This is a genomic window from Aeromonas sp. 95A, assembly GCF_051919235.1.
In the GTDB taxonomy this organism is placed as follows: Bacteria; Pseudomonadota; Gammaproteobacteria; order Enterobacterales; family Aeromonadaceae; genus Aeromonas; species Aeromonas veronii.
The window spans coordinates 2,936,171-2,982,500 of the sequence record NZ_JBQBFC010000001.1 but is presented as its reverse complement, the minus strand read 5'-3'; the positions used below and the strand labels follow the sequence as shown (position 1 = coordinate 2,982,500).

Here is a 46,330-nt window from a genome sequence, read left to right as displayed (position 1 = left end):
AGTATCAGCAGCGCACCCTCAAGGTGCGTGAAGCAAATGACAAACGTGATAAAGAGGAAAGAGAAGGTAGCGAAGCTGACGCCTAACCGCTCGTCAGTACTTCACCTCTTCCAGTGATGACAGCCCCCATGCTTGCAAGGGGGCTGTCAGTTTTTGGGCCTCCCCATCCAGCCGGGTACAGTAAGCCCTGGCAATCACCTCTTCTATATGTACAGGCTGCACGGCGGCATGCCCGCCATTGTTCAGCAACCAGGCCACCCGTTTGGCAACAGCACTGCCTGAGTCAATAAGCATGCATTGCGGCATCAGTTGCCCAATCTCTTCATTGAGTAGCGGGAAGTGAGTGCAACCGAGCACCAGCGTATCCGGCTTCTCTTCCCCTTCCAGCCAGTCGGCCAATACCTCGCGCAGCAGCGCCATATTGACCGGCAGGCCCGACAGCTTGTGTTCGGCTTCTATAACCAGCTCGGTGGTGCCCTTGAGCAGCACCCGCTTGCCGGGAGCAAACTGGGCGATCAGTTCGTGGGTATAGTCGCGGCTGACGGTGCCTGGAGTGGCCAGCAGACCGATACAACCGTTGCTAGTCTGCGCAGCTGCGGGCTTGATGGCTGGCACCACCCCCACCACGGGAATATCCAGTGCCTCACGCAAGGCCGGCAGCGCTATGGTGCTGGCCGTGTTGCAGGCAATCACCACCAGATCGATATGATGACGGGCTACCATGGTGGTCACCAAGCGGGTGCAGGCAGCAATCAGGGCGGGCTCGCTCAATTCACCATAGGGGAAGTTGGCGTTGTCGAAGCAGTAGAAATAGTTGTGTGCCGGCAGAACGCGGCGGATCTCGCGGTAGATGGTCAGGCCACCCATACCGGAATCAAACACGAGAATATTGGCCACTTGAGCTCCCCTTTGGTGCAAGGCGGCGATCATACTCCCGCCTGCCGCCAATAGAAAAGGCCCTGCCAATGGCAGGGCCCCTGATTTTTCCGCTTGGCCGGGTCCGGCTTAGAGTGAGTAATCCATTGTCACGTAGTAAGCACGCTCATCGGCAGGATAACCCACCGCAGTCTGATACTCCTTATCCAGCAGGTTGTTGATCTTGCCAGATACCTTGAGCGCCGGAGTTACCTTGTAGCCAACAGCCAGATTCCACACGCTGTAGCCACCAAGTGTTGTGGTGTTGGCTACATCGCCATAGCGCTCACCCTGATAGATCCAGCTCAATGAACCATCAAACTGCTGCCACTGCGCCTGAGTCACCCACTTGGCCCCTTTGCGGGAGATCAGCTGCAACTGCTTGTCAGTCACCTTGTCTTTGGGATCCTTGTATTCGGCAGAGACCCGATGACTCAACCAGCCGGTATCAAACTCCCCTTCCAGCTCGATCCCTTCAATGCGCGCCTTGCCAACGTTCTGTGGTGTCCACATACCCTGACTGTTGGGCGCCCACTGGATCATCTGTTCGAAGTCGTTGCGATAACCGGTGGCTCGCCACTCCACGCCAGCGGTTTGACCATCCAGCATCAGCTCGCTGCTCTTCGACTCTTCCGGCTTCAGGTTGGGATTGCCAGAACCCGGATAGTAGAGATCGTTAAAGGTCGGGGCGCGGAAACCGGTGCCATAGCGGGCGCTCAGGCGGTAATCCTCGACAAAACGCCAGCCTGCGCCGGTTTGCCAGGTGTTGTGACGACCAAACTGCTCGTTGTCATCGCTACGGCCGCTCAGCTCGGCCTGCCAGGTCTGGTTGTCGAACTGGGCAAGGGCATAGAGGCCGGTATTGTCCCGCTCTTTGGCGTCGGCCGGATATGTGGCGCCGGAGGAGCGGGAGCGATCATCCAGTCGATCACTCTGCCAATCGGCCCCGCCTCCCAGCGTCCAGCTCTCGTTCAATTTCAAGCTGTTGACCCAGTTCAGGCTGTACTGGCGGGTGTAGGTCCGGTTATTGGCCTGATCGCGGCCACTGTTGTCCTGATAGTCGTACGCATCCTGTTTGGAGAAGGCGCCACGCAACTCACTCAGATAGCGATCATCGTGATAGCGCGACCCCAGCTGATAGCTCTGGTTTTCAATCCAGGTCTCGTTGCGCTGATGAGTGGCAGGCCCCCAGGCGGAAGCCGCAGAAGAGCGGTCGTACTGGGCGACATTGCGGAACCAGCGGGTTGTACCGAACAGATCCCAATTGCTGCCGAGCGCCTGCTGGTAGTCCAGCATGGCGTTGTAGCCCTGATGCCCGTGACGATCACCATCGTTGATGCCGGGCAAGGGGTGTACGTTGTAACCCTCTTCATCATCAAAACCGCCAGCCACCTTGAGCTGACCCGCCTCACCTACTTGGCTGGCACTACTGAAAGCGGCCTGACGCTGTTGATGGGAACCAGCACCGATATTGAACTTGTGCTGATTTGTCCCCTTGTCGGGACGGGTAATGATGTTGATCACCCCGCCGATGGCGTCGGAGCCGTAGATGGTGGCACGTGGGCCACGAATGTATTCAATGCGCTCCACCTGATTGAGTGGCAGGTTATTCAGTTCGGTCATCCCGGCGGCCAGGGAGGCACTGCGCACCCCGTCCACCAGTACCAGTGTCTGGGAGGAGGTGCCACCACGCACCCGCAGCGAGCTGAGCTGGCCTCGGCCACCATTGCTGACCACTTCCACACCGGGCAGGGTCTTGACCACATCGGTCACGGTCTGGGCTTGCAGGCGATCGATCTCGTCCCGGGTCACCACATTGACCGGGGCAAGCACGCTGGAAGCAGGTTGGGCGACGCGGGTAGCGGTCACCACCATGGTGGGATTGACGGGAATGGTCAGCTGCTGGGCAAACGCCGCCGTCGGCAACAGGGCAGCCGCCAGAAATTTCTTCGACATGAGAGATCCTTAAGTTCGCGTAAGTATCTACTTCGTGGCCGGTTTCTCTCGGCCCGAAATACGAACTCTGGCAGGTCTTCGGGCTCGGGGGCTGATAGCCTACGGCGACGGCTTCCCGCCTGACGGCAGTGCCCTGATGTCGCTTCGTTCCCCCTTACCGCTGCGCGCCAGCTCCGGATTCTCACCGGATTCCCTATTAAGCATGATGCGCCAAAGCGGGAGGATTATAGGCAGAGCCAAGCTGGATGTATAGCCATCCAGATTTCTATTTATTGCCAGCCAGCGCCGCCAGCCGCCGCTGGGCCCCCTCCATCACCGCCTGCACCCCGGGATGGGAGAGATGGCGCCCTGCCGAGACCAGATAGTAAGAGAGTGTAACGTCGGTGAGGGTCGCAATCCGCTCCACTCCGTAGAGGCGACCAATTTCATCAGCCATCGCCAGCGGCGCCGGGAAGATCCCCATCCCCGCCTTGCCGAACGACTTCATCAGGGTGGAGTCATCAAACTGCCCCACCAGATGGGGATGAATACCCTGCTGGCGATACCAGGCCAGCAGCCGATCGTGAGTAGCCGACTTCTCTCCGGGGATAAGCAACGGCAACCCCTCCAGCGAGGCGGGAAAGCCATCCCGCGCCCGCGCCGCCAGCTCCGGGCTGGCAAAAAGTGCCAGCGGGCTGCGCCCCAGCTCGTGGTTGTAGCCACGTACACCACTGTCGGGAGGAAGCGGGCGATCGATCAGCACCATATCCAGCTTGTGACGGGCCAGCTCGCTGAACAGCTGCTCGGCCCGCTCCTCATGACACACCAGCCGCAGCGGGGTCGCCAGCGCCATGGCGGGGGCCAGCAGCTCGAACGCCAAGGTGCGGGGTACCGAATCGGCGATCCCCACCTGCATGGTCAGCTCCTGGCTGGCGTGGCGCAGGGTGTGCTCCAGCTCGGCGCCGAGCGAGAAAATGGCCCCCGCCTGCTCCTGCGCCTGCCGACCCGCAGCAGTCAGCACCAGACGCCGCCCCACTCGGTTGAACAGCGCCACCCCGAGGGACTGCTCCAGCTCTGCAACCTGACCGCTGATGGTCTGCGGCGTGAGATGCAGCTGTTCGGCGGCATGCGTCACGCTGCCACTGCGCGCCACATGCCAGAAGTAGTAGAGCTGTTTGTAGTTGAGCATGCCGTTCCCTATCAGTTTTTACCGAACAACCATCAGCGAGAATCTGATTTTATCGAAACATTGCGGGCTCTAGCATGCAACCATTATCTGAACTGCCCTGCGAACCATCATGCTGGACGTTGTTGTACTCTTCTTTCTGTTTGGTCTGCTGGCCGGTCTGGTGCGCTCCGAGCTCAAGCTGCCGCCCGCCCTCTACGACACCCTCTCCCTCTTTCTGCTGCTGGCCATCGGCCTCAAGGGCGGCGTCGGTCTGGCACAGCAATCCCTGCAACCCCTGCTGCCGCAACTTGCGCTGGTGATCCTGCTCGGCGTGGTGCAGACCCTGCTCGGCTTTGCTGTGCTGCGCCTCAAGATGAACCGGGTGGATGCCGCCGCCACCGCCGCCCACTACGGCTCGGTCAGCGTCGCCACCTTTGCGGTCGGGGTTAACTGGCTCACCGAGCGAGGCATCAGCTTTGAATCCCAGCTCTCCATCTTCCTCGCGGTGATGGAGATCCCCGCCATTCTGGTGGGCATAGTGCTGGCCCGCGGCATCAGTCGCGAGACTCGCTGGCGCATGCTGGCCCACGAGACCTTCCTCGGCAAAGGGGTAACCCTGCTGCTCGGCGGCATGGCCATCGGCTATCTGGCCGGACCGGATGGGATTGCCCCGCTCAAACCGCTGTTTGTCGACCTGTTCAAGGGAGCGCTGGCGCTGTTCCTGCTGGAGATGGGCCTGATCGTCGCCCGCCAGTGTCAGGATCTGCGCCGCCACGGCCTGTTCCTGCTCGGCTTCGCCCTGTTGATGCCGCTCGCTTCAGCGGGACTGGGGCTGGCAGCTGGCCAGCTGATGGGGCTATCTCTCGGCGGCCTGACCCTGCTGGCTACCCTGGCGGCCAGCGCCTCCTATATTGCCGTGCCGGCCACCATGCGCATCGCCGTGCCTCAGGCCAACCCGGGGCTATCCCTCAGCGCAGTGCTGGGGGTCACCTTCCCGTTCAACATCATGCTGGGGATCCCGCTCTACCACAGCTGGGCCCGCCACTTCACGGAGTAGCCACATGCAGACCGAGACCCGCACCCTGCTGACCGTCATCACGGAAGCCAATCTGGAGCCGACCCTGCTGCGCACCCTCACCCGCGAGGGGTTGCGCGGCTACACCATCACAGATGCCCGCGGTCGTGGCGATCATGGTGAGCGCAACGCCAGCTGGAGCGAGAGCGGCAACATCCGGCTGGAAGCGATCTGCAGCCGGGAGCAGGCGGAGCGGCTGCTGGCCCACCTGCAGAGTCGCTACTACCCCGATTACGCCATGATCGCCTTTCTGCAACCGGTCGAAATCGTGCGACCCGAGAAATTCTGAGCCGGCTTGCCGGCTCTTTTTGCCCACCAAAAGCAAACGTTTAACAGCAAGGAACCAGAAAAGATGAACACCCCTCCGCTGATCGGCCTGGTAATGGGCTCCGACTCCGACTGGCCCGTGCTGCAGGCTGCCGCCCGCATCCTCAAGGAGCACGGCGTGCCCTACGAGGCACAGGTAGTCTCGGCCCATCGCACCCCGGATCTGCTGTTCGAGTATGCCGCCACAGCCCGCGAGCGCGGCCTGCGCGCCATCATCGCCGGGGCCGGTGGCGCCGCCCACCTGCCGGGCATGGTCGCCGCCAAAACCACCCTACCGGTGCTGGGGGTGCCCATCCCCTCCCGTCATCTCAAGGGGATGGACTCCCTGCTCTCCATCGTGCAGATGCCCAAGGGGGTGCCGGTCGCCACCTTCGCCATCGGCGAGGCGGGGGCTGCCAACGCCGCCCTGTTCGCGGTCTCCCTGCTCTCCGTTGCACAAGACGACGACGCCCCCCGCTACCGGCAGCAGCTCGACGACTTCCGCACCCACGAGCGAGATCGGGTGCTGGCGCTGCAACTGGAGGAGCCGACATGATAGTGCCCCCCGCCACCCTCGGCATGCTCGGTGGCGGCCAGCTTGGCCGCTACTTCGTGATGGCCGCCCATCGGCTCGGCTATAAGGTGGTGGTGCTTGATCCCGACCCCGCCAGCATCGCCGGTGCCGCCGCCGATCACCATATTGTCGCCCCCTATGACGACCCGACCGCCCTGCACGAGCTGGCCAGCCGCTGCGAGGCCATCAGCTGCGAATTCGAAAATGTGCCCGCCACCACCCTCGCCCTGCTCGAAAAACAAAAGCCGGTACGCCCGGGCGCCAGCGCGGTGCGCATCTGTCAGGATCGCCGCGAGGAGAAAGCCTTTCTGCGCGGAGCCAACATCCGGGTCGCCCCCTATCTGGCGCTACTGCCGGAAGAGCCTATCCCCGCACAGGCCAGCGAACTCTTCCCTGCCATCCTCAAGACGGCCCGCGAGGGGTACGACGGCAAGGGGCAGTGGCAGGTGAGCGATCTGGATGAGCTGGCGACGGCGCTGGCAGCCAGTGGCGTGCCCTGCGTGCTGGAACAACGGCTGGCGCTGGAGGGGGAGTTTGCCCTGACCCTGGCCCGCAGTCCGAATGGTGCCATCAGCGCCCTGCCACTGGTGCAGAACTGGCACAGCGGCGGCATCCTCGATCAGACTCGCTCCCCTGCCAACGTGCCAACGCTGGAGAGCGAAGCCAAAGGAATCGCTGAGCGACTGATCGCGGCCCTCGACTACGTGGGGGTGCTGACGGTGGAGTTCTTTCTGGTGGAGGGGAGGCTATTGGTCAACGAGCTGGCGCCCCGCCCCCACAACTCGGGTCACCCCAGCCTCGACAACGCCGCATGCAGCCAGTTCGAGTTGCAGGTGCGCGCCCTGTGCGATCTGCCGCTGCCAGAGCAGATCGCCGTGCGCCCCGCCCTGTTAATCAATCTGCTGGGGGATCTCTGGCAAAACGGCACGCCCGACTGGGCTGCCCTGCTGGCGCTGCCCGGCCTGCATCTGCACCTCTACGGCAAGGGCGAACCCCGCCCCGGCCGCAAGATGGGCCATATCACGGTAACCGGTGACGACTGGCCAATGGTGGAAGAGAGCTGCCGTCAGGCCCGCCAGCTGCTGGGGCTAGCGCCACGCTGATCGAGCATCGGAAATGCAAAGACCCGGGCATGGCCCGGGTCTCTGTTTTTGCTTGCTGTGGCAGGGAGGCTTGTCAGGCCCGCTCCACCGCTACCGGTGCCGGCAGGCGGATGGTGAGGGAGAGCGCCAGCGCCACCACCAGCAACACCAGGATCAGGTGGAAGGTCGCCATAAAGCCGCCAAACAGGGAGGCCACGATGGAGCCGATGATGCTGCCCAGACCAAAGCCCAGATAAATGACACCGTAGTTCTTGGTCAGGTTGTTGAGACCGAAGAAGTCGCTCACCAGCGAGGGGTAGACGGTGATGGTGCCGCCGAAGCTGAACGCCACACAGGCGACCGCCACAAAGAACAGGTTGGCATTGAGCGGTACAAACAGCAGCAGCGCCATGCCCGCCAGGGTAATCAGCTGGGCGATGGTGATGACCCGGATGCGGGACATCTTGTCGGAGAGGATCCCCAGCACCAGACGGCCACCCAGGTTGGCCATGGCAATGATGGCGACGGCATTGGCGGCGACTACAGCAGGCAGACCCACCATCTTCTCGCCGATATCCTTGGCCACACCGATGACGTAGAGGCCGCTCATGCAGGCGGTGAGGAACATCAGCGCCAGCATCCAGTACTGCGGCTTGCGCATCGCCTCGGCCAGAGTGAAGTCACGACTCTCGCTCTGCTGCACGGAAGCGGCCTGCTTGGGCGCATCCTTCATCAGCATGCCGCCCACCAGCACCATGGACATCGCAATCAAGCCCCACAGCTGGAAGGTGGTCTCAAGACCGGAGCTGGAGAGCAGCAGCAGGTTGATATATTTGAAACCGAGACTGCCGAGACCATAGGCACCGATGGAACAGGCGGAGATCAGCCCCTTGCGCTCCGGGAACCACTTCACGCAGTTGGAGAGGGTCATCAGGTAGCCTGTACCGTCGGCAAAACCGACCAGAATGCCGGCGCAGAGGTAGAGCATCGCCAGATTGCTGGCATGGGCGGTGAGGAAGAAGCCGATGCCGAGCAGCACGCCAGCACCCAGGGTGACGTTACGCACCCCGAACCGCTCCTGCAGCTTGCCCGCCATGGAGGAGGCGACCGCCAGGGAGAGGCTGAGCAGACCGAAGGCAAAGGCGACCTGACTCACCGGCTCGTCCAGCTTGTCGGAGAGCTGGGCGTTGAACAGGCTCCAGGTATAGACAGAACCCAGTGCAAACTGGGTGATGATGGTACCGATCAGTGTCAGGTACCGGGTGCGGTTCAGATCGATGGTCATGATGCGTCTCGGTCGATGGCCTTAAGGAAATTGAGGCCACTATAGGCAAGACGCAGCTCGCGCCGATCGATTAAGGCATGAAATGCAGATCGGCGGGAATGAATGACAATCAGAGCCGCATCAGCTGACGGAACGCCTTGATATTGCTGCGACTGACCGGCACTTCGAACGGCAGATCATGGAGCCGGATGAGATAGGTGCTGTTAAACCAGGGGACGATTTCGCGGATCTTGTTGATGTTGACGCAGTAGGAGCGGTGGCAACGGAAGAACCCCTCGGCAGGCAACCGGCTGACAAACTCGCTGATGGTCATGGTCATCACGTAGCGGTCATCACGGGTGTAGACATAGGTAAGCTTCTCGTCGGCTTCCGCGTAGTAGATCTGCTCGCAGGGGGTGACGATGATGCGCTCCCCCTTCACCAGATTGACGGTGCGATTGTGCGGGCTGCTCCCCTCACCGCTCGCCTCCCCCGTGGAGGCTGGCTGCGACTTGCCCGCATGCTCGAGCTTTTGCAGCAGATTGATGATGCGGGGCTCGTTGTAGGGCTTGAGGATGTAGTCGAACGCCTCCAGCTCGAACGCCTCCACCGCAAACTCCTTGTAGGCGGTGACGAAGACGATGTGGGGCGGGTGACTCGACTTGTGCAGGTTCTTGGCCAGCAGCAGGCCATCGATGGAGGGGATCTGGATATCCAGAAACACCACGTCCACCTCGTGATCCTGCAGGTATTTGAACGCCTCCAGCCCATCCTCAAAGCTCGCCACTATCTCGATCTGGCTGTGCTGATTCACCAGATAGATCAACTCCTCGCGAGCCAGATACTCGTCTTCCACTATGATCGCTTTCAGCATGACAACACCTCTCGCGGCACACACTTATCCTCAACCATGATGGCACTCAGCATGGCATCGACTCCTGATCCGGCAGATAGAAACTCACTTCGGTACCCGGCTCCAGCCGCTTGAGGTGCAGGCCGTCGCCATAGAGCAGCTTGACCCGCTGATGCACGTTCATCAGGCCGATGCTGCGGCTCTCCACCCGACCGGCGGCCACCCCGTCGATCACCGCCTGACTGATGCCGTAACCGGTGTCCCGCACCGATACCCGGATGCCACCCGCCAGCTGTTTCACCTCGATGGTGACCCGACCCGGCGCGCTGCGGGGCTGGATGCCGTGCAGGATGGCGTTTTCCACCAGCGGCTGCAACAGCAGGCTCGGCACCTGAATGTGCACATCGTCCACCTCGAACACCACCTCCAGCTTGTCGCCGAAGCGGGCCTGCTCGATGGCAACGTAGTCGCGCACCTGCTGCAGCTCCTCCTGAATGTCGATGAGTTCATCCCCCTTGTTGAGGTTGTAGCGCAGGTAATCCGCCAGATTGGCGATGAGCTGGCGCGCCTGCTGGGGGCGAATGCGGATCAAGGATGAGATGGCGTTGAGGGCGTTGAACAGGAAGTGCGGATTGATCTTGCTCTGCAGGGCGGTGAACTCCGCCTTGCGGGTCATCTCCTTGAGTTGCTCGATGCGCGACACCTCCATCTGGGTGGAGATGAGCTGGGAGAGGCCCACCGCCATCTCCCGCAGGGAGCTGGTGATGCTGTGGGTGCGACGGTAGTAGATCTTGAGGGTGCCGCTCACCGAGCCGTTCTCCCGCAGCGGAATAATGATGACCGAGTGGAAATCGGAGAGGTGATACTGGCGCAGATCGTTGTTGATGATGATCTGGTCGAGCAGCACCGCCTGCTGGGTCATGCCGCTGATGGCGTGGTGCTCATCCAGCTCGTAATAGTCCTTGCCCACCCCGACATAGGCCAGCACGTCATGGGTATCTGTGATGGCCACCGCATCGGCGCTGATGTCCCGCCGGATCACATCGCACACCTGACTGAGGGAGTGGCGATCGATGTTCTGGAAGAAAGGCAGCGTCTTGTTGGCGATATCGAGCGCCAGCTTGGCCTGCTTGGCGGCAATCAGCTCCTTCTCGTCATCCAGATCCTGCACCAGCTTGATGATGAGGCCGATGCAGAGTGCCCCGGCGATCATCGGATAGGCGATGTGGTTAACGATCTCCACCCCGACTTCGTGGGGCTCGGTCAGCAGCCAGATCAGCAGCATGGTGAGCCCTTCACAGAGCATTCCCGCCAGAATGCCGTAGAGCCAGAGCCGCGACTTTCGACAGCGTAGGTGCAGCCAGGTGGCGAGCAGACCGGCGATAATACTGGCGATAAGGCAAGGGATGGAGGTGTGACCATCCATATCGATGAGATAGCGGTGCAGACCGGAGATGACCCCGGCCGGAATGCCGACCCAGGGGCCAAACAAAATGCCGCCGGAGATGATGGCGATGATCCGCACGTTGATCAGCGCCCCCTCCACCGGAATGCCGGTGTAGGTACTGAACACCGCAAACAGGCCGAAGATGGAGGCCACCAGCACCAGCTCTGCCGGGGTGTGATCCCGCTTCTGGAACAGCCGCTGGAACGGCCGGGTGCGGGTCAGGAAGAAGAGGGTCATCAGCATCAGCGCCGCCCGTTCGAACACCGCCAACAACATCATCTGATTCTCAAGCATCTGCGCCCCCTTGCGGCAACCCGACCGATCACCATAACCCTGACCAATAAATCGGGGCCGGATAAACCAGCCCCTGTGACATCAACAGTACTGACCGGCCACCCAGCCGGAAGACCAGGCCCACTGGAAGTTGTAGCCACCGAGCCAGCCGGTCACGTCCACCACTTCGCCGATGAAGTAGAGACCCGCCACCTTGCGGGCCTCCATGGTCTTGGAGGAGAGCTCGTTGGTATCGACGCCACCTAGGGTCACTTCTGCGGTGCGATACCCCTCGGTGCCGTTGGGCAGGATCTGCCAGTCACCCAGCAGGTTGGCCACCGCCTCCAGCTCCCGCTCGTTGTACTGGCGCATCGGCTTGCTGACCAGCTGACCCAACTCCACCAGCTTGTCGACGAAGCGCTTGGGCAGCTCGCGCCCCAGCACGGTTTTCAACTCCTGCGCAGGGTGAGCCTGCGCCCACTCGCGCAGGGCGGCCGGAATATCCAGCTCCGGCAGCAGGTTGATGTGGATCTTCTCGCCGGCATGCCAGTAGGAGGAGATCTGCAAGATGACGGGGCCGGAGAGGCCGCGATGGGTGAACAGCATCGCCTCCTTGAAGCGGGTGCCATCCTCGGCGGTCACCGCTACCGGCAGGCTGATGCCAGCCAGATCGGCGAAGGCCTCTTTTTCCGCCTGATGGAGGGTAAAGGGCACCAGACCGGCGCGGGTCGGCAGCACCTTGAGACCGAACTGCTCCGCCAGTTTGAAGCCGTAAGGGGTCGCGCCCAGTTTGGGCATGGAGAGACCGCCGGTCGCCACCACCAGCGATTGGCAGCCGATCTCACCCTTGCTGGTCGTCAACACAAACCCTTCGTCCTGCTTGCTGACAGTGAGGATCTCGGTCTGGAACTGCAGGGTCACCCCGGCCCAGTCGCACTCGGTGAGCAGCACATCGACGATATCCTTGGCACTCTCGAGACAGAACAGCTGCCCCAAAGTGCGCTCGTGATAGTTGACCCCGTGGCGGTCCACCAGATCGATAAAGTCCTGCTGGGTGTAGCGGGCCAGCGCCGACTTGCTGAAGTGGGGATTCTCCGACAGGTAGGCGTGAGCACCCGCCTGATGGTTGGTGAAGTTACAGCGACCACCGCCACTGATGAGGATCTTGCGGCCCGGCTTCTTGGCGTTGTCGAGCACCAGCACGGAGCGGCCACGGTAGCCCGCCTGCGCTGCACACATCAATCCGGCCGCACCGGCCCCGATCACCACCACATCGACCTGCTTCATCATCACTCACTTATCAAAATAGAAACGGCACCTGGCCAGAACCGTGATTGCCTCTGGCGGAACACAACCATAGTGGTTGCCCACCAGAATAAACAACGGCCCTTAAAAGGGCCGTTATTGTACTGGCTGAACACTAAGTGTCCACGACTATCAGGCGTTGCTGTCCATGATGCTTGCCGGGGCGCCCTTGGCCAGTTCGGCCAGCTCCTTGTCGATGAAGTAGAGGCCTTTGCCATCTTCACCCACCAGACCCAGACGGTCGACGATGCTCTTGAACAGCTTCTCCTCTTCATGCTGCTCGGCCACATACCACTGCAGGAAGTTGAAGGTGGAGTAGTCCTGGGTGGTGAAGGCTACGTGGGCCAGACCATTGATGCACTTGGTGATGTGATACTCGTGCTCCAGGGTGGTACGGAACACGTCGCCCAGCGACTTGAACTCGTGGGGAGGGGCATCGATGGCACCCAGCTTGGGCATGGCGCCGGTCTCGCTCACGTAGGTGAACAGACGCTCCATGTGCTGGCGCTCCTCGACCGCGTGCTGGCGCAGGAAGGTCGCCGCCCCTTCAAAGCCCTTGTCTTCGCACCAGGCGCTCATCTGCAGATAGAGATTGGAGGAGTAGAACTCCAGGTTAATCTGCTCGTTCAACTTCTCGATCATGGCTTGGGCCAGCATCTTGTTTCTCCTCAGTGATTTGGTATCGATTGTCGCCACACTCCCGCCGCGAATCAACCCGCCAACGAGAGGGAGATCCCGTTTCTTTCAGCTCAGGGGGTCAGCTCGCCAAGGGAGGCGACATCCACCGGCGCAGCATAATCGACGCCCGGCAGCTCGAAGCCGTTGAGCTGCATAAAATCCTGCCGCAGCCCGGCAAAGTCCCCCAGCCCGTGGAAATTCTCCGGCGTCACCTTGGGCCAGAGCGCCGAAACGGCAGCCTGAATGGCCGGGTCGAGCTCGTGGTCATCCATCCGGATCAGCCGGTTACCATCGGCCACCACCCCATTGGGCCCGTACATCTTGGCGGCGAACAGTCGCTGCATCTGCTCGATGCAGCCTTCGTGCACACCGCGCTCCTTCATTACCCCCATCAGCAGGCCCAGATAAACCGGCAACACCGGAATATAGGCGCTCGCCTTGGTTACCAGCGCCTTGCAGACTGACACCCAGGCATGGCCACCAATCTCGGCCAGCTGCAGGTTGATGGTCTCGGCGGTGGCGTGCAGATGCTCCTTGGCATAACCGATGGTGCCATCCCGATAGAGGGGATAGGTGGATTCCGGGCCAATATAGGAGTAAGCGACGGTTTGCGCACCGGGGGCAAGACAATCGGTCTGCTGCAACGCCTGCATCCAGAGCTGCCAATCCTCGCCCCCCATCACGGTGACGGTATCGCGGATCTCCTCCGGCGTGGCAGGCGCCAGCGACTGCTGCACCAGGGTATCGCGCTCCAGATCCAGCCCCCAGCCGCTAAATGGCTGGCCGGTGGTCTTGAGCACCGAGCGCACTTGCGTGCCATCGGGCAGCACCCGGATGCCGCTTGCGAGCGAATAGATCACCAGATCCACCTGCCCCAGCTGCTGGCGGATGGTGTCGATGGCCTGCTGGCGCATGCCGTCGGAGAAGGCATCACCGATCAGGTTGATGGCGATACGCCCCTCCTGCTCCGCCTCCTTGCGAAACCAGATGTTGTTGTACCAACCGGCGCTGCCCAATCCTTTGTCGGAAGGGCCGCGCTCGAAGGAGATGCCGATGGTGTCGGCACCAGCCCCGAAGGCGAGTGCAATGCGCGACGCCAGTCCAAACCCGGAGGAGGCACCCAGCACCAGCACCCGCTTGGGGCCGTTGAACGGGCCAGCGGCCTTGATACATTCGATCTGCTGCTGCACTGCGGCGCGACAGCCGATGGGATGACAGTTGCGGGCAACACAACCTTGAATCTGGGGATGAATGATCATGGGAAGGCCTCCAAAGAAACTGGCTACAGCATAACCAAATCGAAAGAGATTAACTTGATGCCGGATCGCTATCAGTCAGAAAAGCCGCGGGAATTGAGGCAGAAAAACAAAAGGGAGCACGTGGCTCCCCAAAGCGGTATTCAGATGCTTTTTGTTGTTTTGTGTTCATTGCGAAGCACGGGCCCATCCTATGCCTCTCCCCCCTGATCGGCAAGCCGGGGGGTGTGACCGGCGTCAAACTCTTGTTTAATTTATAGGCAAACAGTGGTTAATAACTGAGTGGCTGACCCTGTGTCACACGTCATTAAACTCATTTAAATCCCAAAACTGTGCCTGAGGCACCATTTTAGTTTCAGCAGAGATTGGTATAGTGGGCTGAAGGATCGGTAAGGAGAACCCCCATGAGTGGAACAACCTATTACAAGCATATTCTGGCCGCGATCGACCTCTCTGAAGACAACCGCAAGGTGATCGACAAGGCGGTGGACAGAGCCCGCTCCAACGGCGCCAAGCTGTCGGTTATCCATGTCGATGTGGACCTCAAGGATCTCTACACCGAGATGATCGATATCGATATCGACAACGTGCAGGATCAGGTGATCGCCGAAGCGAAAGAGAAGCTGGAGGCATTTCTGGCCTCGGTGGACTATCCCATCGAGAAGAAGCTGGTGATCTGCGGCGATCTGAGCGAGCGGGTCAATCAGGCGGTCAAGGAGTACGAGATCGACCTGCTGGTGTGCGGCCATCGCCAGAGCTTCTGGAGCCTGCTCACCTCCAGCGCCCGTCAGCTGATGAATACGGTGCCCTGCGATCTGCTGGTCGTCCCCTTGCAGAAGTAATGAAACCGGCGTAGTTTGATTTGCTATGAATATGACCGCATTCAATCACAACTACTGGTGGTGCTGCTCCTAAACAGGCGGCACCGCGTTTCTATTGTAAATTTCCCAAAGAAAACACCGTGACCGCCGAGAGGCGGTCAACTGTTTTTATCCCTTTGTCGCCTCCCGGCTCACCCAACTGGAGAGAGTGACATGCACAACCCCGTAATCCTTACTGGCGATCGTCCCACCGGCAAACTGCACATCGGCCACTATGTCGGCTCCCTGCGCCAGCGCGTCGAAGCCCAGCACCACTACCGTCAATTCGTGATGATCGCCGATCTGCAGGCGCTGACCGACAACGGCCACAACCCGGCCAAGGTGACCGACAACGTGCTGGAGGTGATGGCTGACTATCTGGCGGTCGGTCTCGACCCGGCCAAGACCACCTTCTGCCTGCAAAGCGCCCTGCCCGCCCTCGCCGAGCTCACCTGTTACTACCTCAATCTGGTCAGCGTCGCCCGGCTGGAGCGCAATCCCACCGTCAAGGCGGAGATCCAGCAGAAAGGGTTCGAACGCTCGCTGCCGGCCGGTTTTCTGGTCTATCCGGTGAGTCAGGCCGCCGATATCACCGCCTTTCGCGCCAGCCATGTGCCGGTCGGGGAAGATCAGCTGCCGATGCTGGAGCAAACCAACGAGATCGTCCGCCGCTTCAACTCTCTGGTAGGTAAAGAGGTGCTGACCGAGTGCCAACCGATCCTGAGCGACACCGGCCGACTACCCGGCATCGACGGCAAGGCCAAGATGTCCAAATCCCTCGGCAACACCATAGAGCTCGGCATGTCGGCGGAAGAGGTCAAACAGGCGGTGTTCGCCATGTATACCGACCCCAACCACCTCAAGGTGAGCGATCCGGGTCAGGTGGAGGGAAATACGGTGTTCGCCTATCTCGATGCTTTCCACCCCGACAAGGCGCTGGTCGCCGAGATGAAGGCCCACTACCGACGCGGTGGACTGGGGGACATGCGCTGCAAACAGGTGCTCAATGACTGCCTGCAAACCCTGCTCGCCCCGATGCGGGAGCGCCGTGCCGCAGCCATCGCCGACAAGAAGATGCTGCTGGAGCTGCTCTATCAGGGCACCGAGCAGGCCCGCATCATCACAGATGAGGTATTGGCGGAGGTGAAAAGCGCCATGGGGCTCGACTACTTCGCCAGCATCCGCTGAGCGGGAGTCCCGAGTGCATCGTCGCCGTAGAGGTCGAACACCAGCTGGTGCAGCAGGCTCTTGAACCAGCCGATCGCCTCGTCATGGGCGGTCAGCGGGTGCCCCGCCATCAGGTAGACGATGGGGATGGCGGGGTCGAGCTGGTGCATCCGCAGCGGGTAGTAGCGGCAAAAGTGGCGCCCGATCATCTCGGGCACCACCACCAGATAGCGACCGGTCGCCATCAGCGGCGGCACCGCCATAAAGCTCGGCAACCGCACGCCCAACTCCCGCTCCACCCCGAAGCGAGCCAGCCAGAGCTCCACCATCGCCTGACTGTGACCCCAGCTGGAGGTGTGGATGTGGGGACGGCTCACCAACTCGACCGGAGTCAGCACATCGGGCAATTCGCTGCCAAGCGGCGACAGGCAGACCAGCGGGTTGTTGAACCACTCCTCCCGCCATAAGCGGGGTGAGAGATGATTCGCCCCGGCGAAACCGATCACCAGATCCAGCTCCCCCTTCTCAAGCTCCCGCTCGTAGTCGCTGTCCGCCAGCTCGCACACCTCAAGCCGACAGTGAGGGGCCTGCCGATGGAGCCTCTCCACCAGCACCGGCACCAGCCCGTGCTCCACCGAGCCCGGGGTGGCGATACGGAAAATCCGCCGTGCGGTAGCGGGATCAAACCCCTTGGCCTGCCGCAATCCCTGCTCCAGCATCGCCAGCGCCTGCCGCACCGGACCGGCCAGCGCCTTGGCTCGCTCGGTCGGCATCATCTCGCGCCGACTCATCACGAACAGCGGATCATCCAGCGCCACTCGCAGCCGCCCCAAGGCGTGACTGACGGTGGATTGGGAGAGATGCAGCCGTTCGGCGGCACGGGTGACATTGCGCTCCTGCATCAGCATGTCGAATACGGCGAGCAGGTTGAGGTCGAGACGGGCGAGCGAGCTATCCATCGATATTAGCCATAGTTAAATGCCAACAATTCATTTTTACCATAGTAACAGATTGCCTAGAATGCGCTGGCTTAATACATCGGAGATTCAAATGCGTAGCTATCTGTTATTGCTGGCCATTGGCCTGCTGTGGGGTTCCCAATTCATTTTCATGCACCAGGCCGTTGCCGAGTTGCCCCCCATTCTGGTGGCTGCCGGTCGTGCCCTGTGCGGCAGCCTGACCCTGGGTCTGCTCTGCCTGTTCATGCGGCTCAAGAGTGAGCACACCCCGTGGCGCACCTATATGCTGATCGCCCTGCTGGATGCCACCATCCCCTTCATCATGGTCGCCTGGGGCCAACAATATGTGGATAGCGCCATCGCCGCCGTAGTCATGGGTTGTATCCCGTTTGTGACCATTCTGGCTGCACCGCTGTTTATTTCTGGTGAAAGAATAACCAAAACCGGACTGCTTTCCGTGATCATCGGCTTTGCCGGTGTACTCACCCTGTTCTGGCCGAAACTCTCCCAGGGCATGAACGCCGGTCTGCTCGGTGCCATGGCCATCCTGCTGGGTGCCAGCTGCTTCGCCATCGGCCTGCTGATGATCAAGCGCTTCGCCAAGGACCATCCGGTCGTGGTCGCCCGCAATATCCTGATCTCCTCGGCAATCCAGTTGCTGCTGGTCGCCCCCTTCATGGTTGATCTCGGCAGCCTGACCCTGCCGAGCACCCAGGCCCTGAGCGCGATCACCGTGCTGGGTACCCTCTGTACCGGTCTGGTCTACTTCCTCTACATGGCGCTGATCCAGAAGGCCGGCCCGACGTTCGCCTCCTTCAGCAACTATCTGGTGCCGCTGTTCGGCGTGATGCTGGGTGCCCTGTTCCTCGGCGAGCAGATCCACCCCACTACCGGCGTGGCTCTGGCCCTGATCCTCGGCTCGGTCGCCATGAACCAGTGGGCGCAACAGCGTCGTATGCAGCGCGAGGTCTCCCTATGTCAGGCATCCTGACCACACTGTGCGGTGGTCTGGTACTGATTGCCAGCTGGCAGTATCGCCAGCGGCTGGCCGGGATCCTGGGCCTGCTGATGGTACTGCTGCCCTGGTTCTTCGATAGCAAGCTGCAAGCCATGCTGAGCTATGCCCTGAATGCCTGAAGTCCATCTCTGAATGTGTGACGAGAGTCTATCTCTCCTGTTTTTGGGACTGTTTTAAAAAACCTCCGATTTGTCCCCCGCTACCGGCGCTCTGCGCCGGTTTTTTTATACCTGCCAACCAGCGTCAGATCAGATAGCGATAGCTGAGTCGCTCGTTCTTGCGCGGCCCGATGATCTGCCAGCTCAGCAGAAAACCGCCGTCTATCTCGGTCAACTCGGCGCTGTAGTGATCCGCCCCGCACAGATGGGGTTCGGCGGTCAGCCAGCGGCCATCTCCTTGCGGCAGCAGCTCGAACAGTTCGACCGGCGCCTCATAACGCAAATGGGAGAGACGGATCCCCCGCTCGCTACGCTGCCACCAGAAGCGGTTGTGCATGGCGAGTTCCCTTCCATGCGGCGTGATGTAACGGCCCTGCTCGTTAAACAGCCAGCCTCCCTGATGATCGGTCACCTGCACACGCCCCTCGCCCCGACCATTCCAGTCGGTCGCCGACCCCTCGCCATTGCTGGCGGTAAAGGAAAATGCTCCGACCTGTGGCAATCGCGCCCATAAACGCTGGATTGCCGCTTCCATCTCGGCCATCATAGCCCCCCTTGAAATTGACAACTGACGATAAATCAAACACATGAACTACTTGATAGGGGTCACCCTGCTCTGGTCATTCTCCTTCAGCCTGATCGGGGTCTACCTCGCTGGTCAGGTCGATGCCTACTTCTCGGTGCTGACCCGCATCGCCCTCGCCAGTCTGGTGTTTCTGCCCTTCCTGCGCCGCCGCTGGCTGCGCCCCGATCTGGCGGCCAAGCTGATGGCGCTGGGCGCCATCCAGCTCGGCATCATGTATCTCTTCTACTACCACTCCTTCCTGCTGCTGACAGTGCCGGAAGTGCTGGTCTTTACCATCTTCACCCCCATCTACGTCACCCTGCTCCACGATCTGCTGGAGCGCCGCTTCAAGCCTGTTTATCTGTGGGGTGCCCTGCTGGCGGTGCTCGGGGCTGCCGTCATCCGCTTCGACGGCCTGACCGAAAGCTATGTGCTGGGATTTATGGTGGTGCAGGGTGCCAACCTCTGTTTCGCGCTCGGTCAGGTGGGCTACAAGGTACTGCTGGCACGGGAGGCGGAGCAACCGCCGCAACTGGCGGTGTTCGGCTGCTTCTATCTGGGAGCGCTGGTGATCGCATTGCCCGCCTGGTGGCTGCTGGGCAAGCCGCAATACCCAACGTCAGGGTTGCAGTGGGGCATTCTGCTCTGGCTGGGGGTGGGTGCCTCCGGCCTCGGCTACTTCCTCTGGAACAAGGGGGCGACGCTGGTCACCAGCGGAGTGCTGGCCATCATGAACAATGCGCTCATTCCGGCCGGCTTACTGATCAATCTGCTGCTCTGGGGCAAGGATACCGACCAGACCCGACTGACTATCGGCGGCCTGCTGATGCTGGCCTCGCTCTGGATCTGCCAGCGTGACAAGCGCGGCCAACCCTGACCACACTCAGCCGACGACGGTGTTGTGCTCCCGTCTGGCCTGACTGTGACAGCTGGCCAGCCGGGCCAGCAGGTGATCGAGCTGCTCGCCAGCCTGACTCTGCACCAGCCCGATGCTGACAGTGACCGGCCGCTGTGACAGCAGGCTGGCATCGGCAATCTCGAGGCGCAGCCGCTCGGCGATCTCCAGCGCACTCATCCGCTCGGTCTGGGAGAGCATCAGGATAAAACCGTCCTCATCCCAGCGGGCAAAGGGATCTTCCCGCCGCAGTTCGTGGCGTACGATACGCGCCAGCTTGGCCAGCATGGCGTCGCAAGCCGCTTCACCAAACAACTGCTGGATTTTGGCCATGTGATCGACCGAAAACTGCAGCAGACTGAAAGTGCCGCTCTCGGTCGCCAGCCGCTCTTCAAGCAGTTGCTCGAAACGGCCACGGCTCTCCAGTCCGGTCAGCGGATCGGTGCCATGTCGCTCCTCCACCAGCACGGCAGCGGGATCGAGGTGACGGACTACCCCCAGCAGATAACCCCGCTCATCACGACGCATCCGCTCTTCCAGCCGGATGTAGTGACCGTGATGATGCAGAATGCGGTATTCGAGGCGCAGACCGCTGCTGCGGCCGCTCTGGCAGGCGAGCAGGGCATCTTCCAGCCGGGCGACATCGTCGGGATGAACCCGATCCAGCCAGCCAAGATCATCCGGCCAGCTCTCTCCCAATCCCAACAGGCGCAGGCAGGAGGGATCACGCTGCAGTCCATGTTGGGCTGACCAGCTCCAGATCCCCGCCTCCAGCAGCGCCATGGCATCAGACAGCAGACCCGGATCAAGCCGGGCAGTCACATCGACCAAAGGTGTCTTGAGCATTTCCATGGGGCGCCTCGAAACAGGATCTGAATACCTGCTCAATAAGTAACATTGGCGTTCACGCCGAGCAACAGGGTCAGATCGCTTTTCCCTGATACCCGTTCATCAAGGTCTGCCAGTTCTCCGGTACGAAGTGGAAACTGGTATGCAGTTGAGACTCTTTATTGAATGAACGGAGCAAGCGTTCCAGATTGGCCTTCTGCCATTCGCCGGGGGAGCGGATCGCCCCCTTGTCAAAATCGATCACCCACACCTTGCCCTCTTTATCGAGCAGCAGGTTGTGGCTGTTGAGATCGGCGTGATAGACCCCGGCATCGTGCAACTGACGCACTGTCTGACCTATCTTGTGCCACACCTCGGTCGCCACAGGCCCCTGCTTGAGCAGTGCCACCATATCCTTGGCACCGCGAATTCGCTCAATCAGGATATCGGCACGATAGAATGGGCCCTGTTTGACCATGCGGGCACCAAACGGACGCGGCACCGGCAGCCCCAGCTCGCACAGCTTGGCCAGCAGGGTGTATTCGGCCATGGCACGGCTCGACTCGACCCCTTCGAACCAGAAGCGATCCCGCACCACCTTGCCCACCATGCCGCCGCGATAGTAGTGGCGCAGCACCAGATGGCGGGACTCATCCTTGACGAACCAGGTCACCCCCCGCCCGATGGAGGTTCCCACCACCTGACGGTTGTTCTGCCACCAGGCAGGATCGAATAACTGGGGAGAGGGGTCGCGAAAGGCCCCTTCGGCATACCAGCAGATCTGGTTGTGTTCGGTCTGTACTCGCATCGTGGAGATCCCGCTCGGTGGGTCATGGATCGCAATTTTTCAATTGGCGATGAGGCTGCCGCTCTGGCATGCCCGCAATAGTGGCCTTTAATCAACGACGTGCAGAGACAGGTCATGGCGCTGGGCCCGGCCTATCCTGGCTGACGATTGTGCGCAATTTTACAATCCAGAGGGGAGTTTGCATAATGCCATCCACCCTTTTTGCCAGCCGTGCGCCACAACATGCCGCTATTTCAAACGCCCCCCTCCTCCATCTGCATCCTGCGGCTCTCCGCCATCGGGGATTGCTGCCACGCACTGGCGCTGGTGCGCGTCATCCAGCGGGAGTGGCCACAAACCCGCATCACCTGGATCACCGGCAAAATCGAAGCAACCCTGTTTGCCGATCTGCCCGGCGTCGAGGTAATCCTCTTCGACAAGAGCAAGGGGTGGCGCGGCTATCGCGATCTCTGGCAGACCCTTAAGGGGCGCAAATTCGATGCCCTGCTCCACCTGCAGGCGGCGATGCGAGCCAGCATCGCCACCCTCGGCATCAGCGCCAAGGTCAAACTCGGGTTTGATCGGGAACGGGCCAACGACGGCCAGTGGCTGTTCACCAACCACAAGGTGCCTTCGCCTGCCTCCCCCCATGTGCTGGACGGTTTCCTCGCTTTCGCCAAAGAGCTCGGCATCCAGGATCTGACCCCGGATTGGCAGCTGCCCATCAGCGCCGAACATCAGGCGTGGGCAAAGGAGAAGATTGGCGGCAAACCGACCCTGCTGATCTGCGCCGCCGCCAGCAAGGCATTCAAAAACTGGACGGCCGCAGGCTATGCCGCGCTGGCGGATCACGCCACCAACAAGGGCTTTCAGGTCTATCTCTGTGGCGGGCCAGCCAAGCTGGAGCGGGATCTGGCTGCCGACATCCAGCGCTTAAGCCAGAGTAAACCGGTCGATCTGGTGGGACAGACCAACCTCAAGCAGTTATTGGCACTGATTGGCGAGGCGAGTCTGGTACTGGCACCCGATACCGGCCCCACCCATATGGCCACCATTGTCGGCACGCCGGTCATCGGCCTCTATGCCCACCACAATCCGGCACGCACCGGCCCCTATCTCTGCCGCGACTACGTGGTCAGCGTCTATCAGGAGCTGGTCGAGCAGGAGACCGGCAAGCCGCTAGCCGAATTGAGCTGGCGCACCCGCCTCAAAGACCCGGAGGCCATGCGAAAAATCACCAGCGAGCAGGTGATCGCCGCCTTCGATCGGCTCTGTGCCGATCGTCAGCTGCCGTGATGACAGGGCACCTCGGGAATTCCGAGCCATCAGGCAGGGATAACCTGATAGCCTCTGCCCTCAGCCAAAGGCACAATGCAGGCTGATGTGGGTTACGCTCCCGCAGCAAGCTACGAATACTTTGATCGGCTGGAATATGATTCCGGCCGTTTTTTTATTCGCCGCATTCTGGTAAAATTCATCGCCTTTACATCCTCCTGACTCAAGAATTTTCCGCGTTTTGCGTTTGGCTGTCTCCCTTTCGGGCACAAGACGGCGGTCTCTGCTACAACCAAAACAGCGGTTTCGATTAAAGGTAATAATATGGCGCAACAAGGCACTCTCTATATCATCTCCTCTCCGAGCGGCGCGGGTAAATCCAGTCTGCTCAATGCCTTGCTGACCCAACATAACGCTGCGGGCAAGATGCAGCTGTCGGTTTCCCACACCACTCGCGCCACCCGCCCGGGCGAAGAGCACGGCGTACACTACCACTTCGTTCAGGTGGAAGAGTTCAAGGCACTGATCGAACGCGGTGATTTTCTGGAGTGGGCCGAAGTGTTCGGCAACTACTACGGCACCTCACGCGCCGCCATCGAAGCCTGTCTGGCCAAGGGGATCGACGTATTCCTCGACATCGACTGGCAGGGTGCCCGCCAGATCCGCGAGCAGATGCCGACCAAATCCATTTTCATCCTGCCCCCCAGCCGCGAAGAGCTGGAACGCCGCCTGATTGGGCGCGGTCAGGACAGCGCCGAAGTGATTGCCGGCCGGATGGCGAAAGCCATTGCCGAAATGGTGCACTACGACGAGTATGACTATGTCATTATCAATGAAGACTTCGAGCAGGCGCTGTTCCAGCTCAGGTCCATTATTGAATGCCAACGGCTGGAGATGCGCCAGCAACAGCAGGCACAACAAAACTTGCTGCAACAGTTACTGGCAGAGTAAGTCAAAAACGAGTAAACTTTTGCGTCATTTTTAAACACTGCTTTTCTGAATACAGAAAGCCCACATAACTGGAGTCCTGCATGGCACGCGTTACTGTAGAAGATGCTGTAAAACAGGTAGGTAACCGTTTTGACCTGGTGCTGGTCGCCGCGCGCCGCGCCCGTCAAATCGCGGTTCAAGGTAAAGATCCCCTGGTCGACGAAGAGAACGACAAGCCGACCGTGATCGCCCTGCGTGAGATCGAGCTGGGTCTGGTGAACAATCAGGTGATGGACACCCAGGACCGTTACGAGCAGCAAGAGCAGGAGGCCGCCGAGCTGGCTGCCGTCGCTGCCATCGCCGAAGGCCGCGGTTAAGTAAGTCTTTTCCCATAGTCGGCACCCGCCCGGGTGTCGACTGTTCATCCCCATTTACAACCGCTCGAAAACCTCGCAAACTCAGGGCTATACCCTCAATTCCACGAATTGCCGTTTCACCGCTGCGGGGACTGTCTTGTATTTATTTGAAAACCTTAAAGAAATAGCCAGTTCCTACCTGCCGCCAGAGCAGGTTGAGAAGCTCAAGCAAGCCTATGTGGTGGCCCGTGATGCCCACCAGGGCCAGATGCGTTCCAGTGGCGAACCCTACATCACCCACCCTGTTGCCGTTGCCCGAATCCTGGGTGACATGCGCCTCGATCATGAAACCCTGATGGCCGCCGTGCTGCACGACGTCATTGAAGACACCTCTGTCACCAAGGCCGATCTGGCCGAACAGTTTGGCAATGCGGTTGCAGAACTGGTGGCCGGGGTCTCCAAGCTCGACAAGCTGAAGTTTCGCGATCGCAAAGAGGCGCAGGCCGAGAACTTCCGCAAGATGGTGATGGCAATGACCCAAGATATCCGGGTCATTCTGATCAAGCTGGCCGACCGCACCCACAATATGCGCACCCTGGGCTCCCTACGACCGGACAAGCGTCGCCGCATAGCCCGGGAAACCCTCGAAATCTTCGCCCCCATCGCCAACCGCCTCGGTATTCACACCATGAAGAACGAGCTGGAAGAGCTGGGTTTCGAGGCGCTCTATCCCATGCGATCCCGCGTGCTGCGCGAATCGGTGCGCCGCGCCCGTGGCAATCGTCGCGAGATCATCGACTCCATCCAGAGCGAAATCAGCGGTCGCCTGAAAGAGGCGGGGATCGAGCATCAGGTCAGTGGCCGCGAGAAGAATCTCTTCTCCATCTACAACAAGATGGAGAAAAAAGAGCTGCAATTTCATGAGGTAATGGATATCTACGCCTTTCGTGTCAAGGTGAAGGACATAGATACCTGTTACCGGGTGCTGGGACAGATGCACAGCCTCTACAAACCGCGCCCCGGCCGCTTCAAGGATTATATCGCCATCCCCAAGACCAACGGCTACCAGTCCCTGCATACCTCGCTGGTGGGGCCGCACGGGGTACCGGTCGAGGTGCAAATTCGCACCGAGTTTATGGACCAGATGGCCGACAAAGGGGTTGCCGCCCACTGGGCCTACAAGCAGGATGGCGACAGCTCGGGCACCACTGCCCAGATCCGCGCCCAGCGCTGGATGCAGAGCCTGCTGGAATTGCAGCAGAGCGCCGGCAGCTCGTTTGAATTCATCGAAGGGGTCAAAACCGACCTCTTCCCCGACGAGATCTACGTGTTCACGCCGGAAGGACGCATCATGGAGCTGCCCGCTGGCGCCACGCCGGTGGACTTCGCCTACACGGTGCACACCGACATCGGCCACGCCTGCGTTGGTTCACGGGTCGACCGCCACCCCTACCCGCTCAGCAGCCCGCTGCACTCGGGTCAGACGGTGGAGATCATCACTGCACCTGGGGCTCGCCCCAACGCGGCCTGGCTCAACTTCGTGGTGACCACCAAGGCGCGCTCCAAGATCCGCCAGTTCCTCAAGAACCTGCGCACCGAAGAGTCGGTGGTGCTGGGTCGCCGCCTGCTCAACCATGCGCTGGGCGCCAAGAATATCGAAGACATCCCCGAGCCACGCATCAAGCAGGTGCTGGCCGATACCAAGCACGAAAATCTGCAGGGGCTGCTGGCCGATGTGGGCCTCGGCAACGCCATGAGTGTCATGGTGGCGCGCCGCATGCTGGGAGATGAACTGCCGCCGGAAGAGCAACCCAAGTCCAGCAGCAAGAAGATGCCGATCAAGGGTGCCGATGGCATGCTGGTCACCTTCGCCAACTGCTGCCGTCCGATCCCGGGAGATGCCATCATCGCCCACATCAGCCCGGGCAAGGGTCTGGTGATCCATCAGGAAGCCTGTCGCAACATCAAGGGCTACAGCAAGGAGCCGGACAAGTACCTGCCGGTGCAGTGGGAAGTGGATAAGGAGCAGGAACAGGAGTTCCGCACCGGCATCAGCATCGAGATCGTCAACCATCAGGGTGCGCTGGCCGAGCTGGCCAACGTGATTGCCGCCACCGGCGCCAATATTCACGCCATCAGCACCGAAGAGAAGGATGGCCGGGTCTATCAGGTCAGCCTGCTCATCACCACCAAGAGCCGCATCCACCTGGCCAACATCATGCGCAAGATCCGCGTGATGCCCAACGTGCTCAAGGTGAGCCGACAGAAGAACTGAACACAGGCGGCGCAAGCCGCCTGCTGCTTTTATAGAGACAAGCCATGACCCCCGAACGCTTCAAGCGCATCACCGACATGCTGGCCCAGCGTCAGCTCGATTTGACCGTCTGTATGGAAGAGGTCCATAAACCTCACAATCTGGCCGCCATCGTGCGTACCGCCGATGCCATCGGCATCCACCGGGTACACGCCGTCTGGCCCAAAACCTGGATCCACAAGCGCAAGGGCACCGCCCGCGGCAGCCAGAACTGGGTGGATGTAAAACTGCACCCGGATATCGGCACAGCCGTTGCAGAGCTGAAAGCCTCCGGCATGCAGATCCTGGCGACCCATCTATCTGACAGCTCCGTCGATTTTCGCGCTATCGACTACACCAAACCGACCGCCATTCTGGTGGGTCAGGAGAAACACGGCATCGGTGAAGAGGCGCTGGCCCTTGCCGATCACCATATCGTCATCCCCATGGTGGGCATGGTGCAGTCCCTCAACGTCTCGGTGGCTGCCGCCGCCATCCTCTACGAGGCGCAGCGCCAGCGCGAGCTGGCCGGTTGCTATCAGCGCGGCTGCCCGCTCACGCTGGAGGAGCAGAACAGCATCCTGTTCGAGGGGGGTTATCCTATCTATGCCCAGCTCTGCAAAGAGAAAGAGATGCCCTACCCCCAGCTCGGCCCTACCGGTGAAATTCTGGCGGACGAAGAGTGGTGGCAACGGATGCAGCTGACCCGCAAAGGGTGGGCGCAGCAGAGCGAACAGGACGATCCGCAGGAGGAGTGATGGATAACCCTTTTGGCAGCTGGCTGGAATCGCAAATCATCCGGGATCACCTGACCAACCCGAACATAGAGGCCGGCGACTACAGCTACTACTCCGGCTACTACCACGGCAAGCCGTTCGAGGATCACTGCGTCCGCTACCTGCTCGGCGATGGCTCGACCCGCGACACCTGGGAGAGCGGCCTCTGGGGCGAGGTGGATCGGCTGATCATCGGCAAGTTCTGCTCCATCGGCTCGGGCGCCACCTTCATGCTGGCGGGCAATCAGGGCCACCGGCTGGATTGGGCTTCCACCTTCCCGTTCAATCCCGACACCTTTGGCGAAGGGGCCCGCAGCGGCTTTCTGCGCAAGGGGGACACCCGGATTGGCAACGATGTCTGGATCGGCTCGGAAGCGATGATCATGCCCGGCATCACCATAGGTGATGGCGCCGTCATCGCCACCCGCGCCGTGGTGACCAAAGATGTGGCCCCTTACACCATAGTCGGCGGTAACCCGGCCCAACCGATCCGCCGTCGCTTCAGTGATGAGCAGATCCTCATGCTGCAAGAGATGCAGTGGTGGGACTGGCCCCTGCCCCGCTTGCAAGCCAGCATGGCGCTGCTCTGCTCGGGGGATATCGCCGCCCTTTATCACCATTGGCAACAGGAGTGTGCCTGATGAAACCCCTCTCTCTTTCCCTGTTGGCCCTGACCCTGTTTTCTGCCGGAGCCCTTGCCGTGACCAATACCTATCAGCTCACCAGCGAAGCCGATGTACCCAGCCTCTACCAGCAAACCCTGCCCGACTTCTGGCGCCAGCATGCGGTTGAAGGGGAGTTCAAGGGCAAGGATGGGGTGACCATCCGCTATGCCGCGCTACGGCAAGCCAAGGTCGATCGCGCCATCCTCATCGTCAATGGCCGGGTCGAGAGCTACCTCAAGTATCAGGAGCTGGCGTGGGATCTCTGGCGTCAGGGCTACAGCCTCTATCTCATCGACCATCGCGGTCAGGGGATGTCCGACCGGATGCTGGATGACCCGCAGAAGGGATATGTCGACCAGTTCGACGATTATGTGGTCGATCTGAAGCAGTTTCACGACCAGATCATCATGGCGGACCAACCTGCCAAGCTGTTCCTGCTGGCCCACTCCATGGGCGGTGCCATCTCGGCCCGCTATCTGGAACGCTGGCCCGATGATATCAAGGCGGCCGTGCTCTCCTCCCCTATGCTGGGCATCAATCTCGGCGGTCTGCCCAAGTGGCTGGCCAAGGGATTGGCGAGCACCATAGGCACGGTCGGCGGCTGGCTTGGCGAACCTCCCTACGGCCCAGGTCAGGGCGCCTATCAGGATCACGGCTTTGCCGATAACGAGCTGACTCACAGCCAGTCCCGCTATCAAGCCTTCCGCCAAATCTACGAGCAGCACCCGCAGATCAAGCTGGGTGGCGCGACCGCCCACTGGATTTATCAGGGGATCACCGGTGCAGATGCCGCCATCGCCGATGCGGGCGCCATCAAAACCCCGCTGCTGGTGCTGCAGGCTGGCAACGACAGCGTGGTGGACAATGCCGCACAGGATCGCTTCTGCACCATTGCCAAGTGCGAAGGGGGCAAACCACTGCGCATCGAGGGTGCCTGGCACGAACTGTTTATCGAATCCGATGACAAACGCCAGCCCGCCCTGACCGCGATGGTCGACTTTTTCGCCCGCTTCTGAGCAGCCTATTTTTTGTAACCCTAAATAAATGGGGTGACAGTGCGGGCTAAGGTAAACTGCCCCTGTTTTCAATCGATGCCGAGGTAATGATGTTCAAGGTAGTTGTATCCGATCTCGATGGCACTCTGCTCAACAAGCAGCACCAGATCTCTCCCCGTACCCGGGATACCCTGCACCGCCTGGTAGAACAAGGTGTGAAATTCGTGGTCGCCACCGGCCGTCATCACGTTGACGTACGCAGCTTCCGCGATGCGCTGGGGATGGACATCTACCTCATTACCTCCAATGGCGCCGTGGTCCATGACAAACAGGATCAGCTGATTTTCAACCAGCCGCTGCCGACCGAGATCGCCGCCGAACTGATTGCGCTGGAGCGCGACCCCTCTATCCACCTCAATGTCTATCAGGGTGATGATTGGGTGGTGGAAGAGGAGCTGCCCTGGCTGCTGCAGTTCCACGACGAGTCAGGGTTCACCTACCGTCTGGTCGATGACCTGAAACAGGAACCGAAAGAGCAGATCAACAAGGTGTTCTACATCGGCGACCACGAGAAGCTGCTGAAGATCGAGGCACACCTCAACCAGCGCTATGGCGATCAGCTCAACGTCACCTTCTCCCTGCCGGACTGTCTCGAAGTGATGCACGCCGGGGTGCACAAGGGCAATGCCGTGCGTGCCGTGCTGGAGCAGAACGGGTTCGACATGTCGGAGGCGATCGCCTTCGGCGATGGCATGAACGACTTCGAGATGTTGACCATGGTGGGACGCGGCATCGTGATGGGCAACGCCCATGATCGCCTGAAAATGGCGCTGCCGGAGTATGAGCAGACCCTCACCTCTGACGAAGATGGCGTTGCCGTCTATCTGGAGAAACTGTTCGAGCTGGAGAGCGTCAGCGCCGCCTGATCCTCTTCATCCCGACATCCGATTCAGCAAAGCCTCACCATGTGAGGCTTTGTTTTTTCAGGGTCTCCAGCCAGGGATTGGGCCGCTGCCAGCTGAAGCTCTGGTTCGCTCCGCCGTAGCATTCAGCCAGCCGCAGCGGCGTGCCGGGGGTATGGCGTCTCCCAGCCACATCGAGGCAGCGGGAGACCTTGCTGTTGAACAGCCTGTCTTTCTGCCACTCCCACTGCGCCTGACCGTCACAGGGTGCCAGCATCACTTCGCTGTCGTTTTTGGCTTGCAAACAGAGATCCTGCAGGCGCAACTCACCCAGATCCCAGTCGAACAGTTGATCGTCTTTTCCGCTGCAAGGTTGTGCCAACACCTTCTGTTGGGACACAGCAACGCAAAAATCACCGCTGGTCAGCAAGGGGGAGAGAGAACGCTCCTCCTGCGGTTGTGATGCAATGGAGCCCATCATCACATCGGTGGATGGCGGCTTGATGGTACAGCCACCCAGCAGCAAGGCAGCCAGCAGGGCAGGAGAGCAAGCAAAGGAAATTTTGTTATTCATGGAAAAATGCCTGAAATGGGCCGATGACATCCGGTTGTCAGTGACTCGAGGCTGAAGCATAACCGAAAGGCGGGGCGCGCTGCCCAAATAGAGTGTAAACAGACGTAACAGGGAGAGAGTGCTGGCCCAACGGAGGCCAGAAAGCAAAAAACCTCGCCGAAGCGAGGTTTTTCTAAACTTGGTCGGTGATAAAGGATTCGAACCTTTGACCCTCTGGTCCCAAACCAGATGCGCTACCGGACTGCGCTAATCACCGAGGCTATTTCTTTCAAAATAGTTTACTTCAAAAAAACAAAGACGACCTGATGGTCATCCTCGTCATACAGCAAGTATGGTGCGAAGAGAGGGACTCGAACCCTCCACCCGGGGGGCACTAACACCTGAAGCTAGCGCGTCTACCAATTCCGCCACCTTCGCGTACCTGACAAGCTGTAAAATGGGGTGGCTGATGGGGCTCGAACCCACGACAACCGGAATCACAATCCGGGACTCTACCAACTGAGCTACAGCCACCACAGCTGCTTTCGTTCCACAACAACGCCCGTTTAACCGACGCACTTTTGATGGTGCGCCCGACAGGATTCGAACCTGTGACCTCTGCCTCCGGAGGGCAGCGCTCTATCCAGCTGAGCTACGGGCGCTACGCTGTCGAACGGGGCGCATTATTAATTATGGTTGCTGGTTTGTCTACACTTTTCTGTCACCGAAACACTGTTCGTTGTTTTTTCAAGCACATTGCGCACTTTTCTTCCACTATTCCCCTGCTGCCAGCCGAAAAGGGGCAGATCGCTGTCGCAAATCGCCTTGCTGCCTTGACTTGATTTGATGCCCATCTAGAATGAATGAACGTTCATTCAATCGAAGGTCACACTGATGATTCTGGATAAAAAAGAGAGCATCTTCAACGCGGCCCATGAGGTGCTGGGTGAACGGGGTTTTCATGGTCTGTCGATTGCGGAAGTCGCCAAGAAAGCCAATGTTGCCACCGGCACCATCTATCGCTACTTCGGCGACAAGGATGATCTGATCCGGCAACTGCACCAGCACACTATCTTGCAGTGTGTACCCATGGTCATGGCCGATGTAGCAATCGATAAAGTTTCATTTCAACAATTTCGCCAATTATGGCTCAATATTCATGCCATTTTTGTTAACGAACCCAACGCTATCCGGTGCAAATTGCAGTACGAGAGCTCTCCGCTAGGGGCAGAATTGGAGACCAATCCTGTCATTCTGGCTGCCTGGGAGCCTCTGGACCGATTTTTTGAACAGGGCGTTGAACAAGGATTGTTTATTGATTTACCGATACGGGCACTCCAGGTGTTGAGTCTGGACAGTGTCATGCATCTGGCCCTGCAGTGCAGGGTGCACAACATCACGCTGACCGAATCGCAGTTGGAAACCGCGATCCGGGCCAGCTGGAATGCCATTTTATCCCCCAATCTTTCCACCTCAGGAGCCTGTTCATGAAAAAGTGGATGGCCATTATGTTGCTGATAGCGATCGCCTTGTTTGGCAGCGTCATCGGCTTCAATTTGTTCAAACAGAAGATGATTGCCCAATACATGGCCAACCGGCCGGAACCCGAGTTCCCCGTCACCGCCATGGTGACCAAGGCACAGGATTGGGTACCGACCATCGAAGCGATCGGCTTCATCGAGCCGAATCAGGGGGTGACCCTCTCCACCGAACTGGCAGGCACTATTGATGCCATCACCTTCGAGTCGGGCAAACCGGTCAAGGCTGACCAGCTGCTGCTGAGCCTGGACTCCACCGTGGAGCGGGCCAATCTGCGCGCCTCCCAGGCCAAGCTGCCGGCGGCAAAAGCCAAGTTCGATCGTTTCCAGAACCTCTACAAGACCAGCTCCATCTCCAAAGAGCAGCTGGATGAAGCCGAAGCGGCCTATCGCTCGCTGGAAGCAGATATCGAGAGTCTGAAGGCGACCATTGCCCGTCGTGAAGTCCGTGCGCCCTTTAGCGGCGTGGTCGGCCTGCGCAATGTGTTCCTCGGTCAGTATCTGCAGCCGGGCACAGATATCGTGCGCCTGGAAGATACCAGCGTGATGCGCCTGCGCTTCACCGTGCCCCAGACCGATATCTCCAAAATCAAGCTGGGCCAGACCATCAAGATCAATGTGGATGCCTATCCGCAAACCCAGTTTGATGGTCACATCACCGCCATCGAACCTGCGGTCAACTTCCAGAGCGGCCTGATCCAGGTACAGGCAGACATTCCGAACAACGACGGTCAGCTCCGTTCCGGTATGTTCGCCCGCGCCAGCATCATTCTGCCGACGGTGAAAGATCAGATCGTGATCCCGCAGAGCGCTATCTCCTTCACCCTTTACGGTCAGAACGTCTACGTGCTCAAAGAGGGCGAAGAGACCGACAAAGAGGGTAACAAGGTGAAAGTGCTGCGAGCCAAGCAGGTTGTGGTCAAGGCCGGTGAGCGCCGTGGCAACGATGTGCATGTGCTCTCCGGCATCCAGGCCGGTGACCAGATCGTACTGTCGGGTCAGGTTCGCCTGAGCAACGACACCAAGGTGCATGTGGTCGAGAACGATGCCCTGGCCGTTCCGGCACAAACCCCGATGCTGTAAGCGCGGAGATCTGCGATGCGATTTACTGACATATTTATAAAACGGCCTGTGCTGGCGATCTCGCTCAGCTTCCTGATCGCCTTGCTGGGCTTTCAGGCCATCTTCAAGATGCAGGTACGGGAATACCCCGAGGTGACCAACACGGTGATCACCGTCAGCACTGGCTACTATGGCGCCAGTTCTGATCTGATCCAGGGGTTCATCACCCAGCCGCTGGAACAGGCGGTCGCGCAAGCCGACAACATCGACTTCATGACCTCCTCCAGCCAGCTGGGTAGCTCAACGATCACTGCGTACATGAAGCTCAACACCGACCCCAACGCCGCGCTGTCCGACATCCTGGCGAAGGTGAACTCGGTGCGCTCCCAGTTGCCGAAAGAGGCGGAAGACCCGTCGGTCACCTCCTCCACCGGTTCAACCACAGCGGTGCTCTACCTCGGTTTTACCAGCCCGGAGCTCAACTCCAGCCAGATCACCGACTATCTGGAGCGGGTTATCAAGCCGCAACTCTTTACTGTCGGCGGGGTCTCCAAGGTTGATCTCTACGGTGGTGTCGAGTTTGCCCTGCGGGTATGGCTGGATCCGGCCAAGATGGCGGCCTTCAACCTGACTGCCAGCGACGTGATGACGGTGCTCAACAGCAACAACTATCAGTCCGCGACAGGTCAGGCGACCGGTTACTTCACCCTGTTCAACGGCAACGCCGAGACCCAGGTCAAGGATGTCGACGAGCTGAAGCGTCTGGTCGTTGCTACCCGTGACGGCAAGGTGATCCGCCTTTCCGACATTGCCAAGGTGACCCTCGAGAAGAGCCACGACATCTATCGAGCCAGCGCCAACGGCCGCGAAGCCGTGGTCATGGCGGTCAACGCCGCGCCGACAGCCAACCCCATCAACATCGCCCACGATGTGCTGGCGTTGCTGCCGAGCCTTGAGCGCAATATGCCGAGCACCATGCGTCTCAACGTGATGTATGACTCAACAGTGGCGATCAACGAGTCCATCCACGAGGTTATCAAGACCATCCTGGAGGCAGCCGCCATCGTTCTGGTGGTCATCACCCTGTTCCTCGGTTCGTTCCGCGCGGTTATCATCCCGATCATCACCATTCCGCTAAGTCTTATCGGCGTAGTGATGATGATGGATATGTTCGGCTTCTCGATAAACCTGATGACCCTGCTGGCGATGGTGCTGGCGATCGGTCTGGTGGTGGATGACGCCATCGTGGTGCTGGAGAACGTCGACCGCCATATCAAGGAGGGGGAAGAACCGTTCCGGGCCGCCATTATCGGTACCCGTGAAATTGCGGTGCCGGTTATCGCCATGACGGTTACCCTGGCGGCGGTATACGCACCTATCGCCCTGATGGGGGGTATCACAGGCTCCCTATTCAAGGAGTTTGCCCTGACGCTGGCTGGCGCCGTGTTCGTCTCGGGCATCATCGCCCTGACTCTGTCCCCGATGATGTGTTCCAAGATGCTCAAGGCCAACGAGCAACCGGGCAAGTTCGAGAGCACAGTCCACCACCTGCTGGAGCGGATGACCGATCGCTACGACAGCATGCTGCACGCCGTGATGAAAAAGCGCCCCGTCATCGTGGTGTTCGCCGTCATCGTCTTCGCCAGCCTGCCGCTGCTGTTCAAGTTCATCCCGAGCGAACTGGCACCGTCAGAGGACAAGGGGGTAATGGCCGTGCTGGGTACCGCACCGTCCAACGCCAACCTGGACTACATCGAAAACACCATGGCGGATGTGAACAAGATCCTGGACGACCAGCCCGAGATCGCCTTCTCCCAGGTCTTCTCAGGGGTGTTCAACGCCAACCAGGCGTTCGGTATCGCCTCCATGGTGCCCTGGAGCCAGCGTGAAGCGAGCCAGAAAGAGGTACTGGATCGGGTCGCCAATCTGGTGAAAGACATCCCGGGTATGGCCATCACCACCTTCCAGTTCCCGGAACTGCCGGGTGCATCGAGTGGTCTGCCGATCCAGTTCGTCATCACCACCCCGAACAGCTTCGAAAGCCTGTTCCTGGTGGCCGGTGAAATTCTGGCAGCGGCGCAGAGTAACGGTCAGTTCGTCTATTCGGATCTCGATCTGAACTACGACTCCGCCACCATGAAGATCCGCATCGACAAGGACAAGGCAGGTGCCTACGGCATCACCATGCAGGATATCGGAATCACCATGGGCACCATGATGGCGGACGGTTACGTCAACCGTATCGACCTGGATGGCCGCTCCTACGAGGTGATCCCGCAGGTCGAGCGCAAATACCGTCTCAATCCGGAGTCCATCAAGGGCTATTACGTGCGGGCCGCAGACGGCAAGTCGATCCCGCTCGGCAGCCTGATCAGCATTGAAGTGGTTGGCGAGCCCCGCGCCCTGCCCCACTTCAACCAGCTGAACTCCGCCACCATTGGCGCCGTTCCGGCTCCGGGCGTGGCCATGGGTGATGCGATCAACTGGTTCCAGACCACCGCCGACGAGAAGCTGCCGCAAGGCTATCGTTACGACTTTATGGGTGAAGCCCGTCAGTTCGTCACCGAAGGCAATGCGCTCTATGCCACCTTCGCGCTGGCACTGGCCATCATCTTCCTAGTGCTGGCAATCCAGTTCGAGTCGGTGCGTGACCCGCTGGTCATCATGGTCTCTGTACCGCTCGCCATCAGCGGGGCCTTGATTGCCCTGGCATGGGGTATGGCGACCATGAACATCTACTCCCAGGTGGGCCTCATCACCCTGGTGGGTCTGATTACCAAGCACGGTATCCTGATCTGTGAAGTAGCAAAGGAAGAGCAGCTGCTGCGCGGCATGAACCGGATGGAAGCCGTGATGCAGGCTGCCAAGGTGCGTTTGCGTCCGATCCTGATGACCACGGCCGCCATGATTGCCGGTCTGATCCCGCTGCTCTACGCCGCTGGCGCCGGTGCGGCACAGCGTTTCAGCATCGGTATAGTCATCGTGGCAGGTCTTGCCATCGGTACCCTGTTCACCCTGTTCGTGCTGCCGGTGATCTACACCTATCTGGCTTCCGAGCACAAACCCTTGCCGGTATTCGATGAAACCATTCCGCCCAAAGCAAACGGCGGACATTAATCATCAATCACATGCAAAGGCCCCGATACGGGGCCTTTTTTATGCTTCGCAGGAAAGACGACATAAGTGCATGAAGCAGTTAAACTAAAAAACACCACATCCAGACCGCAAGGACGCCATGTCAGGACTCTTCACCAAGACCGCCAGGGCCGTAGGCCGCAACGGACTCTCATATCGCCTGCTCTCCTACATTCTGGTGTGCAGTACCGTATTGGCGATGATCATTACGGCGCTGCAACTCGCGTGGGATTACCGCAAGGATGTCGCCGTCATCGAAGACAGCATCGGCCAGATCGAGGCCTCGTTCCTGCAACCCATCGCCGCCAGCTTGTGGAACCTGGATGAAGAGCAGGTCAAAGTGCAACTTGAAGGGATCATGAACCTGCCCAACATGCAGTTCGTGATGGTCAAGGAGATGCTCGGCAACTCCGAAGTCCCGCTGCTGACCCAGGGGGTCGAGCGGGAAAGCTATGATATCTCCCGCGAATTCAACCTCACCTATCAGGGTGAAATCGTCGGCAAGCTGTTCGTTGCCGCCTCTCTCGAGCAGATCTACCAGCGCCTCATCGAAAAATCGGTGCTGATCATGGTCAGCCAGACCATCAAGACCCTGGTGGTCTCATTTTGCATCCTGATCATCATTTACTATCTGGTGGTCAGGCACATCAACCGCATCGCCAACTACGCCCAGAAGTTCAACCTCGATCGGCTCGACATGGCTCTGGAGCTGGAAGGCCGCCCGCAGCCACGCAAGAAACCCGATGAGCTGGATACCCTGGTCTCCACCCTCAACCAGATGCGTACCCGACTGCGTGACGAGCTGGTTGCCCGCCATCAGGCGGTGGAACAGCTGCAAAAGGAGCGGGACTTCTCCGCCACCCTGATCAACTCCGCCAACATGGTCATCTGCTGCATGGAACCGGATTTGACCATCGCCAGCATCAACCCGGCAGCCATACTGCTGACCGGCTACCACCAGCAGGAGCTGTTGCAGCACAACTGGCTGGATCTCTTTGTCAGCCCGGCGCAACGGGAAGAGCTGAACGATATTCTGGCGGCGGAAGGTTCACTGGCCGACAAAGAGGTCATCATGCATGACCAGCAGGCCCATGAGCTGGTACTGCAATGGACCTTCGTACCCTTCTACGATGGCCCCAACCTCAAGTACCAGATCGGGTTTGGCTACGACATCACCCAGCTGAAAAAGGTCGAGCGGGAGATAATCCAGCTCAACGAACAGCTGGAAGGCAAGGTGGTGGAGCGTACCCGCAGCCTGAGCGAAGCCAACAACCAGCTCGGCAAGGCGTACGACGACCTGAAACAGGCCCAGCAGACCCTTGTGGAGTCCGAGAAGATGGCCTCCCTCGGCTCGCTGGTAGCCGGGGTGGCACACGAGATCAACACTCCGATCGGCATCAGCGTGACCGCCTCCTCCTACCTGCAAGAGCGGGTCGCCGACTTCAAGTCTCATATCGACTCCAAGCAGCTGTCTCGCTCCTATCTCAACGAGTTTACCGTCAACCTCGACGAGTCGATGCAGTTGCTGCAGAGCAACCTGCGGCGCGCCTCCGAGCTGATCGCCAGCTTCAAACAGGTGGCTGTCGACCAGTCATCGGAAGCACGATACAACTTCAGCCTCGCCGACAACCTCCATCAGGTAGTGGTCTCGCTTGGCCACAAACTGAAGAAGAGCCAGTGCGAAGTGGATATCCAGTGCGATCCCAAGCTGTCGATCTTCTCCTTCCCGGGCAGTTTTACCCAGATCTACTCGAACCTGATCCTCAACTCCATCAACCACGGGTTCGACAGCTGGGACAAACCGAAGAAGATCACCATCAAGGTGGAACAGCAGGGAGAAGAGCTGTTTATCGACTATTCGGACAACGGCCGCGGCATCCCGCCGGAAATCTTGCCACGCATCTTCGATCCCTTCGTCACCTCCAAGCGGGGTCAGGGTGGCAGCGGTCTGGGCACCCACATCATCTACAACCTGGTGGTGCAACTGCTGAAAGGCCGTATCAGCTGTGCCAGCGAACCGGGCCAGGGCGCCCAGTTCCATATTCGCCTGCCGATCCAACATAACTGAGCGCTGGCTCTTGTGAGCCAGCCGCTTTATCCCCATCATGCTGTGATTGCATTCTTAATGAGCGGAGAACCTCGCAATGGCACAGCATTTTGACTATATCGCCATCGGCGGCGGCAGCGGCGGTATTGCGTCTGCCAACCGGGCTGCCATGTACGGTAAGAAAGTTGCCCTGATTGAAGCCAAAGAGTTGGGTGGAACCTGCGTCAACGTAGGCTGCGTACCGAAGAAGGCCATGTGGTATGCAGGCCAGATCGCCGATGCCCTGAAATATGGCGCCGACTACGGCTTTGACACCACTCTAAACCACTTCAACTGGGCCAAGCTGGTCGAGTCCCGCCAGGCCTACATCGGCCGCATTCACCAGTCCTATCAGAACGTGCTGGGCAAGAACCAGATCACCGTCATCAAGGGCTTCGCCCGCTTCGTCAGCAGCAACACCATCGAGGTCAATGGCAAGCACTACACGGCCGATCACATTCTGATCGCCACCGGTGGCCGCCCGGAAATTCCGGCGATCCCGGGTGCCGAGCTGGGTATCGACTCCGACGGTTTCTTTGACCTGCAAAGCCAACCCAAGCGGGTTGCCGTAGTGGGTGCGGGCTACATCGCGGTCGAGATCGCCGGGGTGATGCAGGCGCTCGGCTCAGAGACCCATCTGGTGGTGCGCAAGCACGCGCCGCTGCGCAACTTCGACCCCATGATCCACGAGACTCTGGTCGAAATCATGGCGCAGGAAGGGCCCAAGCTGCACACCCACGCCATTCCCAAAGCCGTGCTCAAGAACGCTGACAACAGCCTGACCCTGCAACTGGAAGATGGTCGCCATCTCACCGTCGACTGCCTGATCTGGGCCATCGGCCGGGTACCGGCTACCGACAACCTCAATCTGGCTGCCGCTGGCATCACGCTGGACGAGAAGGGCTTTATCCCGACCGACAAGTTCCAGAACACCGCCGTCGCCAACATCTATGCAGTGGGTGACAACACGGGTCGCATCCAGCTCACGCCGGTAGCCGTCGCGGCGGGCCGCCGCCTCTCCGAGCGGCTGTTCAACAACAAGCCGAACGAACACCTCAACTACGATCTGGTGCCGACCGTGGTGTTCAGCCACCCGCCCATCGGCACCATAGGCCTGACCGAACCGGAAGCCATCGCCCAATACGGCGAGGACCAGGTGAAGGTCTACCGCAGCCAGTTCACCGCCATGTACTCGGCACTGACCCAGCATCGCCAGCCCACCCGGATGAAGCTGGTCTGTGTCGGCCCGGAAGAGAAGGTGGTCGGTCTGCATGGCATCGGCTTTGCCATGGACGAGATCCTGCAAGGTTTCGGCGTCGCCATGAAGATGGGTGCCACCAAGGCGGACTTCGACAACTGCGTGGCTATCCATCCGACCAGTGCTGAAGAGTTCGTGACAATGCGATAGGTACGTTTGAAGTTGGCCTGTCATTATCAGGCCAACTTCAACAACTGCGTTCCCACGCCTCATCCCACCAGCGCTGAAGAGTTCGTGACGATGCGATAGGTACGTTTGAAGTTGACCTTTCACGAGGAGCCAGCTTCGACAACCATCTAACCCCTTCTCCCAAACCCGGCTCAGGCCGGGTTTTTTGATCACTCCTCGCCATTTATCCCGCAAATCCGTCGTTCTTTACGCCGATTTTACGCCTGCCACATGGCGCTTTATGGCGCCTTTACGCCTGTTTTACATACCCTTTTCAGCGTCAATGACACCAACAGAGTCGATATGGTCTTACATCGGCTCTCGCAGCTAATTATCTCAATGGAGTCGATATGAATTGGCTATATCTGCTGCTCGTCCTCGCCTTGATGGCCTATCTGATGCGCGCACTCACGCACAGTCACGAGTGAGGGACTACCTATATGCAGCAAGAAATTATCTACCCGGTGGCCAGCAAACTGCCGAGCCTCGTGAGCAATCCAATGCGTGCCCTGACGCACCGTGACCACGAGTGAGGAACTAGAACATGTGGCAAGAAATAATCTATCCGGTGGCCTTCGTGCTGCTGGTTCTGCTGCCGGCACCGCTGCTGGGCAACTACATCTACCGGGTATTTGAAGGCAAAATCCGCTGGCTGGCACCGGTCGAGCGCGCCACGCTGGCTTGCTGTGGCACCGATGGACGGGAGCAGGACTGGAAGTCCTACGCCCTCAGCCTGCTGGCCTTCAACGGCGCCGGTTTCGGTCTGCTGTTCCTGATCCTGATGGCGCAGGGGTTGCTGCCCCTCAACCCGCAACAACTGCCGGGTCTGAGTTGGCAGCTCGCATTCAACACCGCGGTCAGCTTTATGACCAACACCAACTGGCAAGCCTATTCCGGTGAGGCCAGCCTCTCCTACTTCAGCCAGATGGTGGGCCTGACCACCCAGAACTTCGTCTCCGCAGGGACGGGCGCCGCCGTCGCCATTGCCCTGTTCCGCGGCATCGCCCGCCAGCAGACCATCAACCTTGGCAACTTCTGGCAGGATCTGGTGCGTTTCTGCCTCTATGTGCTGCTGCCCATCGCGCTGATCATGGCGCTGGTGCTGGTATGGCAAGGTGTGCCGCAAAGCCTCTCCGCCTATCTGCCGTTCCACGGTGTGGAAGGTCAGGAGCAGCTGCTGCCCCTCGGCCCGGCGGCCTCTCAGATCGCCATCAAGCAGCTTGGCTCCAACGGCGGCGGCTTCTTCGGCATCAACTCGGCACATCCGTTCGAGAACCCGACAGCCCTCTCCAACTGGCTGGAGATGGTCGCCCTGCTCACCATCGCCGCAGCCATGGTCTTTACTCTGGGCCGCTATGTGAAGGACATGGCCCACAGCCGCGCCATTCTCGGTGCCATGACCCTCATGCTGGTGCTGGGGCTCTTCATCTCCCTCTCCCAGGAGCTGAAACCGGATCCCGCCCTCGCCCAGCTCACCACTGACGCCAGCAACATGGCTGGCAACTGGGAAGGCAAGGAGAGCCGCTTCGGCCCTGTGCTCTCCAACATCTGGGAAGTGGCGACCACTGCCGCCTCCAACGGTGCCGTCAACGCCATGCACGACAGCTTTACTCCGCTCGGTGGCATGGTGGGCATGATCAACATGCTGCTGGGCGAGGTCATCTTCGGCGGGGTCGGCTCCGGTATCTACGGCATGATGCTGTTCGTGCTGCTGACCGTGTTCCTGTGTGGACTGATGGTGGGACGTACCCCGACCTATCTGGGAAAACGCCTCGGCATCACCGAGATGAAGTGGGTGGTCGCCAGCATGCTGGTCATGCCGGTGGGGGTTTTGGTGATCGGTGGTGTCACCCTGCTGATGCCGGATGCCAGCACCATCATCGGCCATAATGGCCCGCACGGTCTGTCACGCCTTATCTATGCCTACGCCTCGGCTGCCGGCAACAACGGCTCCGCCTTCGCCGGTTTTGCCGCCGGTGACAACTGGCAGTGCATCGCCATCGGTCTGGCCATGCTGCTCGGTCGCTTCGGCTACATCATTCCGGTACTGGCCATCGCCGGTCAGCTGGCCCGTGCGCCCCGTCAGGAGACGAGCGAAGGGGACTTCCCCATCAGCGGCCCGCTGTTCGTTACCCTGCTGATCATCACCGTCCTGCTGATAGGTGGCCTCTCCTTCCTGCCGGTGCTGGCACTGGGCCCGGTGGCCGAACATCTGAGCCTGATCGGAGGGGCACTCTGATGAACCTGACCCTGTCGATCACCATCCGGATGCCAATGGCCAACTATCTGATGCTGGGAGCTTTCCAATGAGCAAGTCCACTGCAATGAGCACTGACACCATGTTGGTGAAGGGCAAAAAACAGAAATCACAGATCATCCAGGCAATGGTTGAGGCCCTCTATCGCTTCAATCCCAAGGCGCTGTTTGGCAGCCCCATCCTGTTCACCCTCTGGCTGGCCGCAATCATGGCGACCGTGGAGTCCCTGCTGGGGCAGCCCTTCTCGGGGGTTGCCCCCTCGCTGGCGTGGCAGCTGACCGCCTGGCTCTGGCTGACCCTCTGGTTTGCCAACTTCGCGGAAACCCTGGCCGAGGGGCGCGGCAAGGCCCGTGCCGACAGCCTGAAAGCGGGCATGAGCCAGCTCAAGGCCCGTCGGGTGGCGAATGCCAAAGATGGTCAGGGCGAGTGGGTACCCGCCACCAACCTGATGAAGGGGGATCTGGTGCTGGTACGCAGCGGCGAGATGATCCCGGCCGACGGCGAAGTGGTCGCCGGCATCGCCTCGGTCAACGAGGCCGCCATCACCGGCGAATCCGCCCCCGTCATCCGCGAGTCAGGTACCGACCGCAGCGGCGTGACCGGCAACACGACAGTCGTCTCCGACGAGATCTGGGTGCGCGTCAGCAACAATCCGGGCGAGAGCACGCTGGATCGGATGATCGCACTGGTGGAAGGGGCCAAGCGCCAGAAGACCCCCAACGAGATGGCGCTAGACGCCCTGCTGGTGGGCCTAACCCTGATCTTCCTGCTGGTGGTCGCCACCCTGCCCTGGTTCCTCGACTACAACGGCACCCAGGTCCCGCGTCTCTACCTGATCGCGCTCTTTATCACTCTGATCCCGACCACCATCGGCGGCCTGCTCTCCGCCATCGGTATTGCCGGTATGGATCGACTGGTGAAGCTGAACGTCATCGCCAAGTCTGGCCGTGCCGTCGAAGCGGCCGGTGATGTGCGCACCCTGCTGTTGGACAAAACCGGCACCATCACCTTCGGTAACCGGATGGCCGATGAGTTGATCCCGGCACCGGGTGTCGACCCCGCCCTGCTGGCACAAGCGGCCATGCTGGCCTCGCTGGGTGACAACACCCCGGAGGGCAAATCCATCCTGACTCTGGCCAGCAAAAGCATGGCCAAGCCGAGCCAGCTGGAGAGCGACAAGGTGATCCCTTTCAGCGCCGAGACCCGGCTGAGCGGACTGGATCGCAACGGTCATCAATATCGCAAGGGGGCGGTAGATGCCGTGCTGAACTACCTCAGCCTCGACCGCAAGGCGGTACCTGAGCTGGTGCTCAAGTCAGTCGACAGCATCGCCCGTCAGGGTGGGACTCCGCTGCTGGTCTGCACTCAGGAGAAACTGTTGGGGGTGGTCTACCTCAAGGACATCATCAAGCCCGGTATCAAGGCTCGCTTCCAGATCCTGCGCCACATGGGGATCCGCACCGTGATGATCACCGGCGACAACCCGAAAACCGCCGCCGCCATCGCAGCCGAAGCCGGGGTGGATGACTTCATCGCCGAGGCGACGCCGGAGAAGAAGCTCGCCTATATCCGGCAGGAGCAGGCCGATGGCCGTCTGGTCGCCATGTGCGGTGACGGTGCCAACGATGCACCCGCACTGGCACAAGCTGATGTGGGTCTGGCCATGAACGAAGGTACCCAGGCCGCCAAGGAGGCGGGCAATCTGGTGGATCTCGACTCCAACCCCACCAAGCTGCTGGACGTGGTGCTGGTCGGCAAACAGCTGCTGGTGACCCGTGGCGCCCTGACCACCTTCTCCATCGCCAACGACGTGGCCAAGTACTTTGCCATCCTGCCGGCCCTGTTCATCGCCGCCTACCCGCAACTGGGGGTACTGAACCTGATGCAGCTGGGCAGCCCGCAGAGCGCCATCCTGTCGGCCATCATCTTCAACGCCCTGATCATCGTAGCGCTGGTGCCGCTGGCCCTGCGCGGTGTCGACCTGAAAGGCTCGGCCGCCAGCCTGCTGCGCCGCAACCTGCTGATCTACGGTGTCGGCGGCCTGCTGGTGCCGTTTATCGGCATCAAGCTGATCGATCTGGTCATTACCGGCCTGGGTCTGGTGTAACGACATAACCGGGATGCGGCTCAGACCCGCATCCCCAGCCATCCTTTTGGAGCAAGAGAATCATGATAGCAATCAGAACCCTGTTGACCCTGACCCTGCTGCTGGGCGTGGGTTATCCGCTGGCGGTGACCGGACTGGCACAGCTGCTGTTCCCCTGGCAAGCCAACGGCAGCCAGCTGACCGACAGCAAACAGCAACTCATCGGTAGCGCCCTGCTGGGGCAGAGATTCGAGCGGGCTGACTACTTCCATCCCCGTCCCTCAGCCAGCGATTTCAACACCATTGGCGGCAGCGCCAGCAATCTGGGGATGAGCTCACCGCTGCGGGCAGAGTTCGCCGAACAGGCAGCCAAGGCACAGCCTGAAACCAGCTCTCCCGCCATGCTGACCCGCTCCGCCTCCGGCCTCGATCCCCACCTGCCGCTGGATGCGGTGCTGGCTCAGGTCGACCGCGTCGCCAAAGAACGTGGACTGGATCCCGCCCAACTGACGGAGCAGGTCAAGTCGGCCACACAAGCTGGTATCCTTGGCCCGCAGGTGGTCAACATTCTCCAGCTGAATCTGCAACTGGATCATAAAAAGGGCGTCTGATGGCGCCCATTCCGGTTTGGTGATGACCTCGATTTTCGCAACGGGCGGTTGGCTCGATAGGGATAACAATGGCTGATGTAGCAAGCGCTGATGCCCTGCTGACGAGTCTGATGCAGGAGCATGGGGATGCGTGATGAGGTAAGGGCCGATGCCCTGCTGGCGAGCCTGGAACAGGAGCACAAGGGCAAGCTGAAGGTGTTTCTCGGCGCCGCTCCCGGCGTCGGCAAGACCTACGCCATGTTGCAGGCGGTGCGGGAACAGGCCAAAGAGGGGGTCGACATCCTGATCGGCGTGGTGGAGACCCACGGCCGGCAGGAGACGCTGGCCCTGCTCGACAAGCTCGCCATCATGCCGCGCAAGATCCACATGCACCGCCAGCAGCGACTGGAGGAGATGGATCTCGACGGCCTGCTCGCCCGCAAACCGGCCATCGCCGTGGTGGATGAGCTGGCCCACAGCAACGCCCCCGGCAGCCGCCACGAGAAGCGCTGGCAGGATGTGGAGGAGCTGCTCAACGCCGGGATCGACGTCTACACCACCCTCAACGTGCAGCATCTGGAGAGCCTCAACGATCTGGTGTGGCAGCTCACCGGGGTCAGGGTAAAAGAGACCCTGCCCGATCAGGTGCTGCTGGAAGCCGACAGTCTGGTGCTGATCGACCTCCCCCCCAAGGAGCTGCTCGGCCGCCTCAAGGAGGGGAAGGTTTATGTGCCCCATCAGGCCAAGGCGGCACTGCAATCCTTCTTCTCCCTCAACAACCTCACCGCATTGCGGGAGCTGGCGATGCAGACCGCCGCCAGCCATGTGGAGGGGGATCTGCAACTACAGTGGCAGGCTGCGGGCAAGAGCACCTTGCCGCTGCGGGGCAAGCTGATGGTCTGCCTCGGCGACCTGCACGGCTCGGCGCTGGTGCGCTACGGCCACCGCTTTGCCCAGCGCCGTCAGCTCCCGTGGCTGGTGGTGCATGTCGACAGCAATGGCCGCCGCTCTGCCGATGTGGAGCAGGCGCTGGCGCTCGCCTCCCACCTCGGCGCCAAGGTGCTGACGCTATCCAGCCCGGCGGTCGCCAACACCCTGCTGGAGACCGCCGAACAGCAACAGGTCTCCCAGCTTCTGCTCGGCAAACCTCACAAGGCGCCATGGCGCCGCTCGCTGGTGCAGCACCTGCTCAAGCAGGCGCAGGGGCTCGAAATCACGCTGGTCGATACCGAGAAGCAGAAGCCCGAAGTGGGGATGCGCGTCCCGACCCCGAAGGATATACACCACAGCATGCTGGCAGTGGTGATCATGGGGATCACCTCGGCCGCCGCCTGGGGGCTCTCCTACTGGCTGCCCCCCGCAGCGTTACCGCTCATCTTCGTGCTGGGGGTGCTGGCGACGGCCCTCACCACCAGTCTGGTGCCCGCCACACTGGCGGCTGTGCTGGGCTTTATCGCCCACAATCTGCTCTTCACCGCCCCCTACTTCTCCCTGAGCGTCGCCAACCACAGCGACCTGCTCACCCTGTTTGTGCTGCTTATCGTCGGCATGACGGCGGGGCGGCTCGCCTCCCGCCAGCGGCAACAGCTGATCGGTCTGCGCGAGACCCAGCAGTTGGGCAATGCCCTGCTCTCCCTCAGTCAGGGGTTAGCCACCGCCAGCAGCCCGGAGGAGGTTTTGAGACAAGGTGCCCAGGCCATTTCACTGGCGCTAGGCCAGCCGACCGTGGTAATCGACAAGGAGTTCAACGACAGGCTCGGCAACGAGAAGCACAGGCCCGGCCAGACCGACAAGGCGGCCATCGACTGGTGTCTGGCCCAGAAGCAGAGCGCCGGGGCCCACACAGCAACTCTCAATGCCGCCGAGGCCCAGTATCACCACCTCAGCGACGATCTGGTGATCGGCATAACGCTGGCCAATCCGCTCTCCTCCTCTGCCGAGCACCAGCTGCAGGCGCTGCTCACCGACATTCGCGCCGCGCTGGCGCGGATCGACCTCAACGAGCGGCTGGCCGACAGCCAGCTGCAGGCGGAGACC

41 protein-coding genes, 4 tRNA genes and 1 riboswitch (2 of these 46 cut by a window edge) are annotated in these 46,330 nt (G+C 60.3%); of the genes, 27 read left to right on the top strand and 18 right to left on the bottom strand.

The features are described from left to right. Positions 1-86: the 3' portion of an RNA recognition motif domain-containing protein gene (locus ACTG2U_RS13515; RefSeq protein ID WP_005342104.1), read on the top strand. It extends 406 nt beyond the left edge of the window; the window shows 86 of its 492 coding nt (coding positions 407-492); its start codon lies beyond the left edge, outside the window; its stop codon occupies positions 84-86. A 7-nt stretch (positions 87-93) separates the two neighbouring features. Here the strand turns inward: ACTG2U_RS13515 and murI are convergent, their stop codons facing one another. The 3 genes from murI to ACTG2U_RS13500 form a co-directional block, all read right to left on the bottom strand. After that, the gene (gene murI / locus ACTG2U_RS13510; RefSeq protein ID WP_439974601.1) at positions 94-897 is read right to left on the bottom strand and encodes a glutamate racemase; all 804 of its coding nucleotides are present in this window, start codon (positions 895-897) and stop codon (positions 94-96) included. Between the two features lie 108 nt (positions 898-1,005). After that, positions 1,006-2,871, bottom strand: coding sequence for a TonB-dependent receptor domain-containing protein (locus tag ACTG2U_RS13505; protein ID WP_439974600.1), 1,866 nt, complete (start codon positions 2,869-2,871; stop codon positions 1,006-1,008). A gap of 52 nt (positions 2,872-2,923) precedes the next feature. After that, positions 2,924-3,101: riboswitch (cobalamin riboswitch) on the bottom strand. Positions 3,102-3,136: 35 nt separating this feature from the next. Beyond that, a complete protein-coding gene (locus tag ACTG2U_RS13500; protein ID WP_439974599.1) occupies positions 3,137-4,039 on the bottom strand; it encodes a LysR family transcriptional regulator in 903 nt (300 codons plus the stop codon). 109 nt (positions 4,040-4,148) lie between these two features. Here ACTG2U_RS13500 and ACTG2U_RS13495 point away from each other — a divergent pair, with 109 nt between their 5' ends. The 4 genes from ACTG2U_RS13495 to ACTG2U_RS13480 all read left to right on the top strand — a co-directional run bounded on the left by ACTG2U_RS13495 (position 4,149) and on the right by ACTG2U_RS13480 (position 7,076). Beyond that, complete coding sequence (locus ACTG2U_RS13495) at positions 4,149-5,075, top strand: sodium-dependent bicarbonate transport family permease (RefSeq protein WP_005342109.1); 927 nt, start codon at positions 4,149-4,151, stop codon at positions 5,073-5,075. A 4-nt stretch (positions 5,076-5,079) separates the two neighbouring features. Then, positions 5,080-5,382: a P-II family nitrogen regulator gene (locus tag ACTG2U_RS13490; RefSeq protein ID WP_005321666.1), complete on the top strand. Its 303-nt coding sequence runs from the start codon at positions 5,080-5,082 to the stop codon at positions 5,380-5,382. A 63-nt stretch (positions 5,383-5,445) separates the two neighbouring features. Further along, positions 5,446-5,955, top strand: a complete 510-nt coding sequence (gene purE / locus ACTG2U_RS13485; protein ID WP_335832887.1) for a 5-(carboxyamino)imidazole ribonucleotide mutase — start codon at positions 5,446-5,448, stop codon at positions 5,953-5,955. Beyond that, positions 5,952-7,076, top strand: a complete 1,125-nt coding sequence (locus tag ACTG2U_RS13480) for a 5-(carboxyamino)imidazole ribonucleotide synthase (RefSeq protein ID WP_439974598.1) — start codon at positions 5,952-5,954, stop codon at positions 7,074-7,076. Before purE ends, ACTG2U_RS13480 begins: the two co-directional genes overlap by 4 nt. Positions 7,077-7,149: 73 nt before the next feature. Here ACTG2U_RS13480 and ACTG2U_RS13475 read toward each other — a convergent pair whose 3' ends face one another. The 6 genes from ACTG2U_RS13475 to fabV all read right to left on the bottom strand — a co-directional run bounded on the left by ACTG2U_RS13475 (position 7,150) and on the right by fabV (position 14,134). Next, on the bottom strand, positions 7,150-8,340 hold the full coding sequence (locus ACTG2U_RS13475) for an L-lactate MFS transporter (RefSeq protein WP_439974597.1): 1,191 nt from the start codon (positions 8,338-8,340) through the stop codon (positions 7,150-7,152). Positions 8,341-8,449: 109 nt separating this feature from the next. Continuing rightward, positions 8,450-9,193, bottom strand: coding sequence for a LytR/AlgR family response regulator transcription factor (locus tag ACTG2U_RS13470; protein ID WP_019446256.1), 744 nt, complete (start codon positions 9,191-9,193; stop codon positions 8,450-8,452). Between the two features lie 46 nt (positions 9,194-9,239). After that, complete coding sequence (locus tag ACTG2U_RS13465) at positions 9,240-10,913, bottom strand: sensor histidine kinase (RefSeq protein ID WP_005339222.1); 1,674 nt, start codon at positions 10,911-10,913, stop codon at positions 9,240-9,242. An 81-nt stretch (positions 10,914-10,994) separates the two neighbouring features. Continuing rightward, positions 10,995-12,179 (bottom strand): NAD(P)/FAD-dependent oxidoreductase, encoded by a 1,185-nt coding sequence (locus ACTG2U_RS13460; protein WP_439974596.1) that lies wholly within the window; start codon positions 12,177-12,179, stop codon positions 10,995-10,997. A gap of 150 nt (positions 12,180-12,329) precedes the next feature. After that, a complete protein-coding gene (gene ftnA / locus ACTG2U_RS13455; protein WP_005339225.1) occupies positions 12,330-12,854 on the bottom strand; it encodes a non-heme ferritin in 525 nt (174 codons plus the stop codon). A 92-nt stretch (positions 12,855-12,946) separates the two neighbouring features. Then, positions 12,947-14,134 (bottom strand): enoyl-ACP reductase FabV, encoded by a 1,188-nt coding sequence (gene fabV, locus ACTG2U_RS13450; protein WP_439974595.1) that lies wholly within the window; start codon positions 14,132-14,134, stop codon positions 12,947-12,949. 401 nt (positions 14,135-14,535) lie between these two features. Here fabV and ACTG2U_RS13445 point away from each other — a divergent pair, with 401 nt between their 5' ends. Both ACTG2U_RS13445 and trpS read left to right on the top strand, forming a co-directional pair. After that, a complete protein-coding gene (locus ACTG2U_RS13445) occupies positions 14,536-14,973 on the top strand; it encodes a universal stress protein (RefSeq protein ID WP_005339229.1) in 438 nt (145 codons plus the stop codon). Positions 14,974-15,165: 192 nt separating this feature from the next. Continuing rightward, entirely contained in the window at positions 15,166-16,179 is a 1,014-nt protein-coding gene (trpS, locus tag ACTG2U_RS13440; RefSeq protein WP_279486303.1) for a tryptophan--tRNA ligase, read from the top strand. On the opposite strand, the gene ACTG2U_RS13435 is transcribed toward trpS, so the two are convergent. Then, positions 16,158-17,117: a LysR family transcriptional regulator gene (locus tag ACTG2U_RS13435; RefSeq protein ID WP_005357110.1), complete on the bottom strand. Its 960-nt coding sequence runs from the start codon at positions 17,115-17,117 to the stop codon at positions 16,158-16,160. The two genes, trpS and ACTG2U_RS13435, sit on opposite strands and share 22 nt — an antisense overlap. A gap of 91 nt (positions 17,118-17,208) precedes the next feature. Between ACTG2U_RS13435 and ACTG2U_RS13430 the strand changes: the two genes are divergently transcribed. Both ACTG2U_RS13430 and ACTG2U_RS13425 read left to right on the top strand, forming a co-directional pair. Then, complete coding sequence (locus ACTG2U_RS13430) at positions 17,209-18,108, top strand: DMT family transporter (protein WP_005357113.1); 900 nt, start codon at positions 17,209-17,211, stop codon at positions 18,106-18,108. Continuing rightward, positions 18,093-18,254 carry a hypothetical protein gene (locus ACTG2U_RS13425; protein ID WP_202004867.1) on the top strand — a complete coding sequence of 54 codons (162 nt, stop codon included), beginning with the start codon at positions 18,093-18,095 and terminating at the stop codon, positions 18,252-18,254. Before ACTG2U_RS13430 ends, ACTG2U_RS13425 begins: the two co-directional genes overlap by 16 nt. A gap of 124 nt (positions 18,255-18,378) precedes the next feature. Here ACTG2U_RS13425 and ACTG2U_RS13420 read toward each other — a convergent pair whose 3' ends face one another. Beyond that, positions 18,379-18,840, bottom strand: coding sequence for a DUF6314 family protein (locus ACTG2U_RS13420; RefSeq protein ID WP_279486304.1), 462 nt, complete (start codon positions 18,838-18,840; stop codon positions 18,379-18,381). A 40-nt stretch (positions 18,841-18,880) separates the two neighbouring features. Here ACTG2U_RS13420 and ACTG2U_RS13415 point away from each other — a divergent pair, with 40 nt between their 5' ends. Further along, positions 18,881-19,735: a carboxylate/amino acid/amine transporter gene (locus ACTG2U_RS13415; RefSeq protein ID WP_439974593.1), complete on the top strand. Its 855-nt coding sequence runs from the start codon at positions 18,881-18,883 to the stop codon at positions 19,733-19,735. Between the two features lie 6 nt (positions 19,736-19,741). On the opposite strand, the gene ACTG2U_RS13410 is transcribed toward ACTG2U_RS13415, so the two are convergent. After that, on the bottom strand, positions 19,742-20,605 hold the full coding sequence (locus ACTG2U_RS13410) for a GGDEF domain-containing protein (RefSeq protein WP_064334991.1): 864 nt from the start codon (positions 20,603-20,605) through the stop codon (positions 19,742-19,744). Between the two features lie 70 nt (positions 20,606-20,675). Beyond that, positions 20,676-21,389: a 3-deoxy-D-manno-octulosonic acid kinase gene (locus tag ACTG2U_RS13405; protein WP_005357122.1), complete on the bottom strand. Its 714-nt coding sequence runs from the start codon at positions 21,387-21,389 to the stop codon at positions 20,676-20,678. Positions 21,390-21,611: 222 nt separating this feature from the next. Here ACTG2U_RS13405 and ACTG2U_RS13400 point away from each other — a divergent pair, with 222 nt between their 5' ends. The 8 genes from ACTG2U_RS13400 (at position 21,612) to ACTG2U_RS13365 (ending at position 29,584) form a co-directional block, all read left to right on the top strand. Next, complete coding sequence (locus ACTG2U_RS13400; protein WP_439974592.1) at positions 21,612-22,664, top strand: glycosyltransferase family 9 protein; 1,053 nt, start codon at positions 21,612-21,614, stop codon at positions 22,662-22,664. A gap of 303 nt (positions 22,665-22,967) precedes the next feature. Further along, positions 22,968-23,594 (top strand): guanylate kinase, encoded by a 627-nt coding sequence (gmk, locus tag ACTG2U_RS13395; RefSeq protein ID WP_439974591.1) that lies wholly within the window; start codon positions 22,968-22,970, stop codon positions 23,592-23,594. Between the two features lie 80 nt (positions 23,595-23,674). Then, entirely contained in the window at positions 23,675-23,950 is a 276-nt protein-coding gene (rpoZ, locus tag ACTG2U_RS13390; protein WP_005307060.1) for a DNA-directed RNA polymerase subunit omega, read from the top strand. A gap of 136 nt (positions 23,951-24,086) precedes the next feature. Then, positions 24,087-26,204: a bifunctional GTP diphosphokinase/guanosine-3',5'-bis pyrophosphate 3'-pyrophosphohydrolase gene (gene spoT / locus ACTG2U_RS13385; protein ID WP_019446267.1), complete on the top strand. Its 2,118-nt coding sequence runs from the start codon at positions 24,087-24,089 to the stop codon at positions 26,202-26,204. A 44-nt stretch (positions 26,205-26,248) separates the two neighbouring features. Continuing rightward, entirely contained in the window at positions 26,249-26,980 is a 732-nt protein-coding gene (gene trmH, locus ACTG2U_RS13380) for a tRNA (guanosine(18)-2'-O)-methyltransferase TrmH (protein ID WP_088868068.1), read from the top strand. Further along, on the top strand, positions 26,980-27,639 hold the full coding sequence (locus tag ACTG2U_RS13375; RefSeq protein ID WP_236381901.1) for a CatB-related O-acetyltransferase: 660 nt from the start codon (positions 26,980-26,982) through the stop codon (positions 27,637-27,639). The genes trmH and ACTG2U_RS13375 overlap by 1 nt, the downstream gene beginning before the upstream one ends. Further along, complete coding sequence (locus ACTG2U_RS13370) at positions 27,639-28,679, top strand: alpha/beta fold hydrolase (RefSeq protein ID WP_236381902.1); 1,041 nt, start codon at positions 27,639-27,641, stop codon at positions 28,677-28,679. Before ACTG2U_RS13375 ends, ACTG2U_RS13370 begins: the two co-directional genes overlap by 1 nt. An 89-nt stretch (positions 28,680-28,768) precedes the next feature. Continuing rightward, positions 28,769-29,584 (top strand): Cof-type HAD-IIB family hydrolase, encoded by an 816-nt coding sequence (locus ACTG2U_RS13365; protein ID WP_005339262.1) that lies wholly within the window; start codon positions 28,769-28,771, stop codon positions 29,582-29,584. A gap of 34 nt (positions 29,585-29,618) precedes the next feature. Here ACTG2U_RS13365 and ACTG2U_RS13360 read toward each other — a convergent pair whose 3' ends face one another. The 5 genes from ACTG2U_RS13360 to ACTG2U_RS13340 all read right to left on the bottom strand — a co-directional run bounded on the left by ACTG2U_RS13360 (position 29,619) and on the right by ACTG2U_RS13340 (position 30,775). Continuing rightward, on the bottom strand, positions 29,619-30,134 hold the full coding sequence (locus ACTG2U_RS13360) for a ricin-type beta-trefoil lectin domain protein (RefSeq protein ID WP_439974590.1): 516 nt from the start codon (positions 30,132-30,134) through the stop codon (positions 29,619-29,621). Positions 30,135-30,313: 179 nt separating this feature from the next. Continuing rightward, a tRNA-Pro gene (locus tag ACTG2U_RS13355) sits at positions 30,314-30,390 on the bottom strand. 76 nt (positions 30,391-30,466) lie between these two features. Next, positions 30,467-30,551 (bottom strand) — tRNA-Leu (locus ACTG2U_RS13350). Between the two features lie 20 nt (positions 30,552-30,571). Next, positions 30,572-30,647: transfer RNA gene (locus ACTG2U_RS13345), tRNA-His, on the bottom strand. A 51-nt stretch (positions 30,648-30,698) separates the two neighbouring features. Further along, a tRNA-Arg gene (locus ACTG2U_RS13340) sits at positions 30,699-30,775 on the bottom strand. A gap of 232 nt (positions 30,776-31,007) precedes the next feature. Between ACTG2U_RS13340 and ACTG2U_RS13335 the strand changes: the two genes are divergently transcribed. The 9 genes from ACTG2U_RS13335 to ACTG2U_RS13295 form a co-directional block, all read left to right on the top strand. After that, on the top strand, positions 31,008-31,604 hold the full coding sequence (locus tag ACTG2U_RS13335; RefSeq protein ID WP_005339267.1) for a TetR/AcrR family transcriptional regulator: 597 nt from the start codon (positions 31,008-31,010) through the stop codon (positions 31,602-31,604). Beyond that, positions 31,601-32,734: an efflux RND transporter periplasmic adaptor subunit gene (locus tag ACTG2U_RS13330; RefSeq protein ID WP_005339268.1), complete on the top strand. Its 1,134-nt coding sequence runs from the start codon at positions 31,601-31,603 to the stop codon at positions 32,732-32,734. The genes ACTG2U_RS13335 and ACTG2U_RS13330 overlap by 4 nt, the downstream gene beginning before the upstream one ends. Before the next feature lie 15 nt (positions 32,735-32,749). After that, the gene (locus tag ACTG2U_RS13325) at positions 32,750-35,830 is read left to right on the top strand and encodes a multidrug efflux RND transporter permease subunit (RefSeq protein ID WP_005355755.1); all 3,081 of its coding nucleotides are present in this window, start codon (positions 32,750-32,752) and stop codon (positions 35,828-35,830) included. A gap of 118 nt (positions 35,831-35,948) precedes the next feature. Next, entirely contained in the window at positions 35,949-37,916 is a 1,968-nt protein-coding gene (locus ACTG2U_RS13320; protein ID WP_439974589.1) for an ATP-binding protein, read from the top strand. Positions 37,917-37,992: 76 nt separating this feature from the next. Next, positions 37,993-39,342, top strand: a complete 1,350-nt coding sequence (gorA, locus tag ACTG2U_RS13315; protein ID WP_439974588.1) for a glutathione-disulfide reductase — start codon at positions 37,993-37,995, stop codon at positions 39,340-39,342. Positions 39,343-39,904: 562 nt separating this feature from the next. Continuing rightward, positions 39,905-41,599, top strand: a complete 1,695-nt coding sequence (gene kdpA, locus ACTG2U_RS13310; RefSeq protein WP_439974587.1) for a potassium-transporting ATPase subunit KdpA — start codon at positions 39,905-39,907, stop codon at positions 41,597-41,599. Between the two features lie 67 nt (positions 41,600-41,666). Further along, on the top strand, positions 41,667-43,724 hold the full coding sequence (gene kdpB, locus ACTG2U_RS13305) for a potassium-transporting ATPase subunit KdpB (RefSeq protein WP_439974586.1): 2,058 nt from the start codon (positions 41,667-41,669) through the stop codon (positions 43,722-43,724). A gap of 62 nt (positions 43,725-43,786) precedes the next feature. After that, positions 43,787-44,314 (top strand): potassium-transporting ATPase subunit C, encoded by a 528-nt coding sequence (locus ACTG2U_RS13300; RefSeq protein ID WP_346202449.1) that lies wholly within the window; start codon positions 43,787-43,789, stop codon positions 44,312-44,314. Between the two features lie 126 nt (positions 44,315-44,440). Further along, positions 44,441-46,330, top strand: the 5' portion of a protein-coding gene (locus tag ACTG2U_RS13295) for a sensor histidine kinase (RefSeq protein WP_043820734.1). 699 nt of this gene lie beyond the right edge of the window; only the first 1,890 of its 2,589 coding nucleotides appear in the window; the start codon lies at positions 44,441-44,443; its stop codon lies off the right edge, out of view.

Excerpts from the sequence above, each read along its gene's own strand:
- fabV (WP_439974595.1), bottom strand. The coding sequence starts at position 14,134 with ATGATCATTCATCCCCAGATTCAAGGTTGTGTTGCCCGCAACTGTCAT.
- ACTG2U_RS13370 (WP_236381902.1), top strand. The coding sequence starts at position 27,639 with ATGAAACCCCTCTCTCTTTCCCTGTTGGCCCTGACCCTGTTTTCTGCC.
- ACTG2U_RS13410 (WP_064334991.1), bottom strand. The coding sequence starts at position 20,605 with ATGGAAATGCTCAAGACACCTTTGGTCGATGTGACTGCCCGGCTTGAT.
- ACTG2U_RS13400 (WP_439974592.1), top strand. The coding sequence starts at position 21,612 with ATGCCGCTATTTCAAACGCCCCCCTCCTCCATCTGCATCCTGCGGCTC.
- ACTG2U_RS13405 (WP_005357122.1), bottom strand. The coding sequence starts at position 21,389 with ATGCGAGTACAGACCGAACACAACCAGATCTGCTGGTATGCCGAAGGG.
- gmk (WP_439974591.1), top strand. The coding sequence starts at position 22,968 with ATGGCGCAACAAGGCACTCTCTATATCATCTCCTCTCCGAGCGGCGCG.
- ACTG2U_RS13470 (WP_019446256.1), bottom strand. The coding sequence starts at position 9,193 with ATGCTGAAAGCGATCATAGTGGAAGACGAGTATCTGGCTCGCGAGGAG.
- kdpB (WP_439974586.1), top strand. The coding sequence starts at position 41,667 with ATGAGCAAGTCCACTGCAATGAGCACTGACACCATGTTGGTGAAGGGC.
- ACTG2U_RS13480 (WP_439974598.1), top strand. The coding sequence starts at position 5,952 with ATGATAGTGCCCCCCGCCACCCTCGGCATGCTCGGTGGCGGCCAGCTT.
- ACTG2U_RS13435 (WP_005357110.1), bottom strand. The coding sequence starts at position 17,117 with ATGGATAGCTCGCTCGCCCGTCTCGACCTCAACCTGCTCGCCGTATTC.
- ftnA (WP_005339225.1), bottom strand. The coding sequence starts at position 12,854 with ATGCTGGCCCAAGCCATGATCGAGAAGTTGAACGAGCAGATTAACCTG.
- ACTG2U_RS13445 (WP_005339229.1), top strand. The coding sequence starts at position 14,536 with ATGAGTGGAACAACCTATTACAAGCATATTCTGGCCGCGATCGACCTC.
- trmH (WP_088868068.1), top strand. The coding sequence starts at position 26,249 with ATGACCCCCGAACGCTTCAAGCGCATCACCGACATGCTGGCCCAGCGT.
- ACTG2U_RS13330 (WP_005339268.1), top strand. The coding sequence starts at position 31,601 with ATGAAAAAGTGGATGGCCATTATGTTGCTGATAGCGATCGCCTTGTTT.
- ACTG2U_RS13335 (WP_005339267.1), top strand. The coding sequence starts at position 31,008 with ATGATTCTGGATAAAAAAGAGAGCATCTTCAACGCGGCCCATGAGGTG.
- ACTG2U_RS13495 (WP_005342109.1), top strand. The coding sequence starts at position 4,149 with ATGCTGGACGTTGTTGTACTCTTCTTTCTGTTTGGTCTGCTGGCCGGT.
- ACTG2U_RS13465 (WP_005339222.1), bottom strand. The coding sequence starts at position 10,913 with ATGCTTGAGAATCAGATGATGTTGTTGGCGGTGTTCGAACGGGCGGCG.
- ACTG2U_RS13325 (WP_005355755.1), top strand. The coding sequence starts at position 32,750 with ATGCGATTTACTGACATATTTATAAAACGGCCTGTGCTGGCGATCTCG.
- purE (WP_335832887.1), top strand. The coding sequence starts at position 5,446 with ATGAACACCCCTCCGCTGATCGGCCTGGTAATGGGCTCCGACTCCGAC.
- rpoZ (WP_005307060.1), top strand. The coding sequence starts at position 23,675 with ATGGCACGCGTTACTGTAGAAGATGCTGTAAAACAGGTAGGTAACCGT.
- ACTG2U_RS13320 (WP_439974589.1), top strand. The coding sequence starts at position 35,949 with ATGTCAGGACTCTTCACCAAGACCGCCAGGGCCGTAGGCCGCAACGGA.
- kdpA (WP_439974587.1), top strand. The coding sequence starts at position 39,905 with ATGTGGCAAGAAATAATCTATCCGGTGGCCTTCGTGCTGCTGGTTCTG.
- ACTG2U_RS13475 (WP_439974597.1), bottom strand. The coding sequence starts at position 8,340 with ATGACCATCGATCTGAACCGCACCCGGTACCTGACACTGATCGGTACC.
- ACTG2U_RS13420 (WP_279486304.1), bottom strand. The coding sequence starts at position 18,840 with ATGATGGCCGAGATGGAAGCGGCAATCCAGCGTTTATGGGCGCGATTG.
- trpS (WP_279486303.1), top strand. The coding sequence starts at position 15,166 with ATGCACAACCCCGTAATCCTTACTGGCGATCGTCCCACCGGCAAACTG.
- ACTG2U_RS13365 (WP_005339262.1), top strand. The coding sequence starts at position 28,769 with ATGTTCAAGGTAGTTGTATCCGATCTCGATGGCACTCTGCTCAACAAG.
- ACTG2U_RS13500 (WP_439974599.1), bottom strand. The coding sequence starts at position 4,039 with ATGCTCAACTACAAACAGCTCTACTACTTCTGGCATGTGGCGCGCAGT.
- gorA (WP_439974588.1), top strand. The coding sequence starts at position 37,993 with ATGGCACAGCATTTTGACTATATCGCCATCGGCGGCGGCAGCGGCGGT.
- ACTG2U_RS13505 (WP_439974600.1), bottom strand. The coding sequence starts at position 2,871 with ATGTCGAAGAAATTTCTGGCGGCTGCCCTGTTGCCGACGGCGGCGTTT.
- ACTG2U_RS13415 (WP_439974593.1), top strand. The coding sequence starts at position 18,881 with ATGAACTACTTGATAGGGGTCACCCTGCTCTGGTCATTCTCCTTCAGC.
- ACTG2U_RS13460 (WP_439974596.1), bottom strand. The coding sequence starts at position 12,179 with ATGAAGCAGGTCGATGTGGTGGTGATCGGGGCCGGTGCGGCCGGATTG.
- ACTG2U_RS13490 (WP_005321666.1), top strand. The coding sequence starts at position 5,080 with ATGCAGACCGAGACCCGCACCCTGCTGACCGTCATCACGGAAGCCAAT.
- ACTG2U_RS13375 (WP_236381901.1), top strand. The coding sequence starts at position 26,980 with ATGGATAACCCTTTTGGCAGCTGGCTGGAATCGCAAATCATCCGGGAT.
- ACTG2U_RS13300 (WP_346202449.1), top strand. The coding sequence starts at position 43,787 with ATGATAGCAATCAGAACCCTGTTGACCCTGACCCTGCTGCTGGGCGTG.
- ACTG2U_RS13430 (WP_005357113.1), top strand. The coding sequence starts at position 17,209 with ATGCGTAGCTATCTGTTATTGCTGGCCATTGGCCTGCTGTGGGGTTCC.
- ACTG2U_RS13425 (WP_202004867.1), top strand. The coding sequence starts at position 18,093 with ATGTCAGGCATCCTGACCACACTGTGCGGTGGTCTGGTACTGATTGCC.
- ACTG2U_RS13360 (WP_439974590.1), bottom strand. The coding sequence starts at position 30,134 with ATGAATAACAAAATTTCCTTTGCTTGCTCTCCTGCCCTGCTGGCTGCC.